This window comes from Ochrobactrum sp. RH2CCR150 (assembly GCA_014138095.1).
Lineage (GTDB): Bacteria > Pseudomonadota > Alphaproteobacteria > Rhizobiales > Rhizobiaceae > Brucella > Brucella gambitense.
The window spans coordinates 691353-748213 of record JACGXE010000001.1; the positions used below are offsets into that span (position 1 = coordinate 691353).

The following is a 56861-nucleotide window of genomic DNA, read 5'->3' on the forward strand; positions in this document are numbered from 1 at the left end:
ATCTATCCGGGTGACTAGGTCCGCCGCACGAAATGTAGCTTTTTTCTTTAAAGAGAAACTACATTACCGGATGACTCCATGACAAGGGATAGCCCTGTCAGGCAGATTCCATTTTTAGGGTTTTCCCCAACTTGGGTGGCAAAGACGGTTTTTCTTTGGTCCAGTGGTGCATTTTTGAACACCTGGGAGAGCGAAGCCGCCGCACGAACCCTGTCGTGGAAACTGGGCACTATATATAGGGCGTGTGCCGGTCGCGCTACCCCGCTTGCCGAATTGTTGCGGAAAGTCTGATATGCCCATCATGCAAGGCTTGAGCAAAGCTTAGGCAAAGCTCAGACGTGCGGGCATAAAATGCATGAACTCATGCGCAAAGATGAGCGACAATCCGGGCTTAGTTTGATTGACATTTTTTTCGCGAGCGCCAATATACGCCCATGAATAATTGTGCCGCCCGGTGGGCGGCTTTTTATTTCGGCAGGACCGTCACGCGCGAGACGCATGATCCACCTGCTGCAATCCTGTGATAACCGGCTGGAGAGAGGGTCGCGTTATCGCTCAAAATGGCAAAGGCTGACAGTCCGTCTTCCTCGGATATGCAGCATTTAGAAGGGCTTATGGAGGCCTGATTGCAATGACCGACGCTACGACCGTGCAACCGCTTTACGACACCTATAATCGTGCGGCTCTGCGCTTCGAGCGAGGTGAGGGCATCTGGCTGATCACCGAAACCGGCGAGCGTTATCTCGATTTTGCGGCTGGCATCGCGGTGAACTCCCTTGGCCATTCGCATCCACATCTGGTCGAAGCCCTGAAAAATCAGGCTGAAAAGCTGTGGCATCTGTCCAATCTTTATGAAGTTCCCGGACAGGAAAAGCTCGGCCAGCGTCTGGTCGACAACACTTTTGCCGACAAGGTCTTCTTCACCAATTCCGGCGCGGAAGCGCTTGAATGCGCGATCAAGACTGCACGTCGCTATCATTTTGCCAATGGCAATCCGGAGCGTTTCCGGATCATCACCTTTGAAGGCGCGTTCCATGGCCGCACGCTTGCGACCATCGCTGCCGGTGGTCAGGCCAAGTATCTTGAAGGTTTCGGCCCGAAGGTCGAAGGTTTCGATCAGGTGCCGTTCGGCGACGAAGCCGCCTTGCGCGCCGCTATTACCGATGAAACCGCGGGTATTCTGCTTGAGCCCGTGCAGGGCGAGGGCGGTCTGCGCGGCTTCCCGGAAGAATTCATGCGCCTTATCCGCCAGATCTGCGATGACAAGGGCCTGCTTTTGATCCTCGACGAAGTCCAGACCGGCGTTGGCCGTACCGGCAAGCTGTTTGCCCATGAATGGTCGGGCGTCACGCCGGACATCATGGCTGTGGCCAAGGGTATTGGCGGCGGTTTCCCGGTTGGCGCCTGCCTTGCGACGGCTGAAGCCGCCAAGGGCATGGTTGCCGGTGTGCATGGCACGACCTATGGCGGCAATCCGCTGGCAATGGCTGTCGGCAATGCCGTGCTGGACGTCGTGCTGGCTGACGGTTTCCTTGAAAATGTCCAGGCCACCGCGCTTGTCATGAAGCAGGGCCTTGCCTCGATCATCGACCGGTTCCCGAATGTGGTGTCCGAAGTTCGCGGTCGCGGTCTCCTGATGGGTATCAAGTGCGTTGTGCCGAACACCACGCTCATTCAGGCGTTGCGTGACGAGCATTTCCTGAGCGTTGGCGCTGGCGACAATGTCGTCCGTCTGCTGCCGCCGCTGGTCACGACGCCGGAAGAAGCCCGTGAGGCGCTGAACCGCATCGAAACGGCCGTCGAACGGCTTTCCGTCGCAAATCCGATCAGCAAGACGGCGTAATCATGGCTCAGGATAACGGTATCAAGCACTTCCTCGATCTGTCTTCCGTCCCGGGAAGCGAATTGCGCTCCATCCTTGAGGATGCAAAGGTGCGCAAGGCGCGCCTGAAGGCGGGCGAGATTGAAAAGCCATTTGCCGGCAAGGTGCTGGCGATGATTTTCGAAAAGCCCTCGACGCGTACGCGCGTGTCTTTCGATGTCGGCATGCGCCAGCTCGGCGGTGAAACGCTGATGCTCACCGGCTCGGAAATGCAGCTCGGCCGCAGCGAGACCATCGCCGACACGGCGAAGGTCCTGTCGCGCTATGTGGATGCGATCATGATCCGCACCACATCGCATGACCGCATGCTGGAACTGGCCGAATATGCGACCGTTCCGGTCATTAATGCATTGACCGACGATACCCACCCTTGTCAGATCATGGCCGACGTTCTTACATATGAGGAACATCGCGGCTCGATCAAAGGCAAAACCTTTGCCTGGATGGGGGACGGCAACAACGTCCTGCATTCGCTTGTGGAAGCTGCGGCGCGGTTTGACTTCAACGTCAATATCGCGACGCCGGAAGGCAGCGAGCCAAACCAGCACTTTATTGACTGGGCCAGGGCGCACGGTGCGGACATCATGTCCACGACAGACCCGGAGAAAGCGGCAAGCGGTGCGGATTGCATCGTGACCGACACCTGGGTTTCGATGGGACAGGAAGACCGCGCCCGTGGACACAATGTGTTCGTGCCCTATCAGGTCAATGCAAGGCTGATGGCGCAAGCCGACCCGAAGGCGCTCTTCATGCATTGCCTGCCTGCGCATCGCGGGGAGGAAGTGACCAACGAAGTGATCGACGGGCCGCAATCGGTCGTGTTCGACGAAGCCGAAAACAGGCTCCACGCCCAGAAGGCCATTCTGGCTTGGTGCCTGCAAGGCGCGTGATTGGAGTTTTCTGTGGCTGAGGATACCAGCAACGTTCATATCGAAGCCGAAAACGGCCAGTCGGGTCCCAAGCTCGATCTGGGTGATTTCGGCTTTGCCGGCGACGATGCCGTCGTGCCCTTCCAGGTGGAAGGGCTCGATGTGCGCGGTCGCGCGGTTCAGCTTGGCACGAGCATCGACGCTATTCTGAAGCGCCATAACTACCCGCAAGAAGTGGCCCGCCTGCTGGCGGAGGCGACGGTTCTGACCGTGCTACTCGGCACTTCGCTCAAATTCGAAGGCAAGTTCATCTTCCAGACCCAGTCCGACGGTCCGGTGGACATGCTGGTGGTGGATTTCAGCACGCCGCATTCGGTGCGCGCCTATGCGCGTTTCGATGAAGAGCGTCTGAAGGACGCCATCGCTGCAGGAAAGACTGAGCCGGAAGAACTGCTCGGTCGCGGCACGCTGGCCTTCACGGTGGATCAGGGCGCTTATATGCAGCGCTATCAGGGCATCGTGGCGCTTGACGGCTCGACGCTCGAAGAAATCGCCACCACCTATTTCCGCCAGTCGGAACAGATCCCAACCGATCTGAAGCTTAGCGTCGCCAAGCTGGTCGAACGGGGTGCCGATGGCAAGCTCGCCGAGAAATGGCGCGCGGGCGGACTGATCATCCAGTTTCTGCCGGAATCGGAACTGCGCGCGCGCATTCCCGATCTGCCGGGCGGCGATGGCGACGATAATGAAGTCGTGCATCATCCGGTGGATGATGCCTGGGATGAGGCGCGATCGCTGGTCGGGACCATCGAAAGCTCGGAACTGACCGATCCAACGATCGGCTCTGAACGACTGCTCTATCGCCTGTTCCATGAACGCGGCGTGCGCGTTTTCAACGCCATCAAGGTAGTGGATGAATGCTCCTGCTCGCGCGAGAAAATCCAGGGTGTCCTTGCCGGTTTCACCGCTGAGGAAATTCAGGACAGCATTGAGAACGGCAAGGTTTCGGTGACCTGCGAATTCTGCTCGACCAGCTACGAGTTCGACCCCGCGCTGTTTGCGAAGTAATGAATGAGAATAATCAAAAGCCGGGGCGGTTCAGGAGAGCCGCCCCGGCTTTTTCATGTCTGTGATGCAATTGCAGCTCTAGTTCAGCGTGCGGCGCTGCTCTGGCACATCCAGCGAGAAAGCCGGAATATCCACTTCGAAGGTGTTGCCGGTCGGGTTTTGCATCTGATAGCGGCCTACCATCACGCCAGATGATGTGGTCAGTGGGCAGCCAGACGAATACTGGAACGAGTCACCCGGATCGAGAACAGGCTGTTCGCCCACGACCCCGGCGCCGCGCACTTCCTCGACGCGGCCATTGGCGTCGGTAATCTGCCAGTAGCGTGATTGCAGCTGCACCGTGTCGGACGAATTATTGGCGATGGTAATGCGATAGCCCCAGACATAGCGATTGTCTTCGGGGGCGGACTCGTCTTCCAGATAAAACGGCTCAACCGTTACTTCGATCCCCTGCGTCACCGCCCTATACATTGCATCCGCCTTTATCATGTGCCTGATGCCCACCTATCGCCAAAGTTGCGTTGGAGGTCAACGCGAAGCGGCAATCTGGACAGGGTCAGCGAGGCAGATTTTCTGCGTTTGGATCGTTCTTGCGGGGGATTGCAGCGAAAAGGTCACATTTTTTAAGACGAAACACCGTCTTTTGCATAATCCTGAGATAGTTCAGGATGAAAATGGACAGAAATCGAGCTGATGATCCGGCCTGACGGAATCAGGCCGGATCATCCTTTTCTCTATTTAGCGAACCGCTGCCTTCAGCGCTTCTTCGACGTCTTCCATGAGATCGTCGGTATCTTCAAGGCCGACCGAAATACGCAACACGCCATCGGAAATGCCCAGCTCGGCCTTGGCTTCATCGCTGAGGTTCTTGTGCGTCGTGGTGGCCGGATGGGTGATCAGGCTCTTGGCATCGCCCAGATTGTTGGAAATGCTGAACACCTGCAGCGCGTTTTCGAACTTGAATGCAGCATCCTTGCCGCCTTCCAGTTCCAGCGCGATCAGGGTTGAACCGCCCGTCATCTGCTTGGCGATAATATCGGCCTGCGGGTGGTCGGCGCGGCCCGGATAGATAACGCGTTTTACGCCCGGCTTGCCTGCTAGAACATCGGCCACAGCGGCTGCCGACTGCGTCATCTGGCGCACGCGCACGGACAGCGTTTCCAGACCCTTCAGCATGATCCACGAATTGAACGGGCTCATGCCGGGGCCAGTATGGCGGAAATAATCCTGAAGCTCGGTTTCGATCCATTCGCGATCGGACAGCACGATGCCGCCAAGGCAGCGGCCCTGACCGTCAATATGCTTGGTGGTCGAATAGACGACGATATGCGCGCCAAGCTCCAGCGGCTTCTGGTAAAGCGGCGTCGCAAACACATTATCGACGATCAGCTTCGCACCGGCTTCATTGGCTACTTCAGCCACGGCGGCGATGTCGATGATCTCAAGCGTCGGGTTGGACGGGCTTTCGAGGAACATCACCTTGGTGTTCGGGCGAACGGCGGCTTTCCAGTTTGCGATATCCGAGCCGTCGATGATCGAGATTTCCACGCCATAGCGCGGCAGCAAGGTTTCGACGATGTAGCGACACGAACCGAACACGGCGCGCGCGGAAATCACATGATCACCGGCCTTGACCTGACACAGAATGGCGGCGGCGACGGCAGCCATGCCGGAAGCCGTGGCACGGCCTTCCTCGGCGCCTTCCAGCGCGCACATGCGCTTTTCGAACATGTCCGTGGTGGGGTTGGCATAACGCGAATAGATGAAACCCGGATTTTCGCCCTTGAAGCGCGCTTCGGCGGCTTCGGCATCGGGGTAGAGGAAACCCTGCGTGAGGAACATCGCTTCCGACATTTCGGCGAAACCGGAGCGGAGCGAACCGGCGTGCACGAGCTGTGTCGCGGGGCGGAACTTGCGGGTAGTCTCAGTCGTCATTTTTCCAACCTGTCAAAAGCTGGTCGGCCGGGACGCCCAAAAGCGTTTAGTGGCATCTCGGCGGCCAATAAAAAACCGGCCCAAAAGGCCGGTAACGAACCGCGGCCCTTTTTAGCGAATTCTTTAACGTGGCTGCAAGCCGGCCGGCCAAATCACCACGGAACACATTTTCATTATGCCTGTTGCGCAAGGTCGTCAATGCTAGAAGAACCAGATTCGCGGAAAAGCCTGCCTCATCGGTTTGCGATTGAGTTCGATTCCTGCGGAAAACCCCGTTTCTCCGGGCGTGAAGGGTTGGCATCGGGCCTTTGAGTGGTCAAAGGTCTTTTGAAGAATTGCTCAGACTATGGAGTACGAGGTCGATGGCGCAAAAAGATGCGGGAATTCTGGCGGATGCGGATATCGCTGCGCTGTTCGAAAGCGGTTTGCTGGCTTCGCCGCGCCCATTGGATGCCGACCAGATCCAGCCTGCGAGCCTCGATCTCCGCCTTGGCGCAAAGGCCTATCGCGTTCGCGCCTCCTTCATGCCGGGCCCCGGCACGCCGGTCATTGACAAGCTTGAACGGCTCAAGCTGCACGAGATCGACCTGACCGCAGGCGCGGTTCTCGAAACCGGCTGCGTCTATATCGTGCCGCTGTTGGAAAGCCTTTCGCTGTCGCCGGAACTATCGGCTTCCGCCAACCCAAAAAGCTCGACCGGTCGTCTCGATATTTTCACTCGCGTGATTGTCGATGGCGCGCAGGAATTCGACAAGGTGCCTGCCGGTTACAAGGGCCCGCTTTATCTGGAAGTCAGTCCGCGCACATTCCCGATTGTTGCGCGCACTGGCTCGCGCCTGTCGCAGATCCGGTTCCGCAAGGGTCGCGCCCAGCTTGATGAGGCGGAACTCGCCGCGCTGCACGATTCCGAGACGCTGGTGGCTGCTGAAATGCCGAATATTTCCGGTGGCGGCATCGCCCTTTCCGTCGATCTGTCCGGCGGTCCGGACAGGCTGATCGGCTATCGCGGCAAGCACCACACGGGCGTTGTCGATGTGGACAAACGCGCCGCCAATGATGTGCTCGATTTCTGGGAGCCGATCTATGATCGCGGCGCGCGCGAACTGGTGCTCGACCCGGATGAATTTTATATCCTCGTCTCGCGTGAAGCCGTGCATGTGCCGCCGCTCTACGCCGCAGAGATGACGCCTTTCGACCCGCTGGTCGGTGAGTTCCGCGTTCATTATGCGGGCTTCTTCGATCCGGGTTTCGGTCATAGTGCGGCTGGCGGCACGGGCAGCCGCGCGGTTCTCGAAGTGCGCAGCCATGAAGTGCCGTTCATTCTGGAACATGGCCAGATCGTCGGTCGCCTTGTCTATGAGCATATGCTGGACCGCCCGAAGGCGCTTTACGGCACCGATCTTGGTTCCAACTATCAGGCGCAGCAGTTGAAGCTTTCCAAGCATTTTCGTTGACGGCACGAGTAACTCCGCGCAGATATGTGACAAGGGCGGAGGAGAGCGACTGACGTGGCAAACGGAACGGGATTGGACACTAGCCGAAAGCCTGATTTACAGAACGCGCAAGGCGAAGCTCAGCCACGCAGGCTGTCGGTTGGCATTGTAGCGCTGCCGGGTTTTACGCTGACGGCGCTAAGCCTGTTTCTCGATCCTTTCCGTCTGGCTGCCGATGATCGCGACAAGAGCCGCCAGATCCGTTGCGCCTGGAAAATCTGCACGCTGTCCGGCGATCCGGTTGCATCAAGCTCCGGCATGGTGATCGAGCCGACGGCTCCCATCGGCGAACTTGACGAATGCGATTATGTCGCTGTCGTCGGCGGGGTGCTTGCCCAGTATCGTCCGCGCCAGCAGGCATTGATCGATCTCATCAAGCGCGCCGACAAACGCGGCAAGACCGTGGTGGGGCTTTGCACCGCCGCTTTCCTGCTTGCCGAGGGAAACTTGCTTGAAGACCGCAATTGCTGTGTGAACTGGTTCCACCGCGACGATTTTCTCGACCTGTTCGACGGCTATACCGCCGACACGACCAGTCTGTTTCACCGTAGCGGGCGGCACTATACCTGCGCGGGCGGACTGGGAGCGGCGTCGCTGGCTCTCTCGATCATCCAGAACGAGATTTCCGAGGAACTGGCGCGCAAGAGTGCGTCGATCCTGATGATCCCTTACGAGCTGGTCCGTTCCGAACAGCCCGCGCTCAGCTTCAACGGCGTGCGCTCGCCGATGATCCGCAAGGCCATCCGCATTTTCGAGGAAACGCTGGAAGACCCGGTGCCGATGATCGACGTGGCGCGCAGGCTCGGCATCTCGGTACGACAGATGGAACGCGGCTTCCGGCTGGCGCTGGAACGCACGGCCTTCGAAGTGCGCGAAGAATTGCGGGTCAAGAAGGCAAAGGAACTGCTGGCCGAAACAGGATTATCGCTTCTGGAAGTGGCCGTCGCCAGCGGCTTTACAGATACGCGCAGCATGAACCGATCCTTCTCGCGCCAGAAGCAGAAGGCACCACGTGATTATCGTAAGCAAAGATAGTTTCAGACGCCAAACTTGCGGATGTCATCATCACAGCCTATGTCTTGCGCGATGAATCTGTCCGCATGGCGGAAATCGAGACGCAGGAGAGTTGCATGTCTGATGGTGTAAACCGTTTTCTTGGCGATACGCCTGCTCGCATCATTATCAAGCTGGTGCTGATTTCGCTGGTGGTCGGCGTCGTCATGAGCGCGTTCCACTGGACGCCCTATGACATTCTGTGGGGCATTCGCGATTTCTTCCTGCGCCTGTGGAATATGGGCTTCTCCGCCGTCGCCCGTTTTGCGGATTATCTCATTTTGGGCGCTGCCGTTGTCATCCCTGCCTTTATTTTGCTCCGTATCCTCAGCTATCGCAAATAGCAGATATTGGCAGCAGGTTAGGAGCATTTCCAGCAAAAGTGCAAAGCGGTTTTGCGTTGGACAATGCGGCAAATAAAGACATTCGGACGATGCAGCAAAAACAAGGATTTATGCTTTCCCGGCGCGGCTTTCTGGTGCTGGCCGGGGGCGCGGTTTCGCTCTCCGCCTTGCCGTTCGGTGTGGCTGAGGCGGCGACAAATGTGGTCAGCGCGGGCGATCCCACCGGGCTTTTCAACACCATCCGCAAGGCAAACGGTCTTTCGATGATGGCGACCGACTCCAAGCTGGAACAGGCCGCGCTTTTTCAGGCGAAGCGCATGGCAAGCTATGGCAAGATCGGCCACAGCGTCGGCTGGGGCAATGGGTTTGTTGCGCGGTTGCGTCAGGCGGGCATTCGCGGACCTGCGGCTGAAAACGTCGCATCCGGCCAGTCGAGCACCGAGGCGGTGTTTGACGCCTGGATGAAATCGCCCGGTCATCGCAAGAATATGCTCGACCCCACATTCAGCCATTACGGCCTTGCCTGGGCAACACCGGAAAACAAGCCCAATCGGATTTACTGGGCGATGATGCTGGGCCTCTGATCTCCACAAACTCCTGACAGATAGCTGTCAGGAGCTGCGACAATCTATTGGCCGAATTCTCTGTAGTTTCGAGCGATTCCAGAGTAGACGTTCTCGAACAACAAGCATGAATTCGGGGATAGTTGATTATGGATCAGTCGCAGCGCGTTGGAAGCGTTACGAGGCCGTTCGATGTGACGCATCGCATGGTCATGCTGATCGCTATTCCCATGACACTTGCCGCCGTCACGACGCCCCTTCTGGGCCTCGTCGATATGGGCGTGGTTGGCCAGATGGGCAAGGCCGAGCTGATCGGCGGACTGGCCATCGGCGCGCTGGTCTTCGACTTCCTGCTATCAATGTTCAATTTCCTGCGCTCCGGCACCACCGGTCTGGTGGCGCAGGCCATGGGTGCTGAAGACGCCGTCGAAGAACAGGCGATCTTCTGGCGCGCCATCATCATCGCTGTCGCAGCTGGCGTGCTGATGATCCTGACCTTGCCGCTGACACTGGCGGCGGCCTCCAGCTTCATGCATCCGACAAGCGCAACCCAGGAAGCCATGGCGACCTATGTGTCGATCCGCATGCTGGCGGCCCCGGTTGCGCTCATCAATTACTCTGTGCTGGGGCTGGTGCTCGGGCGCGGGCAGGGGCTGCTCGGCCTTGGCCTTCAGGTTCTGCTCAATGGCATCAATATTGTGCTCTGCATCATCCTCGGTCTGGAACTCGGCTGGGGTGTGACGGGCGTGGCATGGGCCACGGTCACCGGCGAAACTGTCGCGGCGATTGTCGGCCTTTTTCTGGTGGTCCGGCATTTCCGCAAGGACGCCACCAGGCGCCCGAGCCGCCAGCGCATTTTCCAGAAGGAAGGCATCGTGCGCATGTTCGCGGTCAATCGCGATATCATGATCCGCTCCTTCCTGCTGCTGACCGCCTTCGCCTTCTTCACACGTGCTGGTTCCGATCTCGGGCCGGTGACACTTGCAGCCAATGCCGTGCTGATGAATTTCTTCCTCGTGGCAGGCTTTTTCCTCGACGGCATGGCGGCAGCTGCCGAACAGATCGTCGGGCGGTCCATCGGCGCCCGCTATAGCCCGGCCTTTGTGCGCGGCGCGAAACTCACCTTTGTCTGGGGGCTGGTGATGGCGAGCATCATCGCCTTCGCGCTTCTGGTTTTCGGTGACCCAATCATCGGCCTCTTGTCCAAAGCCGAGGATGTGCATGCCGAGGCGCTCAAATATCTGCCATGGGCCGCACTGACCGGCATGACCGGGCTGCTCGCCTTCCATATGGATGGTGTCTATATCGGGGCCACATGGTCGCGCGACATGCGCAACATGATGTTCCTGTCGCTGGCCTTCTTCATGGCCGTGCTCTATGCGGCAAAGCCCGCGATGGGCAATCACGGGCTTTGGCTGGCGCTCAATCTGTTCCTGTCGGTACGCGGCATCACGCTTCTGGCGATGCTGCCGCGCCGTTACAGGCTGGAATTCACGAGATAATCAGGCAGGTAGCTGACGCGCTGCCCAGTCTTTTGTGTCGCGGTCGCGCAGCTCAGTGATATTGGCAACGCCTTCGCGTTTGACCGCTGCCGACAGCCCGCGCAGGATATCACTTGGCAAGCCGGGGCCGCGATAGATGAGACCCGTATAAAGCTGTACCAGATCTGCTCCGGCCTTGATCTTGGTCAGGGCGGTTTCAGCGCTGTCGATGCCGCCAACGCCGATCAACGGCATGTCGGGGCCGACACGCTCACGCATGCGGGCAAGAACCACGGTCGACCGTTCGAACAGTGGCGCACCGGAAAGTCCACCGGTTTCATCACGGTTTTCAGCGCTTTTCAGCCCTGTGCGCGACAGGGTGGTGTTGGAAACGATGATACCGTCCAGCTTCTGCTCGGTGGCCTCGGCGGCAATGTCGTCCAGTTCCTCATCGGACAGATCAGGCGCGATCTTGAGGAACACTGGACGCTTCAGCGTGCACATGCTGCCTTCTTCGTTGCGCGCTTCCAGCACACGGCTCAAAAGCTCGCGCAAACTCTCGCGCGCCTGAAGATTGCGCAGGCCCGGCGTGTTGGGCGAGGAAATATTGACGGTGAAATAGCGCGCCAGTTGGTAGAACCGGCGAATGCCCGCAACGTAATCGGCGATGCGATCTTCCGCATCCTTGTTGGCGCCGATATTGACACCGACAATGCCGCTCTTGCCTGCGCGTTGCGACAGGCGCTTGAAAGCTGCCTCGTGGCCCTCATTGTTGAAGCCGAGGCGATTGATGACGGCCTTGTCATCCACGAGGCGGAAAATGCGCGGACGCGGATTGCCGCTTTGCGGGCGCGGGGTGATTGTGCCGATCTCGGTGAAGCCGAAGCCGAGCTTCAAAAGCGCATCCGGCACTTCGGCATTCTTGTCGTAGCCGGCAGCCATGCCGAGCGGATTGGGAAACTGCAAGCCCGCAGCCTTCACCGACAAAGCGGGGTCGCCCGGCGCATTGCAGCTTACGAGCCCGGTTTTCAGCCCGGCAATGGACAGGCCATGCGCCTGTTCGGCGTCGAAAGAGAAGAGGGCGCGTCGGCCGAGAGTTTCAAAAAGTCCGCTCATTCGTCTTTCAGCTCCGGGAAAATATGTAGTCCATCGTCATCGAGCGGCAGGGGCTCGACAGCCACGACCGCGTCAAGCGGCAGGTCCGCATAGAGATGAGGGAAAAGCGCGTCGCCGCGCGAGGCCTCATATTTAAGGTTTTCACCAAGACGGGTCGCGTCCACGCTCACAAGAACCAAGTTGTTCTGGTTTGCGAAATGCTTTGCAGCCGTTTCGCGCACCTGTGTTGCAGTAGAGAAATGGATATAGCCATCGGCAATATCAACCGGCGCGCCGGTAAAGCTTCCAGCCTTTTCCGCTTGCGCCCAGAGGTCGCGCGGGGCGATCTTGTAGATGATCTTGGTCATGCGTGTCCTCTAGACCGAAATTGTCAGGAAATCAAAGTCTGCAACGTTCGATTTTCGTCGCAAAGCTCCCATATGATGACAGGAAGCCAAAGGGAGATCGGATTATGTCGAACAAAAACACCTTTTTTGCTGCGCGTCCCGTCATCCGCGGTCTGGCGGCGGTGGCGCTGGTCGCGCCGGTATTGGCTGCGTCTGGAGCAGTCGCGCAGGAAACTGGCCGCTATCGTCTGGAGCAGACCGAAACCGGTTATGTGCGCCTCGATACCAAGACCGGCGCGATTTCGGTTTGCACCGAACAGTCGCAGGGCCAGATGGTCTGCAAGATGGCAACGGAAGATCGCGAGGCTTATGAAAACGATCTGGCGGATTTGCAGGACCGGGTGAAAGTGCTGGAAGATCGGCTGGCCGCCATCGATCAGAAGGGCGGCAGCGGCAACACGGCATCGGGTCTGCCGAGTGAACAGGAATTCGAACAATCCATGAGCTATATGGAGCGCTTCATGCGCCGCTTTATGGATATCGCCAAGAGCTTCGACAGCGAGCCGGAAAAACCTGCCGAGACAACGCCGACACCGCCCGGCGGGCGCACCTGATCAGGGTTGGAATAGCAAAAAGGCGCCGGATGGCGCCTTTTCTGTGTGTGGTTTAGGCTGCGAAGCGCTTTGTTGCTTCGATCAGCTCATGCACGATGCCCGGCTCGGTCACGGCGTGGCCGCTATCCTCGACGATTTTCAGATCGGCTTCCGGCCACAGTTTCTTGAGCTGCCATGCATTGATGAATGGCGTGCAGATATCGTAGCGGCCATGCACGATCACGCCCGGAATATGCCGGATACGCTCAACATTGCGCAAAAGCTGGTCGTCGGAATCGAGGAAGCCGCGATTCTGGAAATAGTGGCATTCGATGCGCGCAAAGGCGATTGCATATTCATCCGCGCCGAAGGCATCCACGCGCGATGGGTCGGGCAGAAGCGAAATCACCGAGCCTTCCCAGCGCGCCCAGCGACGGGCGGCTTCCAGCTGTACTTTCGGGTCGCGATCCGTCAGGCGCTTGTAATAGGCGGCAATCATGTCGCCGCGCTCGGCTTCCGGGATATGCTCCTGATAAGCTTCGAAGTGATCCGGGAAAATGATGCTGGCGCCGTTAGTGTACATCCAGTCGATTTCGAACCGGCGGAGCATGAAGATGCCGCGCAGCACCGCTTCCGACACACGCTCGGGGTGGGTCTGGGCATAAGCAAGGCCAAGTGTCGAACCCCAGGAGCCGCCAAAGACCTGCCATTTGTCGATGCCGAGATGCGCGCGGATATGCTCCATATCAGCCACCAGATCCCAGGTGGTGTTTTCGCGCAATTCGGCATGCGGTGTGGAGCGACCGCAACCGCGCTGGTCGAACAGGATGATGCGGTAGCGCTCCGGATCGTGCAGGCGGCGCATGGCGGGCGTGATGCCACCGCCGGGGCCGCCGTGAATCATGATCACCGGCTTGCCATCCGGGTTGCCGCACTGCTCAACATGGATGCGATGCAGCGGTGACACCTGCAGCATCTCTTCCTTGAAGGGTTCAATCTCGGGATAAAGCGTATTGCGCGTCATGGAATGCCTTCTGGTTCCCACCCTCTGCTCACGTGCCTGGCGGGGGCCTGCGTTTTTAATTTCCGGCGCAACCCTACCACACAATGCGGCCACATGGCGGCAATGAGAAATGCGAAAACACGTTAGCAACGTGATTTTTGGTTGCTCAGGATAAAAATAGGCATAAAAACTTGATTGGTGGCATTGGATGCACCGCACGGGGAGGAACCACTTGAAATTGGCGCGCGAGGCACATGCACTTTATCATCGCTGACGATCACCCGCTTTTCCGCGGCGCATTGAGACAGGTTCTGTCGGGACAATCCGAAAACGTGGAGATTGTCGAAGTTGGCGATTTCGATGCTGTCAGGAAACTGGTTGCCGAACGCGACGATATCGACCTTCTGCTGCTCGATCTGACCATGCCCGGCGGCGCAGGCCTCTCAGGACTGGTCGCGCTGAAGGCGCTGCAACCGGCCCTGCCGGTGGTGATCGTGTCCGCCACGGATGACGCCGCCACCATTCATCATGCGGTGGAACTGGGCGCATCGGGCTTCATTTCCAAATCGGCCAGCATGGAAACCATCGGCGAGGCGGTTCGCGCCGTGCTGGCAGGCGATATCTGGACGCCAGAAGGGATCGATCTCGATCACCCGAAAGACCCGGAAATCGAAGGGCTGATTGCGCGCCTGCGCACACTGACGCCTCAGCAGACCCGTGTGCTGACCATGCTTGCCGAAGGTCTTCTCAACAAGCAGATCGCTTATGAGCTGAGCGTGTCGGAAGCGACCGTCAAGGCGCATGTTTCGGCGGTGTTGCAGAAGCTTGGCGTCGATAGCCGCACGCAGGCCGTCATTCTGCTGTCGCGCATTGGCAATGATGTGATCAGCAGCTGATCCAGTTTTACTGTGCAGCCGTCTGTGACGAGGTGCTGTCCTGTCGCGCATGATAGAAATGCGACAGCAGCGAGCGCAGAGCCGCCGGACGAAGCGGCTTGTTCAACAGGGTAATATTCTCTTCCTCGGCGCGCTGGCGCACTTCCTTGGACCGGTCGGCGGTCAGCAATATGGCCGGTATTTCCGTTTTGAAATGCTCTCGTGTGTAGCCGATCATGTCGATCCCGTTTTCGTGGATCAGATGATAATCCGCGACGATCACATCCGGCGCGATACTGCGATTGGCGCAGAAAGCTCTCAGCGCCGCGCCGCTGCGCAGCGTGGTCACATTGCAGCCCCAGCCCGAAAGCAGCGTTTCCATGCCGGACAGAATATCGGCATCGTTGTCGATGCACAGCACATCGAGCCCGGTCAGTTCCAGCGCGCGTGCATGGCCGCGACGGCTCCTTGTTTCCTCCGCAGGCACCGGCTCGTTTGAAACCGGAATGCGCAAGGTGAATGTGGTGCCTTTGCCCTGAACCGAGCGCACCGACAGCGGAAATTCCAGCAGCCGGGCAATGCGGTCGACGATGGACAGGCCAAGCCCCAGCCCTTCCGCCTCGCGCATGCCTTCATCAAGGCGGGTGAATTCGCGGAAGACGAGCTTCAGCTTGTGTTGCGGAATGCCGATGCCGGTGTCGAGCACCTGCAGCTCGACAAACGCACCACGCCGCCGGACGCCGAGCAACATGCCGCCGCTGCGGCTATATTTGATCGAATTTGAAACGAGGTTCTGGATCAGGCGGCGCAGCATGTTGCGGTCGGTCTTCACAACGATGCTCGACGGCACCACGCGCAGCTTCAAATCCTTCTTGCGGGCGAGCGGCGTGAAATCGGTGGCGATCTGGGTCAACAGTCTGTCCAGCCGGAACACCGAGACTTCAGGCTTCAGCGATCCGGTATCGAGACGCGAAATATCCAGCACCATGCCCAGAATGGCCTCAACCGCTTCCAGCGAGGAATCGATGTTGCGGGCAAATTCGCTGGTTTCCGAGCGCCCCAGTTTTTCCGATAGCGCGGTGGAATAAAGGCGCGCTGCATTGAGCGGTTGCAGAATATCGTGGCCAGCGGCGGCGAGAAAGCGCGTCTTGCCGAGATTGGCCTCTTCGGCAGCAGCCTGCGCACGCGCCAGCGCCTGATTCACATGCGTCAGCTCTGCCGTTCGGTCAGCCACGCGCTGTTCCAGCATTTCGGCGGCTTTCTGGCGCATCAGGTCGGCTTCGACGGCGGCGGTGATGTCGGTATAGGTCGCGACAATGCCGCCATCCGGCATCGGATTGGATTGGATTTCAAGGGTCTTGGCTGTCGATTTCATCTTCATGCGCAGCGGCTTGCGACTGGCCGTCAGCGAATGGATGATGCTGTTGCGCACATTGAAGGCGATATCTTCGCGACGGACCAAATGCTCGACGATTTCCGAAACGGGGATGCCGACCTGCATCACCTCGTCGGGCAGATTGAGCAGGGTACGGAACTGGCGGTTCCAGAAGGCCAGCCGGAAATCCTTGTCGAAAACCGTGATGCCCTGTTCCATCTGGTCGAGCGCGATCTGCAACAGGTCGCGGTTTTGTTGCAGGGCAGCGGAGGCGTCATCGAGAAGCTGGCGCGCATCCCGCCCGGAAGCGTCGTTGCGTTGCAAAAGCAGCGACAGCACAAGCCGCGCCGAAGCCGTGCCGACTGCCGTGCCAAGCAACTGCTCGGCATAACGGATCAGGGGCGTGTCCACCGTCATGCCCGGGTCTAGCCTGCGCTGTTCGTGGCCTTCGAACCGCAGGAATGCACGCTCGACACGTTCGGCGCCGAGATAGCGCGCCATGGTGGCTTTCAGTTCGGCCACGGTCACCGTCGTGCGAAAGCGCTTCAGGGTTGGCGCGGCGATGGAATAGCGCGGTAGGAAGATGCTGGCCTGAATGCGCTCCAGCGGCGTTGAGGCGCGCGACAGCGAACCGAGAACATAGAACAGCGTGTTGGCGGCAAGGCTCCAGATCACGCCATTGGTCAGCGGCAGCGCATCGGTGCCGAACAGCGCTTCGGGGCGCAGCGCCGTGAAGCCGAGAAAACCGTCGCGCAAAATGGCGGCGTTTTCGGGCGCCATGGTGGGCAGCAGCAGCGTATAGGCCCAGACGAGAAAGCCTGCCGACAGGCCAAGCATCGCGCCGCGCCCGTTGGCATTGCGCCAGAACAGGCCGCCGATGAAGGCCGGAGCAAATTGCGCGATGGCGGCAAAGGACACGAAGCCGATCGAGGCCAGATGAATATTGTTGGAGGTGAAGCGATAATAGGCGAAGGCGAGCGCCAGAATGGCGATGATCGTCACGCGTCGGGTGTTCAGGATGACTTTGGTGAGGTCGGGCTGTTCGGCGGGATGGCGCTTGGCCATGCTGCGGATGAAGAGCGGCAGTACGAGATGGTTGGAAATCATGATCGATAGCGCCACGCAGGCGACGATCACCATGGCTGTCGCAGCCGATAATCCTCCAAGGAAGGCAATAAGCGCCATCCAGTGCGCTTCGGCGGCAAGCGGCAGGGCCAGCACATAAAGATCACCGCTGACCGTGTTGCCAAGCGTCATCACGCCGATCAATGCAATCGGAAACACGAAGATATTGATCAGTACCAGATAGACCGGGAACAGCCACGATGCGGTGCGCAGTTCCTTCTCGCTGCGGCTTTCGACGACCGTGACGTGGAACTGGCGCGGCAGCATGATGATGGCTGCAGCACTGAGAGCCGTCTGGATAATCCAGGTGCCGATGGAGGTCTCGTAGTGAAACGCCTTCAGCGCATCCGTGGACTGCGAAATCTGGTTGATGAGCTGTGAAGGCGAGCCGAACAGGAAGAATGTGCAGGCGAGACCGACCGTCAGGAACGCGCAGAGCTTGATGACGGATTCCACCGCAATGGCGAGGATCAGCCCGTTCTGGTGCTCGGTCGCATCGGTATGGCGCGTGCCGAACAGGATCGCGAAAACGGCAAGCACGGCGGCGACGGCCAGTGAAATATCGCCGAAGATGAAGGCCGGCGGCGCGACGGTGCGGCCATAATGGTCCATCACCAGCCCGACGCTGCCCGCCACTGCCTTCAGCTGCAGGGCGATATAGGGGATCGATCCCACGGCGGCGATGCAGGTGGCAAGCGATGCCACGCCGAAACTCTTGCCGTAACGCGCGGCCAGAAAATCGGCGATGGAGGTGATGCGCTCCGCCTTAGCCAGCCGCACGATATGGCGCAGCAGCCGGTTGCCGAGCGTGAACACTAGAATCGGCCCGATATAGATGCCGAGAAATTCCAGCCCGCGCTGTGCGGAGAGGCCGACGGAGCCGAAGAAGGTCCAGGAGGTACAATAAACCGCAAGGCTCAGCGCATAGACATAGGGACGTGGCGCACTGTTCCAGCGCGACGATCTGCGATCACCGATACTGGCGACAGCAAAGAGAAGCAGCAGGTACAAGAAGGCAGCGCCGATGATTCCCCAGCCTTGCATAGGCGGTTTTATTCCTCTCCCTGTTCTTCAAGTCTGCTTGACGCAAGCACTTTCACGTCAGGCGCGCAAGAATATTGATGGAAAACCGGATGTTTTACCCGTCAATATCCATGTTTATCTTTTCTTTGAATATTTTCGAATACAAACTAAACCAAATACAATTTGATAGAACCGTTCTTCGAGCCTCCCCCTGTCAGGAGCGGTCCTATCATTCACCGTCGGAGCGATCTGACGCCATATTAATTCGACGAGCGCACCGCAGCAACGACGGCCCGGTTATGCAGTCGCACTCGTGAGGGAGACAGGCTAATGTTGAAAGAATTCAGGGAATTCGCTCTCAAGGGCAATATGGTCGATCTGGCCATCGGTGTGATCATCGGCGGCGCCTTCGGTGGCCTCGTCAATTCCATCGTCAACGATATCATCATGCCGATCATCGGTCTGGTCACCGGCGGTATCGACTTCTCGAACATGTTCATCCAGCTTGCCGGTGAGCCGAAGACCACCTTGGCCGCCGCCCGCGAAGCCGGTGCGACCGTTGCTTATGGTAACTTCGTCACCCTGCTGATCAATTTCCTGATTATCGCCTGGGTTCTGTTCCTCGTCGTCAAGGGCATGAACCGCATGAAGAAGAAGGAAGAAGCAAAGCCTGAGCCGGAAGCTCCGCGCGAGGAAGTGCTGCTGACGGAAATCCGCGATCTGCTTTCCAAAAAGGCCTGATCGGGATTTTTCCCTTGGAATGCAAAGCGGAGCCTGCAAAGGCTCCGCTTTCTTTTGGGCATTCATCAATCCCGATGATCGGATCATCACAAAATGCCGAGTGATTTTGTGATCGCGGCTTGCTAAGGCCGATATACACATACCAAGCAGCGCAGGATCATCATGACACTTTTAGCCAGTCTCCGCCGCGAAGCAGCGCAAGCGCCAGAAAGCGGCATTGTCGCCGTTGCCAATCATGGCCGGGGCCGCGAGGGTCTCATTCCGTTGTGGGTTGGCGAGGGCGATCTGCCGACGCCGGATTTCATCCGCGATGCGGCGCAGAAGAGCATCACTGACGGTGAGACCTTCTATACCTGGCAGGCCGGTATTCCTGAACTGCGCGAGGCGTTGGCCCGTTATCATGCGCGTCATTTCCCGCTGCCCCTGCAACCTGAAAATTTCTATGTCACCGGTTCGGGCATGCACGCCATCGAGATGGCGCTGACGGCGACGGTGGGTGCAGGCGAAGAAGCGATTTATCTGTCGCCAGCCTGGCCGAATTTCGTTGGTGCGGCTGGTCTTGCTGGCGCAGTGCCGGTTGCAGTCGAACTGGAGTTCGGCGCGAATGGCTGGGTGCTCGACCCGGAGAAAATCGCTGCCGCCATCACGCCGCGCACCCGCGCGCTGTTCATCAATACGCCGTCCAACCCGACCGGATGGACGGCTGATCGCGAGACGCTGCGTTTCATCCTCGATCTCGCGCGCAAGCACGGGCTCTGGATCATCGCCGACGAGATCTATACGCATTTCTATTATGGCGGCGGCCATGCCCCGTCCTTCATGGAAATCATGGAGCCCGACGACCGCATCATCTTCGTCAATTCCTTCTCGAAGAATTGGGCCATGACGGGCTGGCGCGTGGGTTGGATGACCGTGCATCCTTCCGTCGGTCCTGTGATCGAAAACATGATCCAGTATTCCAATTCCGGCGTGGCGCCGTTCATGCAGCGCGGCGCCGTCGCAGCGCTCGATCAGGGCGAACCGTTTATCGCCATGCAGGTGGAGCGCGCCCGCGCTACCCGCGACAGGCTTTGCTCGGCCTTGCAGGCAACGGGCAAGGTGCGCCTCACGCCGCCGCAGGGCGCGTTTTATCTGTTCTTCGGCGTTGAAGGCGTGACGGATTCCGTCAAGGCGGCCATCGATATGATCGACCGGGCCAATGTGGGGCTCGCACCGGGCAGCGCCTTCGGACAAGGCGGAGAGGCGTTCTTCCGCCTTTGCTTCGGTCGCGCGCCGCATCAGATCGACGAGGCCGCAACTCGGCTGGTGAAATGGATCGAGCAGCTTTAATCTAAAATAAAAGGCCGGTGAAAACCGGCCTTTTTTCATTTAGTGCTTTGCGAAGCGCTTATCCACCGGCTTTGGAAACCATCAGCGGTACGACGCGGTCGGAACTGGCTGCCTGTGGGGCATCGTTTTCAGCAAAGGGAATGCCGAGTGCGTTCCAAACTTCCAGCAGCGCATCCTTCAGCCCGTCGATCAGCGCATCGTCATGCAGCGGCGACGGCGTGATGCGCAGACGTTCGGTGCCGCGTGGCACGGTCGGGTAATTGATCGGCTGGATATAGATGCCATGCACATCGAGCAGCCGGTCACTGGCCTTCTTGCAAAGCTCTGGATCGCCAACCAGCACGGGCACGATATGCGTGTCCGAAGGCATGACGGGCAGGCCCGCTGCCGAAAGCACGTCCTTGGCCTGCTGCGCCTGACGCTGCTGACCATCGCGCTCGACTTGTGATGCCTTGAGATGGCGGATCGAAGCCGTTGCAGCCGCTGCTACCGATGGCGGAAGGGCAGTCGTGAAGATGAAGCCCGGCGCATAGGAGCGAACAGCGTCGATAATGGCGCGTGAGCCGGTGATATAGCCACCCAGCGCACCGAAAGCCTTGGCAAGCGTGCCTTCGATAATGTCGATGCGATGCGCCAGACCATCACGGTCCGTGATGCCGCCGCCGCGCGTGCCGTACATGCCAACGGCATGAACTTCATCGATATAGGTCATGGCATTATACTTGTCGGCCAGATCGGCGATCTTCTCGATCGGCGCAATATCGCCATCCATCGAATAGACGGATTCGAACACGATCAGCTTGGCGCGCGCCGGATCGGCGGCCTTCAACAACTGTTCCAGATGCTCGACGTCATTGTGACGGAAAATCTTCTTCTCCGCGCCCGAACGGCGCACGCCTTCGATCATCGAGGCATGATTCAGCTCGTCGGACAGGATCAGGCAGTTTGGCAACAGGCGCGCAATGGTCGAGATCGAGGCTTCGTTGGAAATGAAACCGGAGGTGAAAACCAGACCGGCTTCCTTGCCGTGCAGATCGGCCAGTTCGGCTTCCAGCTCAACCAGCGGATGGTTGTTGCCGGAAATGTTGCGCGTGCCGCCAGCGCCGGAACCGGCATTGCTTGCGGTGTCGCACATGGCCTTGATCACGTCGGGATGGTGCCCCATGCCGAGATAATCGTTGGAACACCAGACGGTGATTTCACGGGCTGTGCCATTGTTCCGCCAGATCGCGCGGGGGAAACGTCCGACGATGCGTTCAAGGTCGGCGAAAACGCGGTAACGCTTCTCGGCGTGTAACTGATCAATCGCTTCTTCGAAAAACCGGCGATAATCCATCATGCGCTCCTTAGAGGGCAGCGCGACCTTCCGGGCGCACAAAACTCGCTCTAACTATTTGATTCGACGCATCGTGTTTCCGAAAAATCGCTCCCGATTTTTAGGCCGATGCGCTTGTCTTTGCCTTAACTAGCGCTTTTGGCCTTTGGCGTCCATGGCGCGGTTGCGGGCAATTTGCCACGTTTTATTGAAGCAGCATTGATTGAGATCAAGCAAATGCAGCCAAAAGAACAGATATCGGCGTTCACGCATTCTTGTCGGGACATAACACAGCGTGATTCTTGCGGGCATGGATTTGCCAGCAAAAAACACCAATATGTGGCTTAATTAGCATCCCCTGAAAGACATCCCCCGTATGAAGTCTGTTTTGCCGCCCATGCACTATCCAGCGTCAAACGAAACGGATTGGGCCGCCTATTGGCGAGCCTCGTCGGCAGAACAATTCAAGCTGCGCTGGCGTCATGCGCGGCTGTCGGTGCCCAAGAGGCGTGGCAAGGCAAATCTGATCGCATCGTCCGGGAGTTTTGCCGCTTTGCTGCCGGACGATCTGCCGCTGATCTGCGTGGTGCGCAATGCCGCCGCTTATCTGAATTCGTTCCTGCGGTATTACCGCGCGCTGGGCGTCACACGTTTCATCGTCGTGGACGACAAATCGGATGACGGGACAGCTGAGATTCTCGCCAATGCTGCCGATGTCGATCTTTTCGTTTCCGATGTTCGCTATGCGGAGGCCAATCGCGGGCGCGTCTGGCGCGACGCGATATTCAATATTTACGGCCGCCGCCGTTGGTATCTTTCGGTGGATGCCGACGAATTCTTCGTCTTTCCGCGCATGGAAAAGCGCAGTCTGCGCGATTTCATTCAGGAACTGGAAACACACAATATTCGGCGCTGTCTCGCGCCGATGATCGACATGTATCCTGCCGGTCTGCTACGCGACGGCGTTTTTGTCGATGACGGAACGAAATACCCGTTTGAAGTGTCGTCACATTTCGATGGCGACGGCTATACGGTCCGGCAGGAGCGTTTCGGTGTCGCCGTGCGCGGCGGTCCGCGCCAGCGCCTTTTTGGACGCAGCATGCGTCTGTCCAAGTTTCCGCTGATCTGGGTGGACCGCAAGACCGATTACCGCCGGGGCAGCATTCACGGACCGGGCCCTTGCTTCCGCAACTATCTGCCAGTTACCGGCGCGTTGTTGCACTACCGGTTTTCGTCGCGCTCGGTCGAAGAATTTAAACGGATAGCGTCGGAGGGAAGCCACGCAGGCGGATCGGAGCATTACAAGGCTATCGTCGGCAGCGACCAGTTTTCCGACGACCTGTCGCTGGTCTATTCCGGCTCGGTTCAATACACAGGACCGGAATGCCTGGTTGAACGCGGCTTCATGGTGGATTTGCAAAACCTGCCAAAGCCGAACCGGATAGAGCCTGCAAAAGCGAGCTGAAATTGCCCGTTCAGGCTATGACGATCTTCCGCAGGAACTGTAGCCATATATCGTTACGCCGGATCGTCAGGCGCGGAATACCGAACGGGTCGTCCGTGGATTTTGCACGGCGTCTTTCCGTCGTGGTGGCATATTTATAGCCAGCCTGCTCGACGATCTTGCGCGTTCTGGCACTCTCGCCGCCATAGGGATAAGCGAAGGAAATCACTTCCTGCCCCAGCAGATCTTCGATCTTCTCGCGCGATTGCCGGATTTGCACCTCGGCCTCCGCATCGCTGGCGTCGCGCAGATTGATATGGTCGAGTGTGTGGGACCCCACCTCGTGACCGAGTGCGGTCCATTCCCGCATTTCGGCGGTGCTCATGCAATTGGCCCGCGCCACGCCGATTTTCTGATCCCAGAGATTGAAGCCGCCGATCTGGTTGGCGACGAAATAATTCGTGGCTGTAAAGCCAAGTTCCTGCAACACAGGCAGCGCATTGCGGAAGACATTCTCAAAGCCGTCATCGAAGGTGATGACCGCGACTTTCCCCTTTTTGCCGCCATAGATGTAGGGCAGCGCATCCTTGAACGACAATCCCTGATAACCGAGGCGCTTGAGCCAGGTCATCTGGCTGCGAAAGCGGTCGGGATGCACAGTCATGCTACGAAAAGGCGCCTTGTGCCGGGGCGGAACATCGATCTGGTGATAGAGAAGAATCGGAACTGACAAGGCAATCCTCACGAGAATATTCCAGCAAAGCTGCGCGGTTTCGCGGGTCGCGACATGCGCAAGACAAATAGCTAGGACAGTTCTATTTCAAATGAAACCGCTTTATCCTTTAAGAGAGCGGGATTTGATTTTCCAGCGATAGAGCGGACGCAGGATTTCCCGCTTCAGCTTGTCAGGCAGCGAACGGGACTTCTGGATGGTACTGCCGCCCAGCCGGACCGACACTTCGCGCACACCGCCGGGTAGAACGGAAAGCGGCTTCAGCCCCGTCACCCAGTTCATTTGCGCTGTGGTGTCCACCGGCCGGTCAAAGGTCTCGGTCGCGGCCAGCAGCCGCCTGGCAGCCTCGCGCCCGACAAGCTGGGCAACCATGCCGAGGCCAACCGGTACAGGCAGGATAACACGGACGCCGTCGATATTCAGCACTTCCCGGCCTGTTTCCCGCTCGCGGAAGGGGAAGCGGATGAAACTGTCATGGTCGACGAGCTGCAGCGCAGCCTGAAAAGCTGCTGCGAATTCCGGCGTCAGCTCAACATCGTCTTCAAGCACCAAACCGGCGTCAATCTTCTGATCGACAATGGCTTGCCACGCCTTGCGATGCGACAAAAAGCAGGCAATCTCGTTGGTACTGAGGGGAAAGGGGTAATGCGGCTTGTGCACCGAGCGACGATAGACGCGCCGAATGGTGTCTTCATCAAGCACGCGTCCATCGATGGCGTCGATCACGTCTGCCCGCATGGGCAGGCTTTCGATGAGCTGCTCCACCTGCGGCTGGCGATCACTCGCCCGCTTCAGATGGATGATGAAGGCCTTGACGGCCCTTTTCGGGCCGTCATCTAAAATCACGGAGCCGGCCCTTTTGGGGCCGTCTGGCTTTTGCGGCGCTGCGGACTGTTCTGATCCGCCCTGCGCTGGAGATTCATGACGTGTTTCGTTCATGGCATCTATGTAGCGTGGAGCCGGTTAAAAAGCTCCAGGATTTTTCGCCCGATCAGGCTGGCGGTCAGATCGGCTTCCAGCCCGGTTCCACAATGTCGGCCTCGGCGCGCCAGAGATCGGCATAATCGACATTCTGCCAGTCCTTGAACCACGGGCCGCCGCTTGTGTAATGCACGACTTTCGGCAGGCCGTGTTCCGGCTTTTCGTTCCAGCCTTCAAGCCAGTTATATTCGGTCGGCAGCGCGCCGATTTCATCGTCGGCAGCCCATTGCATGCGATGCAGGAAAGCGCCCGTTTCGCGGTTGATGAGCTCCGGCGTCAGCTGGCGCGTTGAAGGATGCTCGCAGTTGAACAACATGCAGGACGACCAGTTCTTGCGCGGATAGGTGGTCTGCACCTTGCCGTCCATCTTGACGCTGTCTTTCGGCTGATAGTCGTGCTGAACGCAATAAACCGCCTTGGAAGGGTCGTTATAGGCCTGCAATCCGGCAATATCGCCGAGAAACAGGAAGTCGCAATCGCAGAACAGCGCCCAGCCCTTGTAACCCGCAAGCCATGGGGTGAAGAAGCGAGAATAGGTGAATTCCGTGGAGGCCAGCGGATCGATATCACGCGTGTAGACACCCTGATCAACCAGATCCTGCAGCTTGATCGGCACAATCTCAAGCGGAATGGAAGAATGCTTCAGCGCCGAGGCCTTGGCGACTTCATATGCGATCGGTTCGCGGGAATCCCAGCCAATAAAAATGCGTAACGGTTCAGTCATTCAAATACTCCTTTAACGAGATCTGCTGCCAAGACCCGAGAGGATCGGGTTATTCGATGATACTGATGCGTCCGGTAGCCACTTGTCTTTCGACCCAACTGCGTTCGTCGCCCCATGTGTGCCGCTTCCAGCCTTCCCAGGTGAAGCCGCACAGTTTCACGTCCCAGTTTTCTGCAGGGCATTTGCCCAGCATGTGCCAGATGCCGAAAAAGCCGGTGCTTGGAAAAACCTTGCTCAGGTTCTCCTCGTCGACGCCCAGCTCCTTGCAGCCGTCGATGTAGAATTGCGGCGGCATGAGGCGGATTTCCTTGCCCGCGCCGCCCACGACCTCGATGGTCTCGACGGTCCAGTCGGAACGCCGTCCCTTGAGGCGGGAGAGAATGTTCGGCTTGGGGTGGTAAAGGCGCATGATGCTCGGATGATAGGCGAGCATGACTTCCTTCGCGGCCTTGAATGTCGGCGTTTGCACAAAACCCGGATCGCGCAGGCGGCGCTGCATCGGCTTGCTGGAGGTTGCCAGAATCAGAAGGTCGGTGCGCGTGCCGCTCATGCCGATGGACTGTTTGGGCTCGTTGAAACGAACCACAAAATCTGCCGCATCAACCTCGCGCGACAGGTCGCGGGGCAGGGGAGCGTTACCGACTATAATGAGAGTTTTTTTCATTCTTACCGGTTTGCATCGACTTTAGAAGGCACTCGACCTCCCGTCTAACCGGAAAACTTACACTTTAAAAGGGTTAGCTAATTTAGACGAAAAATTATTTGGGCTAAATCGGAGGATTTCGCCAATCACATTGCAGCCATGCAGTAACTGCACTTCTCAATGAAACGGGAAAAGCGGAAGCTCATCACTGGGAGGAAGATAAAAACAAGGGGAATATCACCATGAGCCTTCCAATCAATCTTCGTACCCAATTCAATCGCTGGATGCAGTATTGTGAAAACCTGCGCGAGCTTGAAGGCTGCAGCGACCGCGAACTGAGCGATCTCGGCCTCAGCCGCAACGACATTCGCCGCGTTGCGCGCGAAGCTGCCTACGCAGCCGCCTGATCATGCCGACAGAAGGAGCCGCACGCGTTCGGCGCTATACCGGACGCGCGCTCCAATCGCGATTGATTAAGTCAGCCGTTAAACATCTCCGGGCTTCTTGAAGCGGACGTGAATATCGTCGCCCGCAAGGTCGAAGCCGGCATAGTTGCGCTGGAAGGCGATCAAGGCGTCATTGACACCCTTGGAATAATCGTCGTCCTGCACTTCGATATGATGCCGGTAAAGGATCCTGTCGCCTTTGTAGAATATAACCTGACCGTCCATCATAGCCTCCTTCTTAGTTGATAAGGGTCAAGACGGAACGCCGCCGGATGGCGCGTAGAGTAGGTGTCTATTTGAGATAGGCGCTGCTGCGCGCGCTTCAAGGTTTTTTTGAAGTTCCACCACTAGCAAGTGTGAGCCAGGCCCGCGCTGCATGGGACAGAAACGCGCCTTTGCGCCAGATCAGAGCCATGTTCCAGTTCATGTCCGCATCGGTGATTTTCTGAATGCGGACGCCGGAATGATGGCGTTGCTCGGCGATCATCAGGGGCAGGAAGCCGACGCCCATGCCCGCCGCCACCAGTTCGACGATGAAGTCGATCTGGCTGGAGCGGACCGCGACATTCGGGGCAAAGCCATGCTGCTGGCAGGCATCGAGGATGATATGATTGAGTGCGAAGCCGCTTTCAAAAAGAATGAAGGGCGAGCCTGCGATCTGGTCCAGCGTGACGCCGTCGCCGGAAGCCGCCTCATGGGTCGCCGGGAGCAGGGCCACAACGGGCTCGCAGCGCACATCCTGCCACTCGAAACTGTCTTCGACCGGCAGAAGCGAGGCAGCAAGCTCGACATCGCCTGCCAGCAGAAGCTCTTCCAGACGGCGGCTGCCATGCTCGACCAGCTGAATGTCGATATCCGGATGAAGCTTGGTATAGGCGGCGAAGACCGGCGCAAACAGCACGCTGGAGCCGATGGGCGGCAGTCCGAGACGCAGGAGACCGCGTTTCAGGCCGCGCAATTCGCCAAGCTCTGCCAGCAGATCGTCCTTCTCGGCCAGCATGGCCAAGGCGCGGCGATAAACAATGTCGCCCGCCGCAGTCAGGCGGGGCGGGGCAGCGTCACGGTCGAGAAGGGCAAGGCCCAGCTCTTCCTCCAGCTGCTTCACCGCTTTGCTGACCGTGGACTGGGTCGCGTGAATGGCTCTGGCCGCAGCGGAAAACCCGCCTTGGCGCACCACCTCCACAAATGCCTGAAAGCTCCTCAAGTTCATGAGCTATTCTATATCGGAATAGCAGCAATGAAATCAATTCATTTCTAGAATAAGCCGGGACGGCCTATATTGATCCTCAACAACAGACCGAATTCAAACGGGCAACGGCCCGGGAAGAACCCCATGAACGCCTCCAGAAATGCTCATACTCTTGCTGTCCGCTTTCGTTATGCGCTGCACCATAGCCGCATGATGCAGATTGCGACGCTGGTCGGCTTCTGGCTGGCGGGTGAAGCTTTCGTCCGCGTGGTCGGTCTGCCTCTGCCGGGCGGTATCATCGGCATGGCGCTGGTGCTGGCGCTTTTGTTGAGCGGTCGTGTCAGCCTGTTCAGCATGAAGCGCGGCGCGGAATGGTTTCTGGCCGAGATGCTGCTGTTCTTCGTGCCTGCCGTTCTGGCGATCCTTGAGCATCGCGAACTGATAGGCGTGCTCGGCCTGAAGATCATGGCTGTCATCCTGCTCGGCACACTGACGGTGATGAGCGTCACCGCATTGACGGTAGACCTCTGCTATCGCTGGAGCCTTCGTTATGCTGCCAAGTAACCCCTTCGTGGCAACGCTGTTCTGGTCGGCGGCCACGATCCTGCTTTATCTTGCGGCAAAGCGCGTTTATCGCCGCTTTCCCATGTGGTGGCTGACGCCTCTGGCCGTTACGCCGCTTCTGCTGATGGGGCTGGTTGTCGCGCTCAACGAAAACTATCGCGGCTATTTCGGCGCCACGCATTGGCTGGTGGCTCTGCTGGGCCCTGCAACGGTTGCCTTCGCAATTCCCATCTATCAGCAGCGCGCGACGATCCGCCGGTACTGGCCGGTTCTTCTGGCCGGTGTGCTGGTCGGCAGTTCGTCGGCCATGGCTTCGGCCTGGGGGCTGGCGCATCTGCTCGGTCTCAACGAGGCGATCAGCCTCAGCCTGATGCCGCGTTCGATGAGCACGCCTTTTGCGATGACTGTTTCGGGCGACATTGGCGGCACGCCGGACCTGACCGCCATCTTCGTGGTGCTGACTGGCGTTTTCGGTGCGGCGCTCGGCGAAATGATGCTCAACTGGCTGCCGCTGCGTTCGGCGCTGGCGCGCGGCGCACTGTTCGGCATGGGCGCACATGGCGCTGGCGTGGCGAAGGCCCACCAGATCGGCAGCGAGGAAGGTTCCATCGCCGGTCTCGTCATGGTGCTGGTTGGACTGGTGAATGTGCTGGCTGCGCCGCTGATCGCGCAGTTCCTGTAAGTTTCTGTTACCAAAAGATAAAACAGCTCAGACAAGCGCCCGTTTTGCGGGCGCTTGTGCATTTTTGGCGACTGCCTGTTTCTTGAGCATTGTCGAATTTGCATAACTGACATGCATTATTAACCGTTGTTGAAAAATGAGCCACCGGTTAGAACTTGGTCATCGAGTTCACTCCTCCTCCCAGAACTCGATACCGGAATACGGCACTCCTCCTCCCAGCCGTATTCGAAGATCAGGCCGCGCATCCTCCTCCCGCGCGGCCTTTTTCTTTTTCTGAACCTCCCCAGACAAGCACTGTTCCTGTACCGCCGCTTTGACCGTATGCGTTGACAATCCGTCACCGCATAGCCCCATGGGCAATCCGCGCTGGCTGTACTATCTCTCCTGCAGCTTTATTAGGACGGGAGATCGCAATCATGACCAGTGGCATCCATCATCTCACGCTGATCACACGCAAGGTGCAGGCGAATGTCGATTTCTATGCGGGCTTTCTGGGTCTGCGTATCGTCAAGCGGACGGGCGGCTTCGAGGATGCCGAGCAGTTGCATCTGTTCTATGGCGACCGCTCCGGCACGCCAGGTTCCCTGATCACCTTTCTGGTCTGGGAAGACGGCTCCAAAGGCCGCGTCGGTCACGGGCAGGTCAGCGAAATCGCGCTTTCCATCGACCGGACGGCCATCGGCTTCTGGCTGGAACGCGCCTTGCGTTATCACGTACAGTCGGAGGGACCGGTGCAGGAATTCGGCGAGCCGGTTCTGCGGCTGCGCGATCCCGACGGCGTGATTGTCAAGCTGGTCGGCAGCGATCTGGCAGCCAATGATCCGTGGTCCGGCGAGGGCATTCCGGCTGAATTCGCCATTCGCCGGATACGCTCCGCCACCATCCTGTCGGAACAGCCAGAACAGACGGTTGCTTTTATCGAGCGCTATTTCGGCTTTCACCGTCAGGGGAAGGAAGAAACCATCGACCGGCTTGTGTCGGATTCCGGCGACGCCATCGATGTGCGCGATGCGAGCGGCTTCTGGCCCGGCATTCCGGGGACCGGGATTGCCGATCATGTGGCCTTTCGCGCCCGCACGACCGATGATGTGACAACGCTGGAAAAGGAGCTGTCGAAGCTCAATTCCAGCGAGGTCAACGTGCATGACCGCAAGTATTTCACCTCGCTCTATGTTCGTGAGCCGGGCGGAACTCTGTTCGAATTCGCCACCGACGCCCCCGGATTCACCGTGGACGAGCCGGTGGAAACATTGGGGCAGCTTCTGTTTGTGCCGCCGGGCAATGAGAAGCAGGCTCAAGCGATCCGCGCCCGCATGCCGCAATTCGGCCTGCCGGGTGAGGAGCGGGTGATCTATCGCGACCTGCCCTTCGTCCATCGTGTTCATCAGCCGGAAGACCCGGATGGCAGCACGCTGATCCTGCTGCATGGTTCGGGCGGTAATGAGAATGATCTCATGCCGCTCGCCCGTCTTGCCGCGCCGCGCGCTACGCTTATCGGGGTTCGCGGTCGCAGCACGGAGGAGGGAATTCAGCGCTGGTTCCGCCGTTTCGATCAGAAGCGGTTCGACCAGAAGGACATCCGGTTCGAAGCGGAAGCCTTTGAGGCTTTCGTGGAGGGCGCGATTGCGGCCTACGATATCGACCCGGGCCGACTGGCCTTTATCGGCAATTCCAACGGGGCAAACCTGCTTGCGGCCTTCATGCGGCTTCATCCGCATATCGTGCACAAGGCGATTTTGCTGCGTGCATCGGAAGTGCTGGAGGAACAGCCGGATGCCGATCTGTCCGATGCTGCCGTTCTCCAGTTGAACGGTGCAGCCGATCCGTTCGGCGATGCTTCGGGCACATTGGCAAAGGCGCTGCGTGAAGACGGTGCGGATATCGACGTTCGCGCAATCGAGGGCTGGCATGGTCTGACCGACGACGATATTCGCGTCACCGGCGAATGGCTCAAGCAGAAACTCTAAAGTGCTTGCCGATCAAACAACGAAAAGGGCCGCCGGATTTCTCCGGCGGCCCTTTTTACTTTTTAGTCTAATGGCTTGAGGCCCTTTTCGATGGCTGCGCGCTTGCTTTCCAGGAAAGGCGGCAGCGACAGGCTTTCGCCGAGGCTCTCCAGCGGTTCGTCGACGGCAAAGCCCGGACCGTCGGTTGCAATCTCGAACAGGATGCCATTCGGTTCGCGGAAGTAGAGCGAACGGAAATAGTAGCGCTCGACTTCACCGCTGGAAGGCACCCGTAGCGACCGCAGGCGTTCGACCCATTCCTGCATGCTTTCCTGGTCCGGCGTGCGGAAGGCGACGTGGTGCACCGCACCCGCACCCTGCCATGCAGTTGGCAGGTTTGGCTGCACGGCGACATGCAATTCGGCTGCCGCACCGCCCGGTCCCATCGAGAAGACATGGACATGGCCTTCGCCATCGGGCGAGGCATAGTCGCCGGTCTCGCTCATGTTCATCAGCTTTTCGAGCACGATCTTTGTCGGCGCGAGGTCTGGAACACTGAGCGTGATCGGGCCAAGGCCGCGAATCTGCCTGTCGGCGGGAACGGGGCTTCTGTCCCAGCTATGGGCGTCGCCTGCGCCGCCATCGTCGGTCAGCCGTAGACGCTGGCCTTCAGGATCTTCGAAATCGAGCACGGCGCGGCCAGCCACTTCAAAGATATCGCCGGTTTCAATGCCCTGTTCGTTCAGGCGCTTGCGCCACCAATCAAGACTTTCGACGCCATTCACACGCAGACCCGTGCGGGCCACGCTGTTGGTGCCGCGGCGTTCGCGCTCAACCGGCCAGTCGAAGAAGGTGATGTCGGTTCCCGGCGATGCCAGACCATCGGCATAGAACAGGTGGTAGGCGCTGGTGTCGTCCTGATTGACGGTCTTCTTGACGAGCCGCAGCCCGAGCGTGTCCGTGTAAAAGCGACGGTTGCCCGGTGCGTTGGCGGTGATAGCCGTAAGGTGGTGCAGTCCGGTGAGTTCCAAAGCCATGATTGCCTCCTTTGTTCAGGGAGTTGCGTTTGCTGTTGGTCCCTATATCGGCCGTCAGGGTGGTCCGGAAAAGTGTTAGTTGCTGAACAGTGTGTAACCGATAAGTCGCAGCCGCGGCGCGATCGTTCTGCGGGTGATAAAAGGGGCTTGGCAGAACTCCCCCGGTAAAGAATATGTTAACGTGCAAAATTCGCAGTGTAAAAGAAACTCGGGTTTATTGACGTGGCGCGTCTTGGCTTCCAGAAATCGGTTCTGATTTTTGGTTGAAGCGGTGGCGTAAAGGGAGCTTGGTTTTGCAGAGCATGTTTCGTCGGGCTGTGCCTGCATTGCTTGTTTTGATGACACTGCTCGCAGGCTGCGCCGGCCGCCCTGAAGGCGTGCTTCTGCCTGTCGGCGACGTGACCACGCCCGGAGCGACCAAGGTCGACCTGCTCGTCGCTACCACCCGTCGCCCATCCGACAATCCCGGCATTCTCTTCTCCGGTGAGCGTGACAAGCTGGTCTCGATCAATGATATCGTCGTGTCCATTCCGCCGGAAAAGAACCGCAAGGCGGGTGAGGTGCAATGGCCGAAGAAGCTGCCGCCCAATCCGCAGACCGATTTTACCACCGTCAGCGTGACACCGATCAAGACCGATGTTGAAGTGGCAGGCTGGGTTCGCCCCCATCTCACCAAGAGCCGCCGCGTGATGGTGTTCGTGCACGGCTTCAACAATACATTTGAAGATTCCGTCTATCGCTTTGCGCAGATCGTGCACGATTCCGGGGCCGATGTTGCGCCGGTGATCTTCACCTGGCCATCGCGCGCCAGCGTGTTCGACTATAATTACGACAAGGAAAGCACCAACTATTCCCGCGATGCGCTGGAGCAGGTGCTGCGCGCCATTGCCCGCGAGCCGGAGGTGAAGGACATCACCGTCATGGCCCATTCCATGGGCAGCTGGCTGACGGTTGAAGCGCTGCGCCAGATGGCGATCCGCGACGGACGGGTGAATGCCAAGGTCACAGACGTCATTCTGGCCTCGCCCGATCTGGACGTCGATGTGTTTGCCAAGCAATTTCTGGCGATGGGCAAGGATCATCCGCGCTTCACGCTGTTCACATCGCGCGACGACCGCGCACTTGCGCTGTCGCGGCGCATTTCGGGCAATATCGACCGTCTGGGCCAGATCGATCCGTCCATCGAACCTTATCGTTCGGGGCTTGAGCAGGCGGGCATTACCGTCATCGATCTCACCAAGCTCAAATCGGGCGACAGGCTCAATCACGGCAAATTTGCCTCCAGTCCGGAGGTCGTGCAGCTGATCGGTCAGCGCCTCGTTGCGGGCCAGACCATCACGGATTCGCAGATCGGTATCGGCGACCGTCTGGGTGCGGTGGCAATTGGCACGGCGCAGGGTGTCGGTACGGCGGCCTCTCTCGTGGTCACGGCGCCGATTGCCGTGTTCGATCCGAACACGCGCAAGACCTATGACGAGCAGATCGACCGTTTCGGCCGCGCTGTTGGCAATACGGTGGGTGCGGCAGTCACACCGCAATGATCTGATACAGCCTGTTGTCATATTAGGCCTGACACGGTAGGAGTCCTCGCCATTCATTTGGCCGCGAGGAGGAACGGGCATGCAGATTATCCGCACCATCGAGGAGTTGCGGCAGGTCTTGGCGCCTGCGCGTCGTGCGGGCAAGCGCATCGGCTTCGTGCCGACCATGGGCTATCTTCACAAAGGCCATCTGGAACTTGTTCACCGGTCACGCGCCGACAATGACGTGACTGTCGTGTCGATCTTCGTCAATCCGCTGCAATTTGGCGCGAATGAAGATCTCGACAAATATCCGCGTGATCTGGAGCGCGATGCCACTCTGTTGCGCGGGGCAGAGGTCGATTACCTCTTCGCGCCAGCCGTCAGCGATATGTATCCCCGCCCGATGCAGACCGTGGTGGATGTGCCGACCCTTGGCAACCAGATGGAAGGCGAGGCGCGTCCCGGCCACTTCGCCGGTGTCGCAACGGTAGTCAGCAAGTTCTTCAACATCGTTGGTCCAGACGCCGCCTATTTCGGCGAAAAGGATTTTCAGCAACTCGTCATCATCCGCCGTATGGTGGACGACATGGCCATTCCGGTACGCGTGGTTGGCGTCAAGACCGTGCGGGAGGATGACGGGCTCGCCTGTTCGTCCCGCAATGTCTATCTGTCGCCTGAGCAGCGCGCCGCCGCCATCATCGTGCCGAAAGCGCTCGATGAAGCCGAGCGGCTTTATCGGTCCGGTGTGGACGATCCCGATGCACTGGAAACGGCAATTCGTGCGTTTATCGCCACGGAACCGCTGGCGACGCCGGAAGTTGTGGCGCTGCGTGACCCTGAGACGCTGGAACGCCTGACGGCGGTGCAGGGGCGGCCCGTGCTGATTGCGTTGTTCGTGCGGCTTGGTACAACGCGGCTTCTCGATAATCGCGTCATTGCGCATGTGGCGCAGGAACAGGCGGCCTGAGATGAGCGCACCCGTCAAACAGAAGCGACTGACACCCAAGGCCATTTCGGCTCTTAAGGGCGAGCGCCCGATTGTCAGCCTCACTGCCTATACGACGCCGATTGCGCGGCTGCTCGATCCCCATTGCGACCTGCTGCTGGTGGGGGATTCGCTCGGCATGGTGCTTTACGGCATGGATTCCACCCTTGCCGTCACGCTCGACATGATGATCGCCCATGGCCAAGCGGTGATGCGTGGGGCCGAAACGGCTTGTGTCATCGTCGATATGCCGTTCGGTTCCTATCAGGAATCGAAGGAACAGGCGTTTCGCAATGCCGCCCGCGTGATGCAGGAAACCGGCTGCGACGGGGTCAAGCTTGAAGGCGGCGAGGAAATGGCCGAAACGGTCGATTTTCTGGTCCGGCGAGGCATTCCGGTGTTCGGTCATGTCGGCCTGATGCCGCAACAGGTCAATACGGTTGGCGGCTTCCGTTCGCTCGGACGCGATGACGATGAGGCCGACCGTATTCGTCGCGATGCGCAGGCTATCGCCGATGCCGGTGTGTTTGCGCTGGTCATTGAGGGCACAGTAGAGCCGCTGGCGCGCGAGATCACCGCATCGCTTTCCGTCCCGACGGTTGGCATCGGGGCATCGGCGGCGTGCGACGGGCAGATATTGGTCTCGGACGATATGCTGGGGCTGTTTCAGGATTTCACACCGCGCTTCGTGAAGCGCTTTGCGCAACTGGCGCCGCAAGTGTCCGATGCGGCGAAAGCCTATGCCGAGGAGGTGCGGGCGCGCACATTCCCGGGACCGGAGCATGTTTTTGGCGCGAAACCCAAGGCCTGATTAGCAAAACCTGTGCCGTATGGCGGTAGCGCCTTGTAATTATTCGTCAATCGCGTTCAATGTCGGAAGTGTTTTCCGGAGTTGCTGTGACCGACGATATTGCCCATACCGAACTGATTGCCGTGCTGGCCGCCGTGACCAGCGAACAGCCGCGCGTCATGACTGTGCGACAGGGGCAGGCCCTGCCATCTGGCCCGTTCGAAAGCGAGCACCGTTCGTTGCAATCCGGTCTGCGCGCCTGGGTGCAGTCGGAAACCGCGCATCCGGTCGGCTATCTGGAGCAGCTCTACACTTTTGCCGACCGTGACCGTCACGCCCAGGGCGAACGCATCATTTCGATCAGCTATCTCGGCCTCGTGCGCGAAAGCGATGCGGCGGCAGGGCAGGCGGGCTGGCGCGGATGGTATGATTATCTGCCGTGGGAAGATCACCGTCAGGGCGAGCCGGCCATCATGGAGCATCTCAACAATGCGCTCCTTGTCTGGGCCTATCGGGCCGAAACGCCGGAATTGACGGCGCAGCGCATGCGGCGCATCTCTTTCACTTTCGGCTTTGACAATGGAGAGTGGGGCGGGCGCTGGAACGAAGACCTCGTGCTGCAACGCTATGAGCTCCTGTTCGAGGCTGGTCTGGTGGCGGAAGCCGGAATGAAGGAAGACGAGAACGGCCGTTCCATGTTTGCCGATCATCGCCGCATCCTCGCCACGGCGATTGCGCGGCTGCGCGCCAAGATCAAATATCGCCCGGTGGTGTTCGAATTGATGCCGGACAGTTTTACGCTTTTGCAACTCCAACGGACTGTCGAAGCGCTGGCGGGTCTGCGCCTGCACAAACAGAATTTCCGCCGCCTGATCGAGCAGCAGGATCTCGTCGAAGAAACCGGCGAAAGCGACAGTGAAACAGGTGGTCGCCCGGCAAAACTGTTCCGTTTCCGCTACTCGATTGTCGAGGAACGCGCCCTTTCCGAGCGCCATCTGGCCGGAGCCAAGCTGCCAATCTCCCGCGATTGACAATATACTCGAATCGAGTATAAGTTCATAAACATGAAATACTCAAGTTGAGTATAAATGGGCATGCCAGCGTATTTCCAGCAAAAGCGCAAAACGCTTTCGTGTGAGGCTGATGCGTAACGCATGTCGATGAGCTGGGAGGCTCGCACATGAACGATCATGTTTCCGTTTCGCAACTCTATGACCGCGTGGCCAAGGTGCTGCCCAAGGCGGAGTGGCTGGGCTTCGAAGACGATGTCGCGGCCATTCTCGAGCTGAAGAAAAAGCGCAATGCCGTCATCCTTGCGCATAATTACCAGACGCCGGAAATCTTCCACTGCGTGGCCGATATTGTCGGCGACAGTCTGGCGCTGGCGCGCAAGGCTGCGGAGGTCGATGCCGATGTGATTGTGCTGGCGGGCGTGCATTTCATGGCCGAGACGGCCAAGCTGCTCAATCCCAGCAAGACGGTGCTGATCCCCGATATGGCGGCGGGCTGTTCGCTGGCCGACAGCATCACGCCGGAAGATGTGGCGCTGCTGCGCGAGGCGCATCCCGGCGTGCCGATCATCACCTATGTCAACACATCTGCTGCCGTGAAGGCGGCATCCGATATTTGCTGCACATCCGGCAATGCCAAAAAAGTGGTGGAATCGCTTGGCGTACCGCGCGTGCTGATGATCCCCGACGAGTTTCTGGCGCAGAATGTGGCCCGCGAAACCGATGTCGAAATTCTCGCCTGGCATGGCCATTGCGAGGTGCATGAGCGGTTCACTCCAGACGATATCCGCGAATTGCGCGAAAGCCACCCCGGCGTGGTGGTTCTGGCGCATCCCGAATGCCCGCCGGAAGTGGTGGCAGTTGCCGATTTCGCCGGTTCCACGGCGGTCATGTCGGACTATGTTGGTGAGAAGAAGCCGCAGCGTGTCGTGCTTTTGACCGAATGCTCCATGAGCGACAATGTTGCCGTCGATCACCCAGACGTTGAGTTCATCCGCCCGTGCAATCTCTGCCCGCATATGAAGCGGATCACGCTTGCCAATATTCGCGATGCGCTGGAAAACAATCGCCATGAAGTGACTGTCGATGCAGCACTGATGGAGCCTGCCCGACGCGCCGTCGAGCGGATGCTGGCGGTATGAATACGACCCGGACTGCCCCGGTCCTCGTCATTGGCAGCGGTCTTGCCGGTCTGATGACGGCGCTGACGCTGTCTCCGCAGCCGGTGCTGCTGGTGACGGCGGGAAGCCTCGGCCTGTCCGGTTCCAGCACGCTGGCGCAAGGCGGCATTGCTGCAAGCGTTGGCGCGGATGACAGCGCGGCACTGCATCTGGCTGATACGATTGCGGCTGGCGACGGCCTGTGTGACCGGAGCGTGGCTGCCGAAATCATAGAAGCAGGCGCGGAAGTCGTTGCCGCGCTGGAAGCGCATGGCGTGCACTTCGATCGCAAGGCGGACGGTTCGTTTTCGCTCGGTCTGGAAGCTGCTCATAGCCGCCATCGCATTGTGCATGTGGATGGCGACGCGACCGGGGCGGGCATCATGCGTGCTCTGACCGCCAAGGTTCTGGCGACGCCTTCAATCACCGTCATGGAAAACACCCGCGCTCTCCGGCTCATCCGGCAGGATGGTCGTGTGGTCGGCGCTTGTCTTGAAAATGTCGGCCCGGTTGCAGCGCGCGCCGTGGTTCTGGCGACGGGGGGGGTCGGCGGACTTTATAACGCCACAACCACGCCGCTCGGCAATCTCGGGCAAGGTGCCGCTTTGGCAGGCCGCGCAGGCGCGGTGCTTGCCGATATGGAATTCGTGCAGTTTCACCCGACTGCGCTTGCTGTTTCCGCGCCACGCCTGCCGCTGATCAGCGAGGCTGTGCGCGGAGATGGTGCTCAACTTGTCAATGATCGCGGTGAGCGCTTCATGGTGGATATTCCGGGCCGCGAACTTGCGCCCCGCGATGTGGTGGCCCGTGCCATTGGCAGGGAGATCGCGCAAGGGCGCAAGGTCTATCTCGATGCGTGCACGGCTCTGGGCGCGCGTTTTGCAACCCGGTTTCCGGGTATTGATGCGCTTTGCAAACAGCATGGCATCGATCCGTCCCGCGATCTGATCCCGGTCAGACCGGCCACGCATTACCATATGGGCGGCATCAGGACCGACGCCGATGGGCGCAGCAGCCTGCCGGGTCTCTGGGCCGTGGGCGAAGCGGCCTGCACCGGCCTGCATGGCGCCAACCGGCTTGCCAGCAATTCGCTGCTTGAAGCCGCCGCCATGGGCCTGCGCGCCGCCCGCGCGCTTGGCTGTGAAGAGGCGGTCGCCGTGCGGCACCCTGTGCCGGTCAGCCTGCCGCAGGGGGCCGATCTCGAACCGGTGCGGCGCGTCGTTTCCAACCACCTTGGCCTGCTGCGTGATGAAGAAGGTTTGCGCTCTGCAATCACCACCCTTCTCCCCCTCGCGGAGACCGACGATGCCGCAGCCGTGGCGCTGGTCGCTGCGGTTGCGGCATTTGAACGGCGCGAGTCGCGTGGAAGCCATGCCCGCACCGACCACCCGCAGAAACATGCGGAGGCCAAGCGCCGCTTCCACACCTTCGAGACGGCATTCGCGCTAGCCCGCGACATCGCTGCCCCCGAAACCTCACTTCAACGAATTCCAAGGACTGCATGATGAACCTGCCGCGCTTGTCTCCGCTTGTCGTCGAACCGCTGGTGCGCGCCGCACTTCTGGAAGATCTGGGGCTTGCTGGCGATATTACCAGCAATGCCGTGGTGCCGGAGGATCACTGCTCGGCAATGCTGTTCAGCCTGCGCCAGCCGGGCGTCATCGCCGGGCTGGACGTGGCTGAAATGGCGTTTCGTCTGGTCGATCCGGATGTCACATTCGAACGTCTGGCGCGGGACGGTCAGTCACTTGAAAAGGGTGCTGATGTCGCCCGCGTTTCCGGCTCCTCCCGCTCCATTCTGGCGGGGGAGCGGACGGCGCTCAATTTCCTCGGTCATCTCTCCGGCATTGCCTCTGCGACTGCCAATCTAGTCAAGGCTGTTCAGGGCACCAGGGCTTCCATTGTCTGCACGCGCAAGACGACGCCAGGGCTGCGTGCCTTGCAGAAATATGCTGTGAGGGCAGGCGGCGGCATGAACCACCGTTTCGCGCTCTATGACGCGGTGCTGATCAAGGACAATCACATCGCAGTCGCTGGCGGCGTGCGTGAAGCCATCGACCGCGCCAAGGCCGGTGCCGGTCACATGGTCAAGATCGAGGTCGAAGTCGATACGCTGCAACAACTCGATGAAGCCATGGCGACGGGCGTGGATGCGGTGCTGCTCGACAATATGTCGCCTGCGCAATTGCGCGAGGCGGTATCGGTGATCGGCGGGCGCGCCATTTCGGAAGCCTCCGGTGGCATCACGCCGGAAACGGTGGCGGCGGTCGCTGCCAGCGGCGTTGATCTGATCTCGGTTGGCTGGACCACGCACAGCGCGCCGAACCTCGATATCGGGCTCGATTTCGAAGAGCTGAAATGAAAAAGGGAGGCGATTGCCTCCCTTTTCTATTTGCAGACCTGCAAAACTTATTTTTCGACGAAAGCCTTTTCGATCACGAAATGACCGGCTTCGCTCTGGCTGCCTTCCTTGAAGCCGCGCTCTTCCAGAAGCTGCTTGGTTTCAGCCAGCATTTCCGGGCTGCCGCACAGCATCACACGATCGTCTTCCAGATTGAGTTCCGGCATGTCGATATCGGTGAAAATCTGGCCGGAGCGAATGAGATCGGTCAGGCGTCCGCGGTTCTTGTAAGGCTCGCGGGTGACGGTCGGGTAATAGATGAGCTGCTTTGCCGCCATCTCGCCGAGGAATTCGTCCTGCGGCAATTCGTTGGAAATGAAATCCGTATAGGCAAGTTCCGCTACCTGACGCACGCCATGAACGAGAATGATCTTCTCATAGCGCTCATAGGCTTCCAGATCGCGAATGATCGACAGGAACGGCGCAAGGCCGGTGCCGGTCGAGAGCAGCCACAGATTCTTGCCGGGCTTCAGATTGTCATAGAGCAGCGTGCCGACCGGCTTCTTGGACAGGATGATCTGGTCGCCAACTTTCAGATGCTGGAGTTTGGAGGTCAGCGGACCGTTCGGCACCTTGATCGAGAAGAATTCCAGCCCGTCCTCATAGAGGCTCGAGGCAATGGAATAGGCGCGGGTGAGCGGCTTGCCGTTCACTTCGAGGCCCATCATGATGAACTGGCCGCTCTGGAAGCGGAAGCCCGGATCACGCGTTGTACGGAAGGAAAACAGCGTGTCGGTCCAGTGATGGATGTCGGTGACGGTTTCCTGATTAAAGTTGCTGCTCATCTTCGGAACTGTCTCTGTTGTTCTCCGGCACCACGCTTGGGAGGACGGCGCCTTATGGATTGGGTCGGTTGGTTTGGTCTTTATCGGTCATTGCTGCGGCCCGCCCGCATAGATGCAACTCCGTGGAGTTTGCATCCTGTGCAGGCAGGCCGCTTTGATCGCAATCAATATAAGCGCGTCAGGCTGCCTTCAGGGTGGCTTCCGCGAATTCGTAGTTGGCCAGCTTGTCGAGGAAGTTCGTTACATAGTCAGGCCGACGATTACGGAAATCGAGATAATAGCTATGCTCCCAGACATCAAGCCCTAATAGCGCCTTGCCTTCGCCGGTTGCCAGCGGATTGGAGCCATTTGGCGTCTTGGTGACCTTCAACTTGCCGTCATTGGCCAGAACCAGCCACGCCCAGCCCGAGCCGAACTGGCCGACAGCCGCCGTCTTGAAGGCTTCCTTGAACTGGTCGACGCTGCCGAAATCCTCGACGATCTTCTTTTCCAGCGCGCCCGGAAGGCGTCCGCCGTTTGCCGACAGGTTCTGCCAGAACAGATCGTGGTTCCAATGCTGGCCAGCGTTGTTGAAGACCGGAGCGAGATCGGCCTTGTCCTTGGCAAAGAGCACGATTTCCTCAAGCGACTTGCCCTTGAGCGCGTCGTTCTTCTCGACGAAGCCGTTCAGCGCCGTTACGTAGGCCTGATGGTGTTTGCCATGGTGCAGCTCAAGCGTTTCGGTGCCCATGCCGACGCCTTCAAGAGCGTTGGTCGCATAGGGAAGCGGAGGCAAGGTGAAGCTCATTTTAGACTCCTTGATATACAACTATCTTGATAATTCAGATTGGATCGCTTAATTTAACAAGATAATGCTTCTTTAAATCGAAAACAGGCAATATGTCAAGGAATGACTTTCTAAATACAGACGTTTCGGGAGCACGTTCGCCCGCAGAACGCGTCATGCTGGCGCTCAAGATGCGCGGTGCGCAGACGGCTGCCGCAATCGGCGACCATCTCGGCACGACCGGCGAGGCGGTGCGCCAGCAGCTGGTGCGGCTGGCCGAGGAAGGTCTCGTTGCGCCGCATTCCGTTTCGCAGGGCGTTGGCCGTCCGTCGCAGTTCTGGGATCTGACGGAAACCGGCAATAAGCGCTTTCCCGATACCCATGCCGATCTCACCGTGCAGCTTCTGCATTCCGTGCGCACCATCCTTGGTGAAGATGCGCTGGAAACGCTGGTTGCGCACCGCGAAACCGAAACCCGCCGCCAGTATCATGCGCGCCTGAAAGACATGGCTTTCGACGAGCGCGTCAAGGCGCTTGCAGATATCCGCTCGACCGAAGGCTATATGGCCGATGCCGAGCGGCAGGCGGACGGTTCGTGGCTTTTTGTCGAGAACCATTGTCCCATCTGTGCCGCCGCTGATGCCTGTCAGGGTTTTTGCCGGGCCGAGCTTCAGGTTTTTGAAGCGGTTCTCGGCCCGGATGTGTCTGTTGCCCGTACCGAGCATATTCTGGCCGGGGCGCGGCGCTGCGCCTATGTTTTTACCCCAGCCAGTCCTTCCTGATCAGCACGATGCCGCTTGCGGCTGTCTTGCGCTGCGCACCAATGCCAGCGCGGACAGGAACGCCAGCGTCGACATGACGGCAAAGCCGGAGAACAGCCACATAGCGGCGTTTGCGGTGCCTGCAAAACCGCCCGGATTGCTGAGGCCTGCCATATTGGCGATCATGCCTGCCAGCGACGCGCCGAGCGCAGTGGTGAAAAGCTGTACGGTGGTGACGGAGGCCGACGCCAGATTCTGATCGTCCGCATCAGCGCGCTTGAAGATGCGCGTCAGTAGATGCGGCCAGGTCATGCCCACGCCAAAGCCGATGACCGCCAGCGCCAGACAGATCGGCAGCAGGCTCACCCAGTGACCGTCACTACCGACGGGGACGAGGGCCGCAAGCGTAATCATGCCTGCTATACCCATCAGCGGCGCGGCGATGATCACCCGGTCGACACGACCGGAGGAAACACCCGAAGAACCGATGGAGCCGAGTGTCCAGCTTCCGCCCATGATGGCGGCCAGATAACCGGCGACCAAAGGCGACTGGTTGTGCAGCACCTGAAAGAACAGCGGCACGAACACTTCCGCGCTGGTTACCGAAGCGCTGAGAAAAGCAAGCGTCAGATAGAGCGCCCCGAGGCGGTGAAGGCTGAACGATCCCTTGGGAAGAATACGCCGCGACGAATTGCGCTCGATGATGAAGAGCAGGACCAACAGCACAACAGCCAGCGCGACACCTGCCGCATTCATGACGGCATTGACCGAAATGCTGGCGGCCGAAACGGCAAGCACTGCCGCCGTCAGCAAAATGAGCTGCGGCCAGGCCAGCGGTGCGCGGCTGCCAGCGTCGCCGGAGGCGCGCGGCAGTACAACCATGGCCATGATGGCGAAGATGCCGATCACCGGCGCCAATGACCAGAAGGCGGCGCGCCAGATGCCAAGCTCGGCGAAGATGCCGCCGATGGCGGGACCGACGAGAGTTGCAACGCCCCACATGCCGGAGACGAGACCGATGGCGCGGGGCCACAGATTTTCAGGGAAGACGATGCGGATCATCGCATAGGAAAGGGCCAGCATCATGCCGCCGCCAAGGCCCTGCACCGAGCGCCCGGCCAGCATGACCGGCATGGATGGCGCGAGACCGCAGGCTAGCGTACCGGCTGCAAAAATAATTGCCGCCATCAGATAGGCGCTGCGCGGACCCGCTTGCGATAACAGGCGCGGAACGAGCGCCGAACCGAGAATAGATGCCGTCACGAATAGCGCGGTGTTCCAGGCATAATAATCCATGCCGCCAATATCGGCGACGACTGTTGGGAGGATGGTTGTCGCGATGAATACGTTGATGGCGTGCAATGCGACGCCGCCGACAAGGGTGAGCGACCGGATGGCATTCTTACCGGCAAACAGGTCTCCCCAACCGGCGGGCTGGCCGCTAGCGGATGTTTGGTCCTGCATGATTTTTTCCTTACACATATGAATCACCGGACATGGAGGGCTAAAAATGCCCGTCGGTCCGAACTGCATGCCAATCGCTACGCCCGCCACTGTAGTTTGTCAAGCAAATGCTTGTTTAATTATCCAGGCGGCATTTCACGCAATGATAGAGCGGTCAATCATGCGCGGAAAGCCGGGCCAGCGCACAAAGACTTTCAATCAAATCAAGGGAGAAGCTGGTAAGGGGTTCAAATTCTGGCGAAAAGCTCTATATGAGGGCCAACCGTTTAGGGCTGACAGCCAAGACAGAAGCGATCCGCGACAGCTTATGGGGAAATTTTTCTCGATGGCGCTGTGGCGGATTTGTGTTTCTGTCACAAGCTTCCTATAAGCCTTTGAATAATTCCAGAAGAAGCGTCTGACGTTTCTTCCCAACGTGGCGACCAGCCTTGCTGGACAGGCCAGATTTCCCCATTGGACGACCCGAAGAGCCATGATCCAGACGCCTTATTACCTGATCGACAAGACCAAGCTGATGCGCAACATGGAAAAGATCGCCTATGTGCGCGAGAAATCCGGTGCGAAAGCGCTTTTGGCGCTGAAGTGCTTCGCGACATGGTCGGTGTTCGATTTCATGAGCCAGTATATGGACGGCACGACCTCGTCCTCGCTCAATGAAGTGCGTCTCGGCCACGAGAAGTTTGGCGGCGAAACCCACGCCTATAGCGTTGCCTATGCCGATCACGAGATCGACGAAGTCATCGCCAATGCCGACAAGATCATCTTCAATTCCATCGGCCAGCTGGAACGCTTTGCCGATAAGGCGGCGCATATCAAGCGCGGCCTGCGTCTCAATCCGGGCGTGTCGTCATCGAGCTTCGATCTCGCCGATCCGGCGCGTCCGTTCAGCCGTCTTGGCGAATGGGATGTGGCGAAGGTCGAGACGGTCATGGACCGCGTCACCGGTTTCATGATTCATAACAATTGCGAGAATTCCGATTTCGGTCTGTTCGACAAGATGCTGACCGAGATCGAAGACAAGTTCGGCTCGCTTCTGCACCGGGTTGAATGGGTCAGCCTTGGCGGCGGCATTCATTTCACCGGTGAGAATTATCCGGTCGATGAATTCTGCACGCGCCTGAAGGCGTTTTCGGAAAAGTTCGGCGTACAGGTCTATCTGGAGCCGGGCGAAGCCTCGATCACCAAAACCACGACGCTGGAAGTGACGGTTCTCGACACGCTGTTCAACGGCAAGAACCTCGCCATCGTCGACAGCTCGATCGAAGCCCATATGCTTGATCTGCTGATTTATCGCGAAACCGCGAAGATGGAGCCGAATGAAGGCGAGCATCGTTACATGGTCTGCGGCAAGTCGTGCCTGGCGGGCGACGTTTTCGGCGAGTTCAACTTCGGTCAGGAGCTGAAGGTCGGCGACCGTCTCTCTTTTGCGGATGCGGCCGGTTATACGATGGTCAAGAAAAACTGGTTCAATGGCGTGAAAATGCCTGCGATTGCCGTGCGCGAACTTGATGGCACGGTCAATGTTGTCCGCGAATTCACCTTTGCGGATTTTGAGGGTTCGCTCTCCTGAACCCTGCGTCGCACTCATCACCAGCGACGCGAAACTTAAACTAGTTCCGCGGCGAGAGCACGGGGGACGCGAAACAGATGGCGGGAAACCGCTGGAAGAGGAAGCATCGACAGAAAATGAAGAAGAACGTTCTCATTATCGGCGCCGGGGGCGTGGCACAGGTTGTTGCACATAAATGTGCACAAAACTCTGACATATTGGGCGATATCCATATTGCGTCCCGCACGGTTGAGAAATGCCGCAAGATTATCGATAGCGTGCATGAAAAGAAGAGCCTCAAGACCGAGGTGAAGCTGGAAGCGCATGCGCTGGATGCTCTGGATGTTGAAGCCACCAAGGCTCTGATCCAGAAGACGGGCATTCAGATCGTCATCAATGTCGGCTCGGCCTTCCTCAATATGTCGGTTCTTCGCGCCTGTATCGATACGGGCGTTGCCTATATGGATACGGCCATTCACGAAGATCCGAAGAAGATCTGCGAGACGCCGCCATGGTATGGCAATTACGAATGGAAGCACCTCAAGGAATGCGAAGAGAAGGGCATCACCGCCATTCTCGGCATCGGCTTCGATCCGGGCGTGGTCAACGCCTATGCGCGTCTGGCCGCCGACGATTATCTGGATGAAGTGACGTCCATCGATATCGTCGACATCAATGCCGGTTCGCATGGCCGCTGGTTCTCGACCAATTTCGACCCGGAAATCAATTTCCGCGAATTCACCGGTACGGTCTATTCCTGGCAGAAGGGTGCCTGGCAGTCGAACAAGATGTTCGAAGTCGGCCACACGTTTGACCTGCCCGTGGTCGGCCCGAGCAAGGCCTATATGACCGGCCATGATGAAGTGCATTCGCTGTCCAAGAACTATCCAAATGCGGATGTCCGCTTCTGGATGGGCTTTGGCGATCACTATATCAACGTCTTCACAGTGCTGAACAATCTGGGCCTTCTGTCCGAGCAGCCGGTCAAGACCGCTGAAGGTCTGGAAGTTGTGCCGCTCAAGGTGGTCAAGGCTGTACTGCCCGATCCATCGTCGCTGGCACCGGATTATACCGGCAAGACCTGCATTGGCGATTTCGTCAAGGGCACCAGGGACGGCAAGGAAAAGGAAGTCTTCATCTACAACGTTGCCGACCATAAGGACGCTTACAACGAAGTGGGTTCGCAGGGCATTTCCTACACGGCTGGCGTTCCGCCGGTTGCGGCTGCAATCCTGATTGCTTCCGGCGAATGGGACGTGAAGAAGATGGTCAATGTGGAAGAGCTGAACCCGAAGCCTTTCCTGAACATTCTGAACCATATCGGCCTGCCATCCCGTATCAAGGATGAGAATGGCGACCGCGCGCTGGACTTCGCGTGAGGTTATAATCTTACCGTCGGTAAGATGTAGTTTTGAAAGAGGGCATCCAGCGATGGATGCCCTTTTTTATAACAAGGTCAGATTGTCTCGAAGCCGCCGCTTGCCGCGGTAAAGCCGCCCGCGATGCGCAAGGTTTCGATGGCGCCATGCTGCTCGATAGGGCTAACGCCCTTGCCGTTCGTGCGAACACCGCCTGCAATATCGATCTCGCGCGCCGATCCGCCCGGCTTGATGCTGAGGCCAATGGCGGAAAGCTCCACCACGACGCCTTTCACCAGCGACGGACCCGTTCCGCCGAAAGTTTCAATGCCACGGCGAACCGTCAGTTTGCCGATAGGACGGCTGATCTGAATTCCCACCGCACCGTCGGCATGGGTAATGACGCGGTCGAACTCCGCCAGATCGACAGTGCCGGTATAGACGTTGAAACCGCGCGCACCCTGACCGAAGGTTTCAATGGGCGCGTGGACCTTCAATTCGTTGATCGTGCCAAAATTCACAAAGCCGATGCCGCTTGGTCCGTAGGACGTGATCTTCGCGTCGGCGGTCCAGCGGTCCACGGTTCCCCAATTATCGAGCACCATATCATTGACGCCATAGGTGACGACCGGGCCGCGATTGTGAACCGCATCGACATAGGCGCCGTAGACGGTGAACACGCCGCCGGTAATCTGATCCGGTGTTCCGGCTTTGATGCCGCCGTCGCTATAAACGGCGTCGGTTTCGAGGCTGCGCACCGCCAGCCGCCCGGCCTGATCGCCGCCGCCGCTGACGAAAATACCGCTGCCGCGCACCGGTGCGCCGTCGCGCCCGGCTGAAAGACCGACCAGATTGGCGCTGATGATGATGCTTTCGTCGGCATGCATGTTCCACAGGGTGAAAGCACCTTGCAGCACATAGACGCCATAGCCCTTTGGACGGTCCGTTTCTGCGCGCGCATCGGCGGCGATGATGTCCAGCCCGTCCACCTCGACATGCCCGGCGCGCAGCTTGTCGCGAAACAGAATCTGCACCTGACCGATTGTCGTGACAGCCGCCAATTCGGCGCGTCCGATCGTATCGACGGTGGTGTCATTGAAAATAGCGCGCTTTTCCGGCGATGTTTCCAACCGGATATTGCTGATGCGATTGTTTGAAGAAAGCTCCACACCGTCAGTGTCTGCAAAACGAAGAATGGCATCGCGACCGCTGCCTTGCAGGGTCTGGCCGGGCCGCAGTCTGATCGTTGGCAGGTTGTCGATTGCACCACTGATGATGATATGTCGGACAACTTCGTCCCCGGTGGCCGCAACCAGTGCTTCGACGGTTGAAATCGTCTTCTCGGAATTACTCATGGTTTAACTCTCTCCAACGGTTACGGTTGCTGCAAAGTAACACAATGATTTGACAGCAAAAAGTAACGGTAGAGACGGGGACAGTAACATTCCCGTTTGTCGCCTGCATTGCTTCACTTTCTGACGCGGCGGCGCGCATTCGCAAATGTAACTTTGGCAGGTGTAGTTCAAAAGCGGCTGTTTGAGAGAATTCGATTTCTATCTACTTCGGCGAAGATTTTTGTCTGCTGGCCTTGCGATCTAATCGCCCCGGGGCCAGGTGTCCGATAGGCGATATCCGCCCGGAAATGGATCGCTTGGATCAAGCATCAGCTGCGAGGTGCCCGTCACCCATCCACGGCCGGAAATGATGGGGCTGATGGCAGGCTTGCCGCCAAGTTCCGTCAATCTGTCCAACCGGCAGTGAAACTCGGTGCCAAGCACGGATTTGCCGATGAAGCGCTCGCCGACCTTCATCTGGCCCTTGGCGTGCAGCACGGCCATGCGAGCCGAGCAGCCGGTCCCTGTCGGCGAACGGTCGAGCTTGGCCGGACGGATCGCCACCGTGTTGACGCCGGTCAGAACATCGCCTTCGCGCGTGACCGGCTCGGTGATCTGGCAGAACGAAATGTGGTTCCAGTCTTTTTCGGGGTGGCGAAAACCGAGCTGCTCATTGGCGGCCTTGGTGATCTTCACGCCGATTTCGGCCAGTTCACGCGCCTGACCCGGCTCGATCTTCATGCCGATCTGCGCGGCCTCGATAATGACGAAACTATCGCCGCCATAGGCCGTATCGACTGTGACGGTGCCAAGCCCTTCGACTTCAAGTGCCGCATCCAGCCGGTCGGCGAAAGAGGGCACGTTGCGCACGCTGATCCGCTCGGCCTTGCCGTTGCGGCATTCAGCTTCCACTTCGATGAGGCCGCCCGGCGCTTCCAGCACCATGCGCGTCACCGGCTCCTGCATGGGAATGATGCCGCTGTCGAGCAGCACAGTTGAAACGCAGATCGAGTTTGAACCGGACATTGGCGGCGTATCGGCAGGCTCCATGATGATGAAGCCCATCTGCGCGCGCGGATCTTTCGGCGGAACCAGCAGATTGACATGGCGGAACACGCCGCCGCGCGGCTCATTCAGCACGAAATTACGCAGGGTTTCGTCACTGGCGATGAAGCGCGACTGCTCCCACACCGTTTCACCCGGAGGCGGCGCGACACCGCCGACGATGACATCGCCAACTTCGCCTTCCGCGTGACAGCCTACAATATGGATGACCTTGGTGCTGCGCATAGGAACCTCGCAAAATACAACAAGTATATTTGTAGCCGGGCGCAGCGCCGGGTCAATCACTTATCGGACGATAAATGGCTCTTTCACGACAGAGAGAGAAAAGCATTTCTGACAGTGTCAGCAATAAAGTATTTCGTTTCATGATGTGTTGCTTATCCGTGCAGTTTTGATATTCATTGCACTGATTTTGTGCATATCGATGCGCAGCCCGCTTGGCTCCGGATCAATTTCAGGAACATGCAAAACGTTCCCCATTGAAATTGAGCAACCCGAAAAGCTGGGGCGCCGTTGTTTTTGAAAAGCAACGCGCGGCTCTTAGCCGGCATGGGACGGTCGATGATCGTAACGCGACGCCACTCTCCTCAGATTGACCCGGTCTCTGAGTCTTTGATGTCTCGGCGCGTGGTTTTCAGGTTTTGAATCATCCGGCGGAGTGACGGCTCCCGGGGTGATTCAGGGGAGTGGAATGTGAGCAGTACAACCAATGTGGGCTTTCATGAGCCCCATCAAAACAGCGTGCAGCGCTGGGGCAGAGAACTTTCCGCGGCGCTGAAACTCGGCTGGCCGCTGATCCTGACCAATGTTTCGCAAGCCGCATTGACGGCCACCGATGTGATCTTCATCGGGCGTCTGGGCAAGGATACGCTTGCCTCGGCGCTTCTGGCCACGAGCTTCTACCACACGCTGGTCATCTTCTCGATGGGGCTGGTCTCGGCTGTCATGCCGATGATCGCCATCGCGCTTGGCAGGAACCGCCATTCGGTGCGCGATGTGCGGCGCACGGTCCGTCAGGGCTTCTGGACGGCGATCATCATCTCGATTCCGATCTGGGTCGTGCTGTGGCATTGCGAGGAGATATTCCTGTTCCTCGGCCAGCAGCCGGATATCGCTGCGCGCTCGACCGATTTCATGCACACGCTGCAATGGGCGCTGTTGCCCTATCTGTTCTACATCGTGCTGCGCTCGTTCTTCGCCGCGATGGAAAAGCCCATGTGGACATTGTTGATTGCGGGTGCTGCGATCGGCTTCAACGCACTGGCCGGATGGACACTGATTTTCGGTCATTTCGGATTTCCGCGCATGGAACTGCATGGCGCTGGTATTGCCACCACGCTTTCCAGCCTGATGATGTTTCTTGGCATGGCGGTGATCACGCTGCGTCATCGGCGCTTCCGCCGTTATCACCTGTTCGGTCGCTTCTGGCGTCCGGACTGGCCGCGTCTGCGTGAGCTGTGGCGCATCGGTTTTCCGATGGCACTGACCTTCGTTTTCGAAACCTCCATCTTCTATGCGGCTGTCGTCATGATGGGCCGGATCAGCGCGACCGCCATGGCTGCCCATGCGGTGGCGATCCAGATCGCATCGCTCAGCTTCATGGTGCCGCTCGGTTTCGGGCAGGTGGCGACCGTGCGCGTCGGGCGCGCTTATGGTGCGGGCAATCCCAAGGCGGTCGCTTATGCGGGCTGGAGCGCCTATGCGCTGGGCGTCGGCTTCATGATGATCATGGGTCTCCTGATGGTGCTGATACCGCGCCTGTTCATCGGCGTGTTTCTTGATCTGCACGATCCGGAAAATCTGGCCGTCATGGAACTGGCCGTCAGCTTCCTGGCGCTGGCCGCTCTGTTCCAGACGGTCGATGGCGCGCAAGCGGTTGCTGCAGGCATGTTGCGTGGCATGCGCGACACCCGTGTTCCGATGTTTCTGGCATTGCTTGGCTATTGGGGCGTGGGCCTGCCGCTTGGCGCGCTGCTGGCCTTCAAGGTCGGCATGGGTGGTCAAGGCATCTGGCTCGGCCTTGCCGCAGGGCTTGGCATCGTTGCGGTGATGATGACCCTGCGCTGGCGTAAACATCTGGCCCATATTTCCAGAACGCTTGCGTAAAGCACGTCCCGAAAAGTGTGAAACGGTTTTCGGATAAGATGTGCGCTAAAGCAAACAATAAGCTGAAAACAAAAATGCCGTACGGCCTGAAGGTCGTACGGCATAGTTGCATGCTGCGGATATCATACCGTATCCGCGTTCTCGCTTTTGCGATTACTTCGTCAGATTGCTGATGCGATCAAGCGCACTGCCGAAGCCCTTCAGGGAAATCTTGAAGGCAACCGGCTGGCTTGGGCTGAGAGCCGTCGCCGTCACGTTGATATTGGCACCCGCCTTGATAGCCGCGACCTGCTTGGCATCGAAACTGATCGGTGCAAGGCAGCCTTGCGGAAGGCAGGTGGAGAAAGCCAGATTCGGACCGGCTGCATCATCGACCTTGATGGTCGCACCTTTGGCCAGATCGAGGCCGAACGGCATCAGGATAACACCCTCAACTTTGCCGCCCGCGACATTGCGCAGTTCAGCGGTCAGAACGCGCTGCCCGGTCTGGGAGCTGTTCTGCTCCTGACGGATTGTGCAGAGGCTGGTGTCTTTTTGCGTCTGGCAGGAGACGGTCCAGTCCTGATAGGTTTCCTGCAAGGTGCTTGCGCCGCCCGGAAGGGGGGCTGCAAAGGCAGGCGTTGCGAGAAGTGCTGCCAGCGTGCAAGCAAGGCCGAGCGCGCGATGGTTTTTCATAAATAAATTTCTCTCTAAAAAACAATCATCCGAAGCCTGCTACTCAAAAGAGGCGGCTTTGAAATTTTATTGAGCACAATTCAGCTGTGCGTTCAACTATATTCCCGTCAAAATATCTTGTTTCTGCGAATAATCGCAAAAGGTTATCGAAGTCTAATATAGTCTTGGCTGCAACATTTGCTTGAAAATTGCGGGACAGCAGTTGTATCCGGCAGGTATCCGGCGCTCGCTGGCCGGATACCCTGTTGAAACGACAGTCTATCGCGTCAGTTTCATGTGGCGGTTCACGTCCTTGTAAAGCAGATAGCGGAACTTGCCCGGACCGCCAGCATAGCAAGCCTGCGGGCAGAAAGCGCGCAGCCACATGAAGTCACCGGCTTCCACTTCCACCCAATCCTGATTGAGCCGGTAGACCGCCTTGCCTTCCAGCACATAGAGGCCGTGCTCCATGACATGGGTTTCGGCAAAGGGGATGACGCCGCCCGGCTCAAGGGTGACGATGGTGACATGCATGTCGTGGCGCAGATCATTCGGATCGACAAAGCGCGTCGTCGCCCAGACGCCATTGGTATCGGGCATGGGCGAGGGGGCGATGTCGTTTTCGTTGAGGAAAAGCGGCTCCGGTACATCAAGCCCGTCCACATATTCATAGGCCTTGCGGACCCAGTGGAAACGCGCGGTCTTGCTGGCCGCGTTGCGCAGGCTCCAGCCGCTCTTGGGTGGCAGATAGGCATAACCGCCTTCGGTGAGCGTGTGGGTCTTGCCTGCAATGGTGACGTTGACTTCGCCTTCGACCACGAACAGAACGCCCTCGGCACCGTCGTCAAGTTCGGCGCGGTCGCTGCCGCCGCCCGGCTGCACTTCCATGATATATTGCGAGAAAGTCTCGGCAAAACCGGACATCGGACGCGCGATCACCCACAATCTGGTCTTTTCCCAGAAAGGCAGGAAGCTCGTCACGATATCGCTGAACGTGCCTTTCGGAATGACGGCATAGGCTTCGGTAAACATGGCGCGGTCGGTCAGAAGCTGCGTCTGCGGCGGCAATCCGCCAGTCGGTGCGAAATAAGTGCGGGTCATTGGTACTTCCCTGGTCAGTAGAGTGTTTTTAGTAAAGCGCTTCTGGAAGGATGTCCTTCAGTCGCAACAGTGCGATGCGCTCGACTTGCGCGCAAGCGGTGGCGAACTCGGTCTCGCGGTCATTGGCGACGCGGCGCTGGAACGTGTCGAGGATTTCCTTCTTGTTGCGCCCCTTCACGGCGATGATGAAGGGAAAGCCGAATTTCTGCGTATAGGCATCGTTCAGTTGGGTGAATGTCTGCTTTTCCGCGTCGGTCAGCGCGTCCAGACCGGCACCGGCCTGTTCGGCGGTGGATTCGGCGGTCAGGCGTTTGGCCTGCGCCAGCTTGCCAGCGAGATCCGGGTGGGCATTCAAAACGCCAAGCCGCTCTTCGGGCGAGGCTGCGCGGAAGATTTTCGTCATTGCACCGGCGAGACCGGAGGCCGTATCCTCGCTGGCGGCGAAGCCTGCATCATAGGCGCGCTCGGCGATCCACGGCGAATGCTCGAAAATGCTGCCATAGCGGGCCACGAAATCGGCCTTGCTGGCCTTCGATGGCACCACGTCGACCACTTTCGGCTTGTGGTGTTCGTGCCAGTGATTGGCAATGTCGATACGCTTGGCGACCCAGACCTTGTCATGGCTCTGGACATAATCGAGGAAACGTTCAAGCGCTGCTGCACGACCCGGACGTCCGACCAGACGGCAATGCAGGCCGATGGACAGCATCTTGGGTGCACCTTCCGCGCCTTCGCGGTAGAGCACGTCGAAGGCGTCTTTCAGATAGGTGTAGAACTGGTCGCCGGAATTGAAGCCTTGCGGCGTTGCAAAACGCATATCGTTGGCGTCGAGCGTATAGGGCACGATCAGATGCGGACCTTTGGGGCCTTTGACCCAATAGGGCAACTCATCGGCATAGGAATCGGCGGAATAGACAAAGCCGCCTTCTTCCATCACCAGTTTCAGCGTGTTGTCGGACGGCTTGCCCTGATAAATGCCAAGCGGGCGCGAGCCGGTGACTTCGGTGTGCAGGCGCACGGCTTCGCGAATATGCTCGCGTTCCACCTCTTCCGGCACGTCCTTATATTCCCACCAGCGCAAGCCGTGGCTGGCGATTTCCCAATCCGCTTCCTTCATGGCGGCGACGGCTTCGGGATTGCGCGCCATGGCCAGCGTCACGCCATAGACCGTGACGGGCATGTTGCGTCGCGTGAAGGCGCGCCAGAGACGCCAGAAGCCGGAACGCGCACCATATTCGTAGATGGATTCCATGTTCAGGTTGCGCTGGCCGTTCCAGGCCTGCCCGCCGACGATTTCGGACAACAGGCACTCGGACGCTGCGTCGCCGTCGAGAATGCAGTTCTCCGCGCCTTCTTCATAATTGACCACGAACTGGACGGCTATATTGGCCCCGCCGGGCCAGCGCGGATCAGGTGTGTTCCGGCCATAGCCGATCAGATTGCGTGGGTAACTCATGCCATATCCCCTTGATGTCAGTGCCAGCGCACCCCGAAAACCGTTCAACGGCATGCGGATCACGCTTTGGTTTTGCCTATGATAATAAAGATTTGCGGTGTGAATTCCCCTTCAAAATTTTGAAAGACATCCAATGAGAAAGCTCTTTCTTAATGCCGAATAAGGCGGAATACTTCACGATGGGAACAAAAGCGGGAACGCCGCCGGTCTGCCATATAAATGTGCTTTGATAGCAAAAACGGTACTGGCAAACCGAGTGAAATCAGCGACTTGCAGCGGATCCGTTTCATGGACAAGGTTCATGGGCCGGAGAATCGCGCAAGGGGTCAGGAGTGCAAATGGGTCAGGGACATCACGGCGACGAGGGCAGAGCAGGTCGATTGACGACCCATGTTCTCGATACGGTCAGCGGCAAACCGGCTGCGGGATTGCGTATCGAATTACGCCGGATCGAGAATCACACGCCGCACAGCATCAAGGAAATTCGCACCAATCAGGACGGGCGCAGCGGCGAGCCGCTGCTGGCCAATGGCGACCTGCAACGCGGTTCCTATGAACTGCTTTTTCATGTCGGCGAATATTTCGGCAAGGACGAAGACGGCGTGCCGTTCCTTGACGTCGTGCCGTTGCGCTTTGGTGTTTCCGATGAAAAGGCGCATTATCATGTGCCGCTTCTGGTTTCGCCTTTCTCTTATTCGACCTATCGCGGGAGCTGAGCAGGATGGTTCAGTCTGTGAGAAACAGAATATGTTTTCTTCTCAATGGCGAGCGGGTTGAGCTCGACCGGGTTTCGCCAACGGAAACGCTGCTCGATTATCTGCGTCTGGCCTGCAAGCTGCGCGGTACCAAGGAAGGCTGCGCCGAAGGCGATTGCGGCGCTTGCACGGTGCTGGTCGGCAAGATCGTGGGCAGCGAGCTGGTCTATGAAAGCGTCAATGCCTGCATTCGCTTCGTCGGCTCGCTGGATGGTTGCCATGTCGTGACGGTCGAGCATTTGCGCGGAGCCGATGGTGGTCTGCATCCGGTGCAAAAGGCGATGATCGATTTTCACGGCTCGCAATGCGGTTTCTGTACGCCGGGCTTCGTGATGTCGCTTTACGGGCTGTGGATGCGCAATCCCAAGCCCGCCGATCCGGTGATTGAAAAGGCGCTGCAAGGCAATCTCTGCCGCTGCACCGGCTATGAGGCGATCATTCGCGCTGCCCGCGCCATTTCCGATTACGGCAACACGACGGACGATCCGCTGGCGGCAGAACGCGCCCATGTGCTCGAACAGTTGAAATCCATGCGCGACGGTTCGCGCGTTGAAGTGGGCGAGGGCAAGGACCGTCTGGTCGTGCCTGCTGATCTCGACGATTTCGCAGCGCTGCTGGCCGATGAGCCGAAGGCGACCGTGGTGGCCGGTTCCACCGATGTGGGCCTGTGGGTCACGAAGATGATGCGCGATATTTCGCCGGTCGTCTTTATCGGCCATCTCACGGAATTGCGTTCTATTTCCGAGGACAACAACGTCGTCACCATTGGCGCAGGCGTGACCTATACGGAAGCCTTCTCCTTCCTCGCCAGGCGCATTCCACAGCTCAGCGGTCTCATAAACCGCATCGGTGGCGAGCAAGTGCGCAATATGGGCACCATCGGCGGCAATATCGCCAATGGTTCGCCGATTGGCGACACGCCGCCGCCGCTGATCGCGCTCAATGCGCGTCTGACCCTGCGCAAGGGCGATATCCGCCGCACCATTTCGCTTGAAGATTTCTTCATCGCCTATGGCAAGCAGGACCGTCAGCCCGGCGAATTCGTTGAGGCGGTGCATGTGCCGATCCCGGCGGAAGACAACCAATTTGCGATCTACAAAGTGTCCAAGCGTTTTGAGGAAGATATCACCGCAGCGCTGGGTGCATTCCACATGACGCTCGACGCGGCAGGCAAGGTCGCTTCCATCCGGATCGCCTATGGCGGCATGGCGGCGACGCCGAAACGCGCCTTTGCGGTTGAAGCTGCCCTGTTGGGCCAGCCTTGGACCGAAGAGACGGTGGAGGCCGCAATCGGCGCCTATGAGCAGGATTACCAGCCGCTCAGCGATATGCGCGCCACGGCGGATTATCGCCTGATGGTCTCGAAGAATTTGTTGCGCCGTTTCTATGCCGAAACGCAAGGTCAAGCCGAACCCTTGCGCGTTCAGCATATCGAAGCGGTCTGAAGGAGGCAGGCATGAACAAACATCCTGCAAGCACGATCAAAGCCGCCGCTATCAAAGGTGGTGTCGCCACCGATCAGAGGCATGACTCCGCACATAAGCATGTGACGGGCGATGCGGTCTATATCGACGATATTCCGGAACCCGAAGGCACGCTGCATGTCGGTGTCGGCCTTGCGTCAGTTGCCCATGCCAATATCAAGTCTGTCGACCTTTCCGCCGTGCGTGCAGCGCCCGGCGTTGTCGATGTGCTGACCTATAAGGACATCCCCGGCGAAAACGATGTCTCGCCGTCCGGCATGCATGACGATCCGATCTTCGCAGTGGATACGGTACAGTTCCACGGGCAGCCGATCTTCGCCGTCATTGCCCGCACCCGCGATCAGGCCCGCCGCGCCGCGCGTCTGGCCAAGGTTGAATATGAGGAAATGCCGGGCCTGTTTTCCATTGCAGGCCTTGATGGCGCAAAAGACCGTCTGGTCTTCACGCCGCTGACGC

53 protein-coding genes and 1 riboswitch (1 of these 54 only partly in view) are annotated in these 56861 nt (G+C 58.7%); of the genes, 31 read left to right on the plus strand and 22 right to left on the minus strand.

Annotation, left to right across the window (positions count from 1 at the left end; translation table 11 throughout):
• Positions 1-631: 631 nt before the first annotated feature.
• Genes FHW03_RS03110 through FHW03_RS03120 form a run of 3 tightly spaced genes read left to right on the plus strand, consistent with a single transcriptional unit; the run spans position 632 to position 3819 of the window.
• Entirely contained in the window at positions 632-1843 is a 1212-nt protein-coding gene (locus FHW03_RS03110) for an aspartate aminotransferase family protein (RefSeq protein WP_182519301.1), read from the plus strand.
• A gap of 2 nt (positions 1844-1845) precedes the next feature.
• Positions 1846-2772 (plus strand): ornithine carbamoyltransferase, encoded by a 927-nt coding sequence (gene argF / locus FHW03_RS03115; protein WP_182519302.1) that lies wholly within the window; start codon positions 1846-1848, stop codon positions 2770-2772.
• Between the two features lie 12 nt (positions 2773-2784).
• On the plus strand, positions 2785-3819 hold the full coding sequence (locus tag FHW03_RS03120) for an Hsp33 family molecular chaperone (RefSeq protein WP_182519303.1): 1035 nt from the start codon (positions 2785-2787) through the stop codon (positions 3817-3819).
• Between the two features lie 78 nt (positions 3820-3897).
• On the opposite strand, the gene apaG is transcribed toward FHW03_RS03120, so the two are convergent.
• Both apaG and FHW03_RS03130 read right to left on the minus strand, forming a co-directional pair.
• The gene (gene apaG / locus FHW03_RS03125; RefSeq protein ID WP_182519304.1) at positions 3898-4290 is read right to left on the minus strand and encodes a Co2+/Mg2+ efflux protein ApaG; all 393 of its coding nucleotides are present in this window, start codon (positions 4288-4290) and stop codon (positions 3898-3900) included.
• Positions 4291-4557: 267 nt separating this feature from the next.
• On the minus strand, positions 4558-5754 hold the full coding sequence (locus FHW03_RS03130; RefSeq protein ID WP_182519305.1) for an O-succinylhomoserine sulfhydrylase: 1197 nt from the start codon (positions 5752-5754) through the stop codon (positions 4558-4560).
• A gap of 89 nt (positions 5755-5843) precedes the next feature.
• A riboswitch (SAM riboswitch) is annotated at positions 5844-5923 on the minus strand.
• Between the two features lie 193 nt (positions 5924-6116).
• Here FHW03_RS03130 and FHW03_RS03135 point away from each other — a divergent pair.
• The 5 genes from FHW03_RS03135 to FHW03_RS03155 all read left to right on the plus strand — a co-directional run bounded on the left by FHW03_RS03135 (position 6117) and on the right by FHW03_RS03155 (position 10709).
• Positions 6117-7208, plus strand: a complete 1092-nt coding sequence (locus FHW03_RS03135) for a 2'-deoxycytidine 5'-triphosphate deaminase (protein WP_182519306.1) — start codon at positions 6117-6119, stop codon at positions 7206-7208.
• 72 nt (positions 7209-7280) lie between these two features.
• The gene (locus FHW03_RS03140; RefSeq protein ID WP_182519427.1) at positions 7281-8282 is read left to right on the plus strand and encodes a GlxA family transcriptional regulator; all 1002 of its coding nucleotides are present in this window, start codon (positions 7281-7283) and stop codon (positions 8280-8282) included.
• 95 nt (positions 8283-8377) lie between these two features.
• Positions 8378-8644 (plus strand): DUF6460 domain-containing protein, encoded by a 267-nt coding sequence (locus FHW03_RS03145; RefSeq protein ID WP_182519307.1) that lies wholly within the window; start codon positions 8378-8380, stop codon positions 8642-8644.
• Positions 8645-8733: 89 nt separating this feature from the next.
• Positions 8734-9228 (plus strand): CAP domain-containing protein, encoded by a 495-nt coding sequence (locus FHW03_RS03150; protein ID WP_182519308.1) that lies wholly within the window; start codon positions 8734-8736, stop codon positions 9226-9228.
• A gap of 128 nt (positions 9229-9356) precedes the next feature.
• Positions 9357-10709 (plus strand): MATE family efflux transporter, encoded by a 1353-nt coding sequence (locus tag FHW03_RS03155; protein ID WP_182519309.1) that lies wholly within the window; start codon positions 9357-9359, stop codon positions 10707-10709.
• Here FHW03_RS03155 and FHW03_RS03160 read toward each other — a convergent pair whose 3' ends face one another.
• Both FHW03_RS03160 and FHW03_RS03165 read right to left on the minus strand, forming a co-directional pair.
• Positions 10710-11804 carry a quinone-dependent dihydroorotate dehydrogenase gene (locus FHW03_RS03160; protein ID WP_182519310.1) on the minus strand — a complete coding sequence of 365 codons (1095 nt, stop codon included), beginning with the start codon at positions 11802-11804 and terminating at the stop codon, positions 10710-10712.
• Positions 11801-12151, minus strand: coding sequence for a DUF952 domain-containing protein (locus tag FHW03_RS03165; protein WP_182519311.1), 351 nt, complete (start codon positions 12149-12151; stop codon positions 11801-11803). The genes FHW03_RS03160 and FHW03_RS03165 overlap by 4 nt, the downstream gene beginning before the upstream one ends.
• 104 nt (positions 12152-12255) lie before the next feature.
• Between FHW03_RS03165 and FHW03_RS03170 the strand changes: the two genes are divergently transcribed.
• A complete protein-coding gene (locus FHW03_RS03170; RefSeq protein WP_182519312.1) occupies positions 12256-12744 on the plus strand; it encodes a hypothetical protein in 489 nt (162 codons plus the stop codon).
• Between the two features lie 52 nt (positions 12745-12796).
• Here the strand turns inward: FHW03_RS03170 and pip are convergent, their stop codons facing one another.
• Positions 12797-13747, minus strand: a complete 951-nt coding sequence (pip, locus tag FHW03_RS03175; protein ID WP_182519313.1) for a prolyl aminopeptidase — start codon at positions 13745-13747, stop codon at positions 12797-12799.
• A gap of 233 nt (positions 13748-13980) precedes the next feature.
• On the opposite strand from pip, the gene FHW03_RS03180 reads away from it, so the two are divergent.
• A complete protein-coding gene (locus FHW03_RS03180; protein ID WP_182519314.1) occupies positions 13981-14622 on the plus strand; it encodes a response regulator transcription factor in 642 nt (213 codons plus the stop codon).
• 7 nt (positions 14623-14629) lie between these two features.
• Here FHW03_RS03180 and FHW03_RS03185 read toward each other — a convergent pair whose 3' ends face one another.
• Positions 14630-18145 carry a PAS domain-containing hybrid sensor histidine kinase/response regulator gene (locus tag FHW03_RS03185; protein WP_182519315.1) on the minus strand — a complete coding sequence of 1172 codons (3516 nt, stop codon included), beginning with the start codon at positions 18143-18145 and terminating at the stop codon, positions 14630-14632.
• Positions 18146-18454: 309 nt separating this feature from the next.
• Here FHW03_RS03185 and mscL point away from each other — a divergent pair, with 309 nt between their 5' ends.
• Together mscL and FHW03_RS03195 are read left to right on the plus strand one after the other, a co-directional pair.
• Entirely contained in the window at positions 18455-18865 is a 411-nt protein-coding gene (gene mscL, locus FHW03_RS03190; protein ID WP_138786014.1) for a large conductance mechanosensitive channel protein MscL, read from the plus strand.
• A 162-nt stretch (positions 18866-19027) separates the two neighbouring features.
• Positions 19028-20194, plus strand: coding sequence for a pyridoxal phosphate-dependent aminotransferase (locus tag FHW03_RS03195; protein WP_182519316.1), 1167 nt, complete (start codon positions 19028-19030; stop codon positions 20192-20194).
• A 58-nt stretch (positions 20195-20252) separates the two neighbouring features.
• Here the strand turns inward: FHW03_RS03195 and hemA are convergent, their stop codons facing one another.
• Positions 20253-21530, minus strand: coding sequence for a 5-aminolevulinate synthase (gene hemA / locus FHW03_RS03200; RefSeq protein ID WP_138786083.1), 1278 nt, complete (start codon positions 21528-21530; stop codon positions 20253-20255).
• Positions 21531-21885: 355 nt separating this feature from the next.
• Between hemA and FHW03_RS03205 the strand changes: the two genes are divergently transcribed.
• On the plus strand, positions 21886-22974 hold the full coding sequence (locus FHW03_RS03205) for a glycosyltransferase family 2 protein (protein ID WP_182519317.1): 1089 nt from the start codon (positions 21886-21888) through the stop codon (positions 22972-22974).
• 10 nt (positions 22975-22984) lie between these two features.
• Here the strand turns inward: FHW03_RS03205 and FHW03_RS03210 are convergent, their stop codons facing one another.
• The 4 genes from FHW03_RS03210 to FHW03_RS03225 form a co-directional block, all read right to left on the minus strand.
• Positions 22985-23686, minus strand: a complete 702-nt coding sequence (locus FHW03_RS03210) for a polysaccharide deacetylase family protein (protein WP_182519318.1) — start codon at positions 23684-23686, stop codon at positions 22985-22987.
• A gap of 102 nt (positions 23687-23788) precedes the next feature.
• Positions 23789-24532 (minus strand): glycosyltransferase family 25 protein, encoded by a 744-nt coding sequence (locus FHW03_RS03215; RefSeq protein WP_377513986.1) that lies wholly within the window; start codon positions 24530-24532, stop codon positions 23789-23791.
• A 157-nt stretch (positions 24533-24689) separates the two neighbouring features.
• Positions 24690-25391 carry a glycosyltransferase gene (locus FHW03_RS03220; protein WP_182519320.1) on the minus strand — a complete coding sequence of 234 codons (702 nt, stop codon included), beginning with the start codon at positions 25389-25391 and terminating at the stop codon, positions 24690-24692.
• A 49-nt stretch (positions 25392-25440) separates the two neighbouring features.
• The gene (locus FHW03_RS03225; protein WP_182519321.1) at positions 25441-26055 is read right to left on the minus strand and encodes a hypothetical protein; all 615 of its coding nucleotides are present in this window, start codon (positions 26053-26055) and stop codon (positions 25441-25443) included.
• Positions 26056-26276: 221 nt separating this feature from the next.
• On the opposite strand from FHW03_RS03225, the gene FHW03_RS03230 reads away from it, so the two are divergent.
• Positions 26277-26441, plus strand: a complete 165-nt coding sequence (locus FHW03_RS03230) for a DUF1127 domain-containing protein (RefSeq protein WP_210277130.1) — start codon at positions 26277-26279, stop codon at positions 26439-26441.
• 78 nt (positions 26442-26519) lie between these two features.
• On the opposite strand, the gene FHW03_RS03235 is transcribed toward FHW03_RS03230, so the two are convergent.
• Together FHW03_RS03235 and FHW03_RS03240 are read right to left on the minus strand one after the other, a co-directional pair.
• The gene (locus FHW03_RS03235; protein WP_078337933.1) at positions 26520-26705 is read right to left on the minus strand and encodes a hypothetical protein; all 186 of its coding nucleotides are present in this window, start codon (positions 26703-26705) and stop codon (positions 26520-26522) included.
• Between the two features lie 97 nt (positions 26706-26802).
• On the minus strand, positions 26803-27690 hold the full coding sequence (locus FHW03_RS03240; protein WP_182519322.1) for a LysR family transcriptional regulator: 888 nt from the start codon (positions 27688-27690) through the stop codon (positions 26803-26805).
• Positions 27691-27813: 123 nt separating this feature from the next.
• On the opposite strand from FHW03_RS03240, the gene FHW03_RS03245 reads away from it, so the two are divergent.
• The 3 genes from FHW03_RS03245 to FHW03_RS03255 all read left to right on the plus strand — a co-directional run bounded on the left by FHW03_RS03245 (position 27814) and on the right by FHW03_RS03255 (position 30882).
• Complete coding sequence (locus tag FHW03_RS03245) at positions 27814-28233, plus strand: CidA/LrgA family protein (protein ID WP_182519323.1); 420 nt, start codon at positions 27814-27816, stop codon at positions 28231-28233.
• Complete coding sequence (locus FHW03_RS03250) at positions 28220-28915, plus strand: LrgB family protein (protein WP_182519324.1); 696 nt, start codon at positions 28220-28222, stop codon at positions 28913-28915. The genes FHW03_RS03245 and FHW03_RS03250 overlap by 14 nt, the downstream gene beginning before the upstream one ends.
• Before the next feature lie 416 nt (positions 28916-29331).
• Positions 29332-30882, plus strand: a complete 1551-nt coding sequence (locus FHW03_RS03255) for a VOC family protein (RefSeq protein WP_182519325.1) — start codon at positions 29332-29334, stop codon at positions 30880-30882.
• A 62-nt stretch (positions 30883-30944) separates the two neighbouring features.
• Here FHW03_RS03255 and FHW03_RS03260 read toward each other — a convergent pair whose 3' ends face one another.
• The gene (locus FHW03_RS03260) at positions 30945-31898 is read right to left on the minus strand and encodes a ring-cleaving dioxygenase (protein ID WP_113533695.1); all 954 of its coding nucleotides are present in this window, start codon (positions 31896-31898) and stop codon (positions 30945-30947) included.
• 302 nt (positions 31899-32200) lie between these two features.
• Between FHW03_RS03260 and FHW03_RS03265 the strand changes: the two genes are divergently transcribed.
• The 7 genes from FHW03_RS03265 to nadC all read left to right on the plus strand — a co-directional run bounded on the left by FHW03_RS03265 (position 32201) and on the right by nadC (position 39728).
• Positions 32201-33439 (plus strand): alpha/beta hydrolase, encoded by a 1239-nt coding sequence (locus FHW03_RS03265; RefSeq protein WP_182519428.1) that lies wholly within the window; start codon positions 32201-32203, stop codon positions 33437-33439.
• 79 nt (positions 33440-33518) lie between these two features.
• Positions 33519-34388, plus strand: coding sequence for a pantoate--beta-alanine ligase (gene panC / locus FHW03_RS03270; protein ID WP_182519326.1), 870 nt, complete (start codon positions 33519-33521; stop codon positions 34386-34388).
• A gap of 1 nt (position 34389) precedes the next feature.
• On the plus strand, positions 34390-35217 hold the full coding sequence (gene panB, locus FHW03_RS03275; RefSeq protein WP_151588746.1) for a 3-methyl-2-oxobutanoate hydroxymethyltransferase: 828 nt from the start codon (positions 34390-34392) through the stop codon (positions 35215-35217).
• 59 nt (positions 35218-35276) lie between these two features.
• Positions 35277-36227 carry a hypothetical protein gene (locus FHW03_RS03280; RefSeq protein WP_078337943.1) on the plus strand — a complete coding sequence of 317 codons (951 nt, stop codon included), beginning with the start codon at positions 35277-35279 and terminating at the stop codon, positions 36225-36227.
• Positions 36228-36376: 149 nt separating this feature from the next.
• Positions 36377-37348: a quinolinate synthase NadA gene (nadA, locus tag FHW03_RS03285; RefSeq protein WP_182519327.1), complete on the plus strand. Its 972-nt coding sequence runs from the start codon at positions 36377-36379 to the stop codon at positions 37346-37348.
• On the plus strand, positions 37345-38871 hold the full coding sequence (locus tag FHW03_RS03290; RefSeq protein ID WP_182519328.1) for an L-aspartate oxidase: 1527 nt from the start codon (positions 37345-37347) through the stop codon (positions 38869-38871). Before nadA ends, FHW03_RS03290 begins: the two co-directional genes overlap by 4 nt.
• Positions 38871-39728 carry a carboxylating nicotinate-nucleotide diphosphorylase gene (gene nadC, locus FHW03_RS03295; protein ID WP_182519429.1) on the plus strand — a complete coding sequence of 286 codons (858 nt, stop codon included), beginning with the start codon at positions 38871-38873 and terminating at the stop codon, positions 39726-39728. Before FHW03_RS03290 ends, nadC begins: the two co-directional genes overlap by 1 nt.
• A gap of 47 nt (positions 39729-39775) precedes the next feature.
• On the opposite strand, the gene FHW03_RS03300 is transcribed toward nadC, so the two are convergent.
• Positions 39776-40552 (minus strand): ferredoxin--NADP reductase, encoded by a 777-nt coding sequence (locus tag FHW03_RS03300; RefSeq protein WP_078337945.1) that lies wholly within the window; start codon positions 40550-40552, stop codon positions 39776-39778.
• A 178-nt stretch (positions 40553-40730) separates the two neighbouring features.
• Complete coding sequence (locus FHW03_RS03305) at positions 40731-41339, minus strand: superoxide dismutase (protein ID WP_182519329.1); 609 nt, start codon at positions 41337-41339, stop codon at positions 40731-40733.
• A gap of 155 nt (positions 41340-41494) precedes the next feature.
• On the opposite strand from FHW03_RS03305, the gene FHW03_RS03310 reads away from it, so the two are divergent.
• Entirely contained in the window at positions 41495-42100 is a 606-nt protein-coding gene (locus tag FHW03_RS03310; protein WP_182519430.1) for a metalloregulator ArsR/SmtB family transcription factor, read from the plus strand.
• Here the strand turns inward: FHW03_RS03310 and FHW03_RS03315 are convergent, their stop codons facing one another.
• Positions 42101-43543: an MFS transporter gene (locus FHW03_RS03315; RefSeq protein ID WP_182519330.1), complete on the minus strand. Its 1443-nt coding sequence runs from the start codon at positions 43541-43543 to the stop codon at positions 42101-42103.
• A 472-nt stretch (positions 43544-44015) separates the two neighbouring features.
• Here FHW03_RS03315 and nspC point away from each other — a divergent pair, with 472 nt between their 5' ends.
• Positions 44016-45113, plus strand: coding sequence for a carboxynorspermidine decarboxylase (nspC, locus tag FHW03_RS03320; RefSeq protein WP_182519331.1), 1098 nt, complete (start codon positions 44016-44018; stop codon positions 45111-45113).
• 116 nt (positions 45114-45229) lie between these two features.
• Positions 45230-46471: a saccharopine dehydrogenase family protein gene (locus FHW03_RS03325; RefSeq protein ID WP_182519332.1), complete on the plus strand. Its 1242-nt coding sequence runs from the start codon at positions 45230-45232 to the stop codon at positions 46469-46471.
• Between the two features lie 77 nt (positions 46472-46548).
• Here the strand turns inward: FHW03_RS03325 and FHW03_RS03330 are convergent, their stop codons facing one another.
• The gene (locus FHW03_RS03330; protein ID WP_182519333.1) at positions 46549-47805 is read right to left on the minus strand and encodes a hypothetical protein; all 1257 of its coding nucleotides are present in this window, start codon (positions 47803-47805) and stop codon (positions 46549-46551) included.
• A gap of 240 nt (positions 47806-48045) precedes the next feature.
• The gene (locus FHW03_RS03335; RefSeq protein WP_182519334.1) at positions 48046-49074 is read right to left on the minus strand and encodes a 4-hydroxyproline epimerase; all 1029 of its coding nucleotides are present in this window, start codon (positions 49072-49074) and stop codon (positions 48046-48048) included.
• 468 nt (positions 49075-49542) lie between these two features.
• On the opposite strand from FHW03_RS03335, the gene FHW03_RS03340 reads away from it, so the two are divergent.
• Positions 49543-50955: an MATE family efflux transporter gene (locus FHW03_RS03340; protein ID WP_182519335.1), complete on the plus strand. Its 1413-nt coding sequence runs from the start codon at positions 49543-49545 to the stop codon at positions 50953-50955.
• A 153-nt stretch (positions 50956-51108) separates the two neighbouring features.
• Here FHW03_RS03340 and FHW03_RS03345 read toward each other — a convergent pair whose 3' ends face one another.
• From FHW03_RS03345 to puuE, 3 genes are all read right to left on the minus strand, one after another.
• Positions 51109-51630 (minus strand): invasion associated locus B family protein, encoded by a 522-nt coding sequence (locus tag FHW03_RS03345; protein WP_182519336.1) that lies wholly within the window; start codon positions 51628-51630, stop codon positions 51109-51111.
• A 258-nt stretch (positions 51631-51888) separates the two neighbouring features.
• Positions 51889-52710: a bifunctional allantoicase/(S)-ureidoglycine aminohydrolase gene (locus FHW03_RS03350; protein WP_182519337.1), complete on the minus strand. Its 822-nt coding sequence runs from the start codon at positions 52708-52710 to the stop codon at positions 51889-51891.
• Between the two features lie 28 nt (positions 52711-52738).
• Positions 52739-54166: an allantoinase PuuE gene (gene puuE / locus FHW03_RS03355; protein ID WP_182519338.1), complete on the minus strand. Its 1428-nt coding sequence runs from the start codon at positions 54164-54166 to the stop codon at positions 52739-52741.
• Between the two features lie 338 nt (positions 54167-54504).
• On the opposite strand from puuE, the gene uraH reads away from it, so the two are divergent.
• The 3 genes in view from uraH to xdhB are tightly spaced (at most 11 nt apart) and all read left to right on the plus strand, a layout consistent with a single transcriptional unit that may run on beyond the window.
• Positions 54505-54882 (plus strand): hydroxyisourate hydrolase, encoded by a 378-nt coding sequence (uraH, locus tag FHW03_RS03360; RefSeq protein ID WP_182519339.1) that lies wholly within the window; start codon positions 54505-54507, stop codon positions 54880-54882.
• A gap of 5 nt (positions 54883-54887) precedes the next feature.
• Entirely contained in the window at positions 54888-56366 is a 1479-nt protein-coding gene (gene xdhA / locus FHW03_RS03365) for a xanthine dehydrogenase small subunit (protein WP_182519340.1), read from the plus strand.
• 11 nt (positions 56367-56377) lie between these two features.
• Positions 56378-56861, plus strand: the 5' end (the start) of a protein-coding gene (gene xdhB, locus FHW03_RS03370; protein ID WP_182519341.1) for a xanthine dehydrogenase molybdopterin binding subunit. It continues 1874 nt past the right edge of the window; the window shows 484 of its 2358 coding nt (coding positions 1-484); it begins with the start codon at positions 56378-56380; its stop codon lies off the right edge, out of view.

Bases quoted from the DNA above. Each gene is read 5' to 3' on its own strand.
- FHW03_RS03110 (WP_182519301.1), top strand. From the start codon at position 632: ATGACCGACGCTACGACCGTGCAACCGCTTTACGACACCTATAATCGT.
- argF (WP_182519302.1), top strand. From the start codon at position 1,846: ATGGCTCAGGATAACGGTATCAAGCACTTCCTCGATCTGTCTTCCGTC.
- apaG (WP_182519304.1), bottom strand. From the start codon at position 4,290: ATGTATAGGGCGGTGACGCAGGGGATCGAAGTAACGGTTGAGCCGTTT.
- FHW03_RS03130 (WP_182519305.1), bottom strand. From the start codon at position 5,754: ATGACGACTGAGACTACCCGCAAGTTCCGCCCCGCGACACAGCTCGTG.
- FHW03_RS03135 (WP_182519306.1), top strand. From the start codon at position 6,117: ATGGCGCAAAAAGATGCGGGAATTCTGGCGGATGCGGATATCGCTGCG.
- FHW03_RS03145 (WP_182519307.1), top strand. From the start codon at position 8,378: ATGTCTGATGGTGTAAACCGTTTTCTTGGCGATACGCCTGCTCGCATC.
- FHW03_RS03150 (WP_182519308.1), top strand. From the start codon at position 8,734: ATGCAGCAAAAACAAGGATTTATGCTTTCCCGGCGCGGCTTTCTGGTG.
- FHW03_RS03155 (WP_182519309.1), top strand. From the start codon at position 9,357: ATGGATCAGTCGCAGCGCGTTGGAAGCGTTACGAGGCCGTTCGATGTG.
- FHW03_RS03160 (WP_182519310.1), bottom strand. From the start codon at position 11,804: ATGAGCGGACTTTTTGAAACTCTCGGCCGACGCGCCCTCTTCTCTTTC.
- FHW03_RS03165 (WP_182519311.1), bottom strand. From the start codon at position 12,151: ATGACCAAGATCATCTACAAGATCGCCCCGCGCGACCTCTGGGCGCAA.
- FHW03_RS03170 (WP_182519312.1), top strand. From the start codon at position 12,256: ATGTCGAACAAAAACACCTTTTTTGCTGCGCGTCCCGTCATCCGCGGT.
- pip (WP_182519313.1), bottom strand. From the start codon at position 13,747: ATGACGCGCAATACGCTTTATCCCGAGATTGAACCCTTCAAGGAAGAG.
- FHW03_RS03180 (WP_182519314.1), top strand. From the start codon at position 13,981: ATGCACTTTATCATCGCTGACGATCACCCGCTTTTCCGCGGCGCATTG.
- FHW03_RS03185 (WP_182519315.1), bottom strand. From the start codon at position 18,145: ATGCAAGGCTGGGGAATCATCGGCGCTGCCTTCTTGTACCTGCTGCTT.
- mscL (WP_138786014.1), top strand. From the start codon at position 18,455: ATGTTGAAAGAATTCAGGGAATTCGCTCTCAAGGGCAATATGGTCGAT.
- FHW03_RS03195 (WP_182519316.1), top strand. From the start codon at position 19,028: ATGACACTTTTAGCCAGTCTCCGCCGCGAAGCAGCGCAAGCGCCAGAA.
- hemA (WP_138786083.1), bottom strand. From the start codon at position 21,530: ATGGATTATCGCCGGTTTTTCGAAGAAGCGATTGATCAGTTACACGCC.
- FHW03_RS03205 (WP_182519317.1), top strand. From the start codon at position 21,886: ATGAAGTCTGTTTTGCCGCCCATGCACTATCCAGCGTCAAACGAAACG.
- FHW03_RS03220 (WP_182519320.1), bottom strand. From the start codon at position 25,391: ATGACTGAACCGTTACGCATTTTTATTGGCTGGGATTCCCGCGAACCG.
- FHW03_RS03225 (WP_182519321.1), bottom strand. From the start codon at position 26,055: ATGAAAAAAACTCTCATTATAGTCGGTAACGCTCCCCTGCCCCGCGAC.
- FHW03_RS03230 (WP_210277130.1), top strand. From the start codon at position 26,277: ATGAGCCTTCCAATCAATCTTCGTACCCAATTCAATCGCTGGATGCAG.
- FHW03_RS03235 (WP_078337933.1), bottom strand. From the start codon at position 26,705: ATGGACGGTCAGGTTATATTCTACAAAGGCGACAGGATCCTTTACCGG.
- FHW03_RS03240 (WP_182519322.1), bottom strand. From the start codon at position 27,690: ATGAACTTGAGGAGCTTTCAGGCATTTGTGGAGGTGGTGCGCCAAGGC.
- FHW03_RS03245 (WP_182519323.1), top strand. From the start codon at position 27,814: ATGAACGCCTCCAGAAATGCTCATACTCTTGCTGTCCGCTTTCGTTAT.
- FHW03_RS03250 (WP_182519324.1), top strand. From the start codon at position 28,220: ATGCTGCCAAGTAACCCCTTCGTGGCAACGCTGTTCTGGTCGGCGGCC.
- FHW03_RS03255 (WP_182519325.1), top strand. From the start codon at position 29,332: ATGACCAGTGGCATCCATCATCTCACGCTGATCACACGCAAGGTGCAG.
- FHW03_RS03260 (WP_113533695.1), bottom strand. From the start codon at position 31,898: ATGGCTTTGGAACTCACCGGACTGCACCACCTTACGGCTATCACCGCC.
- FHW03_RS03265 (WP_182519428.1), top strand. From the start codon at position 32,201: ATGTTTCGTCGGGCTGTGCCTGCATTGCTTGTTTTGATGACACTGCTC.
- panC (WP_182519326.1), top strand. From the start codon at position 33,519: ATGCAGATTATCCGCACCATCGAGGAGTTGCGGCAGGTCTTGGCGCCT.
- panB (WP_151588746.1), top strand. From the start codon at position 34,390: ATGAGCGCACCCGTCAAACAGAAGCGACTGACACCCAAGGCCATTTCG.
- FHW03_RS03280 (WP_078337943.1), top strand. From the start codon at position 35,277: ATGTCGGAAGTGTTTTCCGGAGTTGCTGTGACCGACGATATTGCCCAT.
- nadA (WP_182519327.1), top strand. From the start codon at position 36,377: ATGAACGATCATGTTTCCGTTTCGCAACTCTATGACCGCGTGGCCAAG.
- FHW03_RS03290 (WP_182519328.1), top strand. From the start codon at position 37,345: ATGAATACGACCCGGACTGCCCCGGTCCTCGTCATTGGCAGCGGTCTT.
- nadC (WP_182519429.1), top strand. From the start codon at position 38,871: ATGAACCTGCCGCGCTTGTCTCCGCTTGTCGTCGAACCGCTGGTGCGC.
- FHW03_RS03300 (WP_078337945.1), bottom strand. From the start codon at position 40,552: ATGAGCAGCAACTTTAATCAGGAAACCGTCACCGACATCCATCACTGG.
- FHW03_RS03305 (WP_182519329.1), bottom strand. From the start codon at position 41,339: ATGAGCTTCACCTTGCCTCCGCTTCCCTATGCGACCAACGCTCTTGAA.
- FHW03_RS03310 (WP_182519430.1), top strand. From the start codon at position 41,495: ATGCTGGCGCTCAAGATGCGCGGTGCGCAGACGGCTGCCGCAATCGGC.
- FHW03_RS03315 (WP_182519330.1), bottom strand. From the start codon at position 43,543: ATGCAGGACCAAACATCCGCTAGCGGCCAGCCCGCCGGTTGGGGAGAC.
- nspC (WP_182519331.1), top strand. From the start codon at position 44,016: ATGATCCAGACGCCTTATTACCTGATCGACAAGACCAAGCTGATGCGC.
- FHW03_RS03325 (WP_182519332.1), top strand. From the start codon at position 45,230: ATGAAGAAGAACGTTCTCATTATCGGCGCCGGGGGCGTGGCACAGGTT.
- FHW03_RS03330 (WP_182519333.1), bottom strand. From the start codon at position 47,805: ATGAGTAATTCCGAGAAGACGATTTCAACCGTCGAAGCACTGGTTGCG.
- FHW03_RS03335 (WP_182519334.1), bottom strand. From the start codon at position 49,074: ATGCGCAGCACCAAGGTCATCCATATTGTAGGCTGTCACGCGGAAGGC.
- FHW03_RS03345 (WP_182519336.1), bottom strand. From the start codon at position 51,630: ATGAAAAACCATCGCGCGCTCGGCCTTGCTTGCACGCTGGCAGCACTT.
- FHW03_RS03350 (WP_182519337.1), bottom strand. From the start codon at position 52,710: ATGACCCGCACTTATTTCGCACCGACTGGCGGATTGCCGCCGCAGACG.
- puuE (WP_182519338.1), bottom strand. From the start codon at position 54,166: ATGAGTTACCCACGCAATCTGATCGGCTATGGCCGGAACACACCTGAT.
- uraH (WP_182519339.1), top strand. From the start codon at position 54,505: ATGGGTCAGGGACATCACGGCGACGAGGGCAGAGCAGGTCGATTGACG.
- xdhA (WP_182519340.1), top strand. From the start codon at position 54,888: ATGGTTCAGTCTGTGAGAAACAGAATATGTTTTCTTCTCAATGGCGAG.